The 42,763-nt window shown below is 42.2% G+C and carries 43 protein-coding genes; 6 read left to right on the forward strand and 37 right to left on the reverse strand.

Annotated features, from left to right (window positions below; all coding sequences use genetic code 11):
* From J7E37_RS14130 to J7E37_RS14145, 4 genes are all read right to left on the reverse strand, one after another.
* Positions 1-225, reverse strand: a 225-nt coding sequence (locus J7E37_RS14130; RefSeq protein ID WP_215024584.1) for a hypothetical protein, incomplete at its 3' end; no start/stop codon positions are given.
* A 242-nt stretch (positions 226-467) separates the two neighbouring features.
* Entirely contained in the window at positions 468-1,448 is a 981-nt protein-coding gene (locus J7E37_RS14135; RefSeq protein WP_215024586.1) for a S66 family peptidase, read from the reverse strand.
* A gap of 64 nt (positions 1,449-1,512) precedes the next feature.
* Positions 1,513-2,979 carry an NAD(P)/FAD-dependent oxidoreductase gene (locus J7E37_RS14140; RefSeq protein WP_215024588.1) on the reverse strand — a complete coding sequence of 489 codons (1,467 nt, stop codon included), beginning with the start codon at positions 2,977-2,979 and terminating at the stop codon, positions 1,513-1,515.
* A 181-nt stretch (positions 2,980-3,160) separates the two neighbouring features.
* Positions 3,161-3,331 (reverse strand): YjcZ family sporulation protein, encoded by a 171-nt coding sequence (locus J7E37_RS14145; protein WP_214781547.1) that lies wholly within the window; start codon positions 3,329-3,331, stop codon positions 3,161-3,163.
* Positions 3,332-3,587: 256 nt separating this feature from the next.
* Between J7E37_RS14145 and J7E37_RS14150 the strand changes: the two genes are divergently transcribed.
* Together J7E37_RS14150 and J7E37_RS14155 are read left to right on the forward strand one after the other, a co-directional pair.
* Positions 3,588-4,682 (forward strand): SGNH/GDSL hydrolase family protein, encoded by a 1,095-nt coding sequence (locus J7E37_RS14150; RefSeq protein WP_215024590.1) that lies wholly within the window; start codon positions 3,588-3,590, stop codon positions 4,680-4,682.
* 63 nt (positions 4,683-4,745) lie between these two features.
* Entirely contained in the window at positions 4,746-5,351 is a 606-nt protein-coding gene (locus tag J7E37_RS14155) for a DUF502 domain-containing protein (protein ID WP_215024592.1), read from the forward strand.
* A 75-nt stretch (positions 5,352-5,426) separates the two neighbouring features.
* Here the strand turns inward: J7E37_RS14155 and J7E37_RS14160 are convergent, their stop codons facing one another.
* The 4 genes from J7E37_RS14160 to rsgA form a co-directional block, all read right to left on the reverse strand.
* Positions 5,427-5,927 carry a PTS sugar transporter subunit IIA gene (locus J7E37_RS14160; protein WP_483297214.1) on the reverse strand — a complete coding sequence of 167 codons (501 nt, stop codon included), beginning with the start codon at positions 5,925-5,927 and terminating at the stop codon, positions 5,427-5,429.
* 57 nt (positions 5,928-5,984) lie between these two features.
* The gene (gene msrB / locus J7E37_RS14165; protein WP_215024596.1) at positions 5,985-6,422 is read right to left on the reverse strand and encodes a peptide-methionine (R)-S-oxide reductase MsrB; all 438 of its coding nucleotides are present in this window, start codon (positions 6,420-6,422) and stop codon (positions 5,985-5,987) included.
* On the reverse strand, positions 6,419-6,958 hold the full coding sequence (gene msrA, locus J7E37_RS14170; RefSeq protein WP_214781126.1) for a peptide-methionine (S)-S-oxide reductase MsrA: 540 nt from the start codon (positions 6,956-6,958) through the stop codon (positions 6,419-6,421). Before msrA ends, msrB begins: the two co-directional genes overlap by 4 nt.
* A 281-nt stretch (positions 6,959-7,239) precedes the next feature.
* Entirely contained in the window at positions 7,240-8,289 is a 1,050-nt protein-coding gene (gene rsgA, locus J7E37_RS14175) for a ribosome small subunit-dependent GTPase A (protein ID WP_215024648.1), read from the reverse strand.
* A 360-nt stretch (positions 8,290-8,649) separates the two neighbouring features.
* On the opposite strand from rsgA, the gene J7E37_RS14180 reads away from it, so the two are divergent.
* The gene (locus tag J7E37_RS14180) at positions 8,650-9,411 is read left to right on the forward strand and encodes a DUF4397 domain-containing protein (protein ID WP_215024598.1); all 762 of its coding nucleotides are present in this window, start codon (positions 8,650-8,652) and stop codon (positions 9,409-9,411) included.
* 159 nt (positions 9,412-9,570) lie between these two features.
* Here J7E37_RS14180 and J7E37_RS14185 read toward each other — a convergent pair whose 3' ends face one another.
* From J7E37_RS14185 to ilvA, 10 genes are all read right to left on the reverse strand, one after another.
* On the reverse strand, positions 9,571-10,155 hold the full coding sequence (locus tag J7E37_RS14185) for a YpmS family protein (RefSeq protein WP_215024599.1): 585 nt from the start codon (positions 10,153-10,155) through the stop codon (positions 9,571-9,573).
* A 35-nt stretch (positions 10,156-10,190) separates the two neighbouring features.
* Positions 10,191-10,997: an SGNH/GDSL hydrolase family protein gene (locus J7E37_RS14190; protein WP_251009675.1), complete on the reverse strand. Its 807-nt coding sequence runs from the start codon at positions 10,995-10,997 to the stop codon at positions 10,191-10,193.
* Between the two features lie 200 nt (positions 10,998-11,197).
* Entirely contained in the window at positions 11,198-11,782 is a 585-nt protein-coding gene (locus J7E37_RS14195) for an SCO family protein (RefSeq protein ID WP_215024601.1), read from the reverse strand.
* A 98-nt stretch (positions 11,783-11,880) separates the two neighbouring features.
* Entirely contained in the window at positions 11,881-12,855 is a 975-nt protein-coding gene (locus tag J7E37_RS14200; RefSeq protein WP_215024603.1) for a nucleoside hydrolase, read from the reverse strand.
* A 74-nt stretch (positions 12,856-12,929) separates the two neighbouring features.
* Entirely contained in the window at positions 12,930-14,555 is a 1,626-nt protein-coding gene (locus J7E37_RS14205) for a sensor histidine kinase (RefSeq protein WP_215024605.1), read from the reverse strand.
* A 377-nt stretch (positions 14,556-14,932) separates the two neighbouring features.
* Positions 14,933-15,775: a DegV family protein gene (locus J7E37_RS14210; protein ID WP_215024607.1), complete on the reverse strand. Its 843-nt coding sequence runs from the start codon at positions 15,773-15,775 to the stop codon at positions 14,933-14,935.
* Positions 15,776-15,911: 136 nt separating this feature from the next.
* The gene (locus J7E37_RS14215; protein ID WP_214781113.1) at positions 15,912-16,163 is read right to left on the reverse strand and encodes a DUF2535 family protein; all 252 of its coding nucleotides are present in this window, start codon (positions 16,161-16,163) and stop codon (positions 15,912-15,914) included.
* Positions 16,164-16,327: 164 nt separating this feature from the next.
* Positions 16,328-17,101, reverse strand: a complete 774-nt coding sequence (gene tatC, locus J7E37_RS14220) for a twin-arginine translocase subunit TatC (protein ID WP_214740644.1) — start codon at positions 17,099-17,101, stop codon at positions 16,328-16,330.
* Between the two features lie 103 nt (positions 17,102-17,204).
* On the reverse strand, positions 17,205-17,408 hold the full coding sequence (locus J7E37_RS14225) for a twin-arginine translocase TatA/TatE family subunit (protein ID WP_192470480.1): 204 nt from the start codon (positions 17,406-17,408) through the stop codon (positions 17,205-17,207).
* Between the two features lie 171 nt (positions 17,409-17,579).
* Entirely contained in the window at positions 17,580-18,848 is a 1,269-nt protein-coding gene (ilvA, locus tag J7E37_RS14230; RefSeq protein ID WP_215024609.1) for a threonine ammonia-lyase IlvA, read from the reverse strand.
* Positions 18,849-19,006: 158 nt separating this feature from the next.
* Here ilvA and J7E37_RS14235 point away from each other — a divergent pair, with 158 nt between their 5' ends.
* Complete coding sequence (locus J7E37_RS14235; protein WP_041966956.1) at positions 19,007-19,228, forward strand: hypothetical protein; 222 nt, start codon at positions 19,007-19,009, stop codon at positions 19,226-19,228.
* Positions 19,229-19,501: 273 nt separating this feature from the next.
* Here the strand turns inward: J7E37_RS14235 and J7E37_RS14240 are convergent, their stop codons facing one another.
* The 17 genes from J7E37_RS14240 to J7E37_RS14320 form a co-directional block, all read right to left on the reverse strand.
* Positions 19,502-20,233 (reverse strand): lysophospholipid acyltransferase family protein, encoded by a 732-nt coding sequence (locus J7E37_RS14240; RefSeq protein WP_215024610.1) that lies wholly within the window; start codon positions 20,231-20,233, stop codon positions 19,502-19,504.
* Between the two features lie 156 nt (positions 20,234-20,389).
* A complete protein-coding gene (locus tag J7E37_RS14245) occupies positions 20,390-20,875 on the reverse strand; it encodes a dihydrofolate reductase (protein WP_215024613.1) in 486 nt (161 codons plus the stop codon).
* On the reverse strand, positions 20,872-21,666 hold the full coding sequence (locus J7E37_RS14250) for a thymidylate synthase (RefSeq protein WP_214781103.1): 795 nt from the start codon (positions 21,664-21,666) through the stop codon (positions 20,872-20,874). The genes J7E37_RS14245 and J7E37_RS14250 overlap by 4 nt, the downstream gene beginning before the upstream one ends.
* Before the next feature lie 155 nt (positions 21,667-21,821).
* Positions 21,822-22,523 (reverse strand): anthrax toxin lethal factor-related metalloendopeptidase, encoded by a 702-nt coding sequence (locus J7E37_RS14255; protein WP_215024615.1) that lies wholly within the window; start codon positions 22,521-22,523, stop codon positions 21,822-21,824.
* 306 nt (positions 22,524-22,829) lie between these two features.
* A complete protein-coding gene (locus J7E37_RS14260; protein ID WP_215024617.1) occupies positions 22,830-23,933 on the reverse strand; it encodes a toxic anion resistance protein in 1,104 nt (367 codons plus the stop codon).
* Positions 23,934-23,937: 4 nt separating this feature from the next.
* Positions 23,938-25,575: a YceG family protein gene (locus J7E37_RS14265; protein ID WP_215024620.1), complete on the reverse strand. Its 1,638-nt coding sequence runs from the start codon at positions 25,573-25,575 to the stop codon at positions 23,938-23,940.
* A 551-nt stretch (positions 25,576-26,126) separates the two neighbouring features.
* Positions 26,127-26,915, reverse strand: coding sequence for a TerC family protein (locus J7E37_RS14270; protein ID WP_215024622.1), 789 nt, complete (start codon positions 26,913-26,915; stop codon positions 26,127-26,129).
* 178 nt (positions 26,916-27,093) lie between these two features.
* Complete coding sequence (locus J7E37_RS14275; protein ID WP_214781094.1) at positions 27,094-27,675, reverse strand: YpjP family protein; 582 nt, start codon at positions 27,673-27,675, stop codon at positions 27,094-27,096.
* Positions 27,676-28,105: 430 nt separating this feature from the next.
* Positions 28,106-28,882, reverse strand: a complete 777-nt coding sequence (locus J7E37_RS14280; RefSeq protein ID WP_215024624.1) for a class I SAM-dependent methyltransferase — start codon at positions 28,880-28,882, stop codon at positions 28,106-28,108.
* A 131-nt stretch (positions 28,883-29,013) separates the two neighbouring features.
* Positions 29,014-29,448 carry a BrxA/BrxB family bacilliredoxin gene (locus J7E37_RS14285; RefSeq protein ID WP_215024626.1) on the reverse strand — a complete coding sequence of 145 codons (435 nt, stop codon included), beginning with the start codon at positions 29,446-29,448 and terminating at the stop codon, positions 29,014-29,016.
* 82 nt (positions 29,449-29,530) lie between these two features.
* On the reverse strand, positions 29,531-31,243 hold the full coding sequence (gene ilvD / locus J7E37_RS14290) for a dihydroxy-acid dehydratase (protein WP_215024628.1): 1,713 nt from the start codon (positions 31,241-31,243) through the stop codon (positions 29,531-29,533).
* Positions 31,244-31,436: 193 nt separating this feature from the next.
* Complete coding sequence (locus J7E37_RS14295) at positions 31,437-32,567, reverse strand: conserved virulence factor C family protein (protein WP_215024630.1); 1,131 nt, start codon at positions 32,565-32,567, stop codon at positions 31,437-31,439.
* A 423-nt stretch (positions 32,568-32,990) separates the two neighbouring features.
* Positions 32,991-34,874, reverse strand: coding sequence for an ABC-F family ATP-binding cassette domain-containing protein (locus J7E37_RS14300; protein WP_215024632.1), 1,884 nt, complete (start codon positions 34,872-34,874; stop codon positions 32,991-32,993).
* The gene (locus tag J7E37_RS14305; protein WP_215024634.1) at positions 34,871-35,515 is read right to left on the reverse strand and encodes an HD domain-containing protein; all 645 of its coding nucleotides are present in this window, start codon (positions 35,513-35,515) and stop codon (positions 34,871-34,873) included. Before J7E37_RS14305 ends, J7E37_RS14300 begins: the two co-directional genes overlap by 4 nt.
* Positions 35,516-35,781: 266 nt before the next feature.
* Positions 35,782-36,630 (reverse strand): DegV family protein, encoded by an 849-nt coding sequence (locus J7E37_RS14310; RefSeq protein WP_215024636.1) that lies wholly within the window; start codon positions 36,628-36,630, stop codon positions 35,782-35,784.
* A 227-nt stretch (positions 36,631-36,857) separates the two neighbouring features.
* Entirely contained in the window at positions 36,858-37,388 is a 531-nt protein-coding gene (locus J7E37_RS14315) for a hypothetical protein (RefSeq protein WP_215024639.1), read from the reverse strand.
* Positions 37,389-37,541: 153 nt separating this feature from the next.
* Complete coding sequence (locus J7E37_RS14320) at positions 37,542-39,230, reverse strand: formate--tetrahydrofolate ligase (RefSeq protein ID WP_215024641.1); 1,689 nt, start codon at positions 39,228-39,230, stop codon at positions 37,542-37,544.
* Positions 39,231-39,582: 352 nt separating this feature from the next.
* Here J7E37_RS14320 and metA point away from each other — a divergent pair, with 352 nt between their 5' ends.
* Positions 39,583-40,491: a homoserine O-acetyltransferase MetA gene (metA, locus tag J7E37_RS14325; protein WP_215024643.1), complete on the forward strand. Its 909-nt coding sequence runs from the start codon at positions 39,583-39,585 to the stop codon at positions 40,489-40,491.
* Positions 40,492-40,551: 60 nt separating this feature from the next.
* On the opposite strand, the gene J7E37_RS14330 is transcribed toward metA, so the two are convergent.
* Both J7E37_RS14330 and J7E37_RS14335 read right to left on the reverse strand, forming a co-directional pair.
* The gene (locus J7E37_RS14330) at positions 40,552-41,244 is read right to left on the reverse strand and encodes an AIM24 family protein (RefSeq protein WP_215024644.1); all 693 of its coding nucleotides are present in this window, start codon (positions 41,242-41,244) and stop codon (positions 40,552-40,554) included.
* Between the two features lie 12 nt (positions 41,245-41,256).
* Positions 41,257-41,940, reverse strand: coding sequence for a class I SAM-dependent methyltransferase (locus J7E37_RS14335; RefSeq protein WP_215024647.1), 684 nt, complete (start codon positions 41,938-41,940; stop codon positions 41,257-41,259).
* Positions 41,941-42,062: 122 nt separating this feature from the next.
* Between J7E37_RS14335 and J7E37_RS14340 the strand changes: the two genes are divergently transcribed.
* Entirely contained in the window at positions 42,063-42,281 is a 219-nt protein-coding gene (locus tag J7E37_RS14340; RefSeq protein ID WP_214736977.1) for a DUF3892 domain-containing protein, read from the forward strand.
* The last annotated feature ends 482 nt before the right edge of the window (positions 42,282-42,763 follow it).

Raw genomic sequence — 42,763 nt, forward strand, 5'->3', positions numbered from 1 at the left:
GGGGTGACTTCGGACAACTTCTGCTCTTCCATCGGCTGTTTTGTCTGAACCTGGGGTGACTTCAGACAACTTCTGCTCTTCCGTCGGCTGTTTTGTCTGAACCTGGGGTGACTTCGGACAACTTCTGCTCTTCCATCGGCTGTTTTGTCTGAACCTGGGGTGACTTCGGACAACTTCTGCTCTTCCGTCGGCTGTTTTGTCTGAACCTGGGGTGAATTCAGACAACTTCTGCTCTTCCGTCGGCTGTTTTGTCTGAACCTGGGGTGACTTAGGACAATTTCTGCTCTTCCGTCGGCTGTTTTGTCTGAACCTGGGGTGAATTCAGACAGCTTCTGCTCTTCCGTCGGCTGTTTTGTTTGAACCTGCAACTTACTTTAGACTAAATCTGTTCTTCCACCAGCTGTTTTATCCGACAAATTCTTGGCAAAAAAAAGACACCCAAAAAGGTGCCATTAAGGTTTATAAGCCTATTCTTTTTGTTCGATAAAGATCTCGGTTTGTCCACCAGCTGCCTTTATTGTGGCAACTGCCCCAATAGGCAGTGTGGCAAGAGGCTGGACATGCCCGAAGTTGACGTTTGCAATGATTGGGATATTCCGCAGCTCTTCCTTACTTGAAATAATCTTCCTTAGTGCTTCTTCCGTAATATTGGAGTTCTTTTGGAATCGGCCAATCAACAGAGCTTTTATCGAATCAGCATCCGGAAGATGAAGCAGCGATTGCAGGTCCCTGTCGAAGCTTCTGGAGTGGCTTTCTTCGTCATCCTCGATGAACAGGATGCTATCCTTGATGGAAGGCATGAATTCTGTACCCTGAAGCAGGTTCATCGTACAAAGATTGCCGCCGATCAGCATTCCCTCTGCTTCGCCTTCCTGAAGAATTAAGTAGCCGTTTTGTTCATGAAATGTCCGATTTTCCTGGTCGAGATACCAGGCATCATCAGACCATGTTTCAGATGGAACGACCTCATATGGGGCATCATTGGTGACGGCCTGCAAGAATGATTCCATCGTATATTCAAGACCATGTTTCACGCCAAAGCTGGAAAAAAGGGGTCCAGAATACGTAACAAGACCTGTTTTTTGATAGATAGCCAGCTGCAGCGCTGTAATGTCACTGTACCCGCAAAAAACCTTCGGGTTAGCAGCAATCAAGTCAAAGTCTATATATTTTAGCAGCTGATTAGAATTATAGCCGCCAAGTGCAGTAAGAATCCCTTTTACATTTGGATTTGCAAACGCATCATGCAGGTCATCGATTCTTTCTGCAATGGAAGAGCTGAAAAAATCGTCATGGACATCTGCGTTCTTTCCGAATGTCACATTGAAGCCCAGTTTAGTCAGCCTTTCAACTGCCAAATCAACCTGAGCTTCCTTTAAAATGATCATGCTGGTCGCAGGCGCGATTACTCTTATTTCATCCCCTGGCGCTAGTTTAGGTGCAAACATACTCTCCCCGCCTCTTCTGTATTTAGGTTTATTTTATCAAAGAAGGGGAAGTGTGTATGCATCTTTAAACAAGTGCAGGCTCTGTTTTCCGGCCAACCCTGGACTTTTCGATAATGTCGGTGGCAATCCATACACCACATGCGCTTGCCTGAGCCAGTCCTCTTGTGATTCCGGCTCCGTCCCCTCCAACATATAAACCGCTTATTTCCGTTTCAAACCTGTCATTCAACTTCGGTCTTGCGGAATAGAATTTCGCCTCCACTCCATAAAACAAAGTATGGTCTGAAGCCAGACCAGGAGTAACCTGATTGAGCGCTTCCGTCATTTCAATCAAACTCTTTAGCGTGTTATATGGAAGGACTAGTCCAAGATCCCCGGGAACCGCTTCCTTCATTGTCGGTTCCAGGAATCCTTCTTTGATCCTTTTTTCAGTGGATCTTCTCCCTTTTAAAATATCGCCATACTTCTGTACAATCAGGCCGCCATTTGACAGACTGTTTGCCAGCCTGGAGATTTCATGGGCATATTCATTGGGCTTATCGAATGGTTCAGAAAAAGTATGTGATACAAGCAAGGCAAAATTGGTATTGCTGCTTCCCAGGTTAGGATCTTTGTAAGCATGGCCATTAGCAAGCATGATTCCAGAATGGTTCTCGACCACAACATGTCCGGATGGATTGCTGCAAAATGTCCTGACACTTGTCCCAACGGATGTATTGAAGATAAATTTCCCTTCATATAAATGCTCATTTATTTCCTCCATGACGACATTGGACGTTTCAACACGGACGCCAATATCGACCTGGTTATTCATCATCTTAAGTCTTCTTTTTTTCAATAGCTGTGTCAGCCATTTGGAGCCATCCCGACCAGGGGCAACGACAACTTTCTCAGCAAAAATTTTCTCACCGTTCCTTAACTCAACACCCATGACTTTATGGCCATCAGGTGTTTTTTCGGTAATCAAATCCTCGATTTCCGTCTTGAACGCCATATCGACCTTATCTTTTAAGTACTCAAAAATATTTTTCAAAATTTCAAGGTTCTGTTCCGTCCCAAGATGGCGGACCTGTGCTCTCAGCAGCTTCAAGCCGGCGGCATAGCCCCTTCTCTCAATTTCCCTTACCTTATCTGTCATAGGATCGGTTATACTCTCAGTTGCGCCATGCCTGAGATTGATTTCATCTACGTATTTAATTAGTTCGACAACTTTGGAATCAGGAAGGTAATCTGTCATCCATCCGCCGAATTCACTTGTAATATTGAACTTTCCATCAGAATAAGCCCCGGCACCGCCAAACCCATTCGTAATCGAACATGCCGGAAGGCAACCGGCAAAATCCTTCTTCCCTGCTGCTGGCGGGCATTTCTCGATCTTCTTTTGCAAAATTGGGCAGTTCCTCCGATAAATATCGTGTCCTTTATCCACAAGCAATACAGTCGCACCAGGCATTTTCAATGATAATTCATAACAAGTAAATATACCTGCCGGACCTGCTCCAACGACAATCACATCATAGTTTGTATTCATTCAGCATCCCCCGCCAATCAGTTTTTTGCTTAACACTTGGTAAATATAACAAATGACAGCAGGGGAGTCAATAAAAATCACGAACTATATTATATATTGTTTAAAATAACGTTCGTGTTTTATACAATTAAAAAAAGAGACTGCCTGGCAGACAGCCTCCTATTTTATCTCAGCACATTGTTTACCAGTTATAGCTGCAGCATGCACCAATGATGATTAACAAGATGAACAGTACGACAATCAATGCAAAACCGCCGTAACCGTAACCAGCTCCTCCTACTCCAGCACCGGCGACTCCTGCATAAGGATAACCTCCGCCACAGAAAGTGCCATAAGCTGGTGCTGTTCCCATCGGTGATGTTACAGGCATTGGGGCATTATCATATCCGTACATTAAAAACCACTCCTCGTTTGTTTTTGAATTGCTTTCCCTTTACGGTATGATATGGGTACTTGACCCGTTTGTGCATTAGCCTATTTTTTAAAATTATCGATTCAATAAAAGAAATAAATTACAGCCAGCTCGCTGAAAAATTTCTTTTCACTGTTCCTGTACTAGCAGTTACAATTAGGTTAAAGCTTTACTTTCCGGAGGGATACCAACACGAATGAAATCAAGCGCTAAAAAAATTCTCATTACAGTTTTTCTTACCGCCACAGTTATTTCCCTTTTAGCCATACAGTCAGAACATTACCTTTCCGAAGATTTATCAGTATATGAAAAGATTGAAGCAGGTTCATCATTTAATTATTTGATCATCGGTGACAGCATTGGCCGGGGTGCTGGAGCAGAAAATAAAAATTTACGCTGGTACAGCCAGCTTGAAGTGCTTTTAAAAGATTTCAGCGGGGCCCGGGCACGCAGGAATATGCTCGTTCAAAGCGGAGCCACCGCCTTCGAAGGAATTTACAAACTCCAAAAGGCTCCAAAATTCCGGGATATTGATCTCATCTTCATCGTTTTTGGTGAAAATGATCGCAAATACATGGATTCCGAACAGTTTACTTTTTTTTATGAAAAATTGATTCGAAATGCCAAAGAGCGTTACCCTGAATCTGAAATCATCACCATCATTGAAAGTCCCTTAAAACAGGAACAATTTGCAGATGCGATTAAAAGAGTATCTGTCCATTACGGAGCAAAGCCGCTGGACATGCGTATTCCTTTTGAGCAATCAGGGATGCTCACAGAGCAGCTTACGACGGATACTGTACATCCTAACGGTAAGGGATACCAGCTGTATGCTGCTTCAATGTTTGAACTGATCAAGAATAATATCGAAATAGATGCCGAGATTGCAAGTCTCCCAAAGCCATTGACCAGGGAGCAAACCTTATACTTTTATGAAAAAAAGAACTTATCTGGAAGCAAAGGATTCGTCATCGAAAATGGAATAAATATAAGCAAAAGAACTGGTGATTATCTAGAGTACGAGTTCAAAGGCTCCATTCTTGGGGTAAAAGCTATTCGCAGTCTGGATGGCGGAATGCTGAGGGTGTATATTGATGGGGAATATATCAGGACAATTTCTACCTGGTGGCCTTTCACACGTGAAAGGTATCTATATATTGCAAGCGGCCTGGATAAAGGACGGCACACTGTCCGGTTTGAAACAGTCGAAAAAACGTCTCCAAACAATACCAATGAAAAGCAAATCACCCAGATTTCTTCGATTATCGTCGCAAAGGATAAGAAAAAATAATCATAGAAAAACCATGTAAAAAAGTGTATGATACTTCCATATGTTTTGAATAAGGAGTTTACCATGAAAAGTGTATTGAAGAACTTCATTAATGGGATCCTGACAATAGTACCGATCATCCTCGTTATCTATGTCATTTATAAAGTATTTATGTTTTTAGACAGCCTTCTTGGAAATGTACTGAAACCTTATTTACAAGAACGGTACATTCCTGGCATCGGCCTTCTGACCACCCTTATCCTGATTACCATTCTGGGATGGCTGTCCACCCGGTTCATCACAGGAAGTATCATTAAGCTGATTGACAAACTGCTGGAAAAAACTCCTTTTGTCAAAACGATTTATTCGGTTATAAAGGATACGGTCCATTCCTTCCTTGGTGATAAAAAGTCATTTTCCAAGGTTGCTTTGGTTACCATACCCGGTACCGACATGAAGAGTCTCGGCTTCATCACAACCGATAACCTGAAGGCATTCCATGAGCCACTATCAGAGTATGTTGCTGTCTATGTGCCTCAAACGTTTCAGGTGGCAGGTTTCACTTTCCTGATTCCCAAAACTGACGTAGAAATCATTGATGTAAAACCTGAAGATGCAATGAAATTTATCCTCTCAGGCGGAATGACATCCACTAATGGCCAAAAATCCGTCAATGAAAACAGCCGCTGAATCAGCGGCTGTTTTTCATTGACGAACGATCCCTTTCCATTATACTCAGGCTATTCACAAGTTTGGGTACTTACCCTATTCAAAAGTCACTTCCAGGATTGGTGTCGTGCCCTTTTCAACATTTCCTTCTGTTAAAACCTTCAATGAAGCAGCCTGATCAGTGTTGGTGATTATAATCGGTGTTACTGTACTCTTTGCTTTTTCGCTGATAACGGAAAGGTCAAAGGTTACCAGTTTATCGCCTTCCTTGACTTTGTCGCCTTGAGCCACATGTGTTTCGAATCCTTCTCCCTTGAGAGAAACAGTCTCCAATCCAATATGGATCAATAGCTCTGCTCCGTTTTTCGCTCTTATTCCAACCGCGTGCTTTGTAGGGAAAACCTGAATAATTTCACCATCGATTGGCGACACGACAACTCCCTCTGACGGTTCAATCGCTACACCGTCCCCCATCATTTTTTCAGAAAAGACAGGGTCAGGAACTGCACTTAAATTGATTGCATTTCCCGTAATTGGCGCTTTCAGCTGGATTGTTTTTACCGGCTCTTCTTTTTTTCCAAATAACTTTTTAAACAAACGAATCATTCCTTCCATTCTTAGAGCTATGATTAGTCATTTGATTAATCCTTTGGATTAATCCTGAAACAGCTTGAGGTACTCTCCATACCCTTCCTCATCCATTTTTTCTTTTGGAACAAACCTCAATGCAGCGGAATTAATGCAATATCGCAGGCCATTCTCTCCGGGACCATCATCAAACACATGGCCCAGATGGGAATCTGCTGTTTTACTGCGCACTTCAGTCCTGACCATGAAATGGCTACGGTCTTGTTTTTCGGTTATTTCTTCCTCCAAAATCGGCTTTGTAAAACTTGGCCAGCCGCATCCCGCATCATATTTATCCCGGGAACTAAATAAAGCCTTGCCAGAGACGATATCCACATATATCCCTTCTCGCAGATCATTCCAATACTCATTCCTGAATGGCGGTTCTGTTCCATTATTTTGTGTAACTTCATATTGCATGGGAGTTAATCTTTTCTTTAACTCCTCTCGATTATTTTTCGTCATTTCTTTTCCCCCCAATGGTTCTTTATGAAAGCTGAACGTCCTGAACCCCTATGATAAGCATTATAATGTCCAGGATTTTTCTTATAATAATCCTGATGGTATGTCTCTGCAGGATAAAATGTTTTGGCCGGTAAAATCTGCGTAGCGATAGGTTTCGTGAAAACTCCGCTTTCGGCAAGCGTCCGTTTCGACTCTTCCGCTAACTGTCTTTGTTCTTCGTTATGATAAAAAATTGCTGTCTGATATGACTGTCCCCTGTCGTAAAACTGGCCTCCTGGATCGGTCGGATCTATTTGCTGCCAGTATAACTCCAGAAGCTTCTCATAAGGAAAGATTTCTGGATTGTATGTGATTTGCACGGCTTCATAATGACCCGTTGTCTCGCTGCATACCTGCTCATATGTAGGATTCTCCGTCGTGCCTCCAGTATAGCCGGATACAACGCTGACAATTCCCGGCTGCTCATCAAACGGCTTGACCATGCACCAGAAACAACCTCCGGCAAATGTCGCAAGCTCATTATTCCCTTTTTCCATCGTGACACCTCTTCTTTCAAGCTTTGGATAAATCAATGAAACACTCTACTCAAATACTTATTCCCTATTCTATAACTTTTAAAGCAAAAAACACATTCAGAACCCTTCAAAGAAAAAAAGCATAAGCGACCCGAGCTGCTCAAAGCAAACGCTTATCGCAAGATACTCCAGGAAGCACTCTCAGGGATGAAAACTGGCTAGGCGCTGGAGCTGGATTAAGAATACCACAAGTAGTTCTATAGAATGATAAAAGCCCCTTCACAAGGGAAGGGAACTTTTGATTATTTTCGTTTATGCTTTGAATTGTGGCGGACTTCCTTACTGATGTTTTTCCAGTGCCTCTTTTCATCAGCTTGCGCCTTTTTATCCAGCTTCCTGTCAATATAGACCAATTCTTTTTGCAGCTTTTTATAGCTAGCAAGCCTGTTTTCATCCAGCACCCCTTCATAGATGGCTGACCAGACTGCACAGCCTGGTTCGTTATTATGACTGCAATCGCGAAATTTGCAGGCTTCTGCATATTGCTCAATATCAGCGAAGCTTTCGGCAATTCCACCCTCACTTGTCCAGAGCTGGATTTCCCTCATACCAGGAGTGTCAATCAGTATCGCTCCTCCAGGCAGCAGAACCATTTCCCGATGAGTCGTAGTATGCTGGCCCTTATCATCACTCTCCCTGATTTCCCGGACCAGCTGCTTTTCAAATCCTGTGAAGTAATTGACAAGACTTGACTTGCCCACTCCCGAAGAACCTATCAAGGCCACTGTTCGACCAGGAGCAAGATATGGCTGCAGTTCCTGAAAGCCCGTACCCTCGAGAACGCTTACTGCAATAACAGGTACCCCGATCGCCACTGCTGAAACCTGATCCATTTTGGCTTTTAGGTCTGTCGCTAAATCTGCTTTGCTCAAAATAATGACAGGGTTTGAACCACTTTCCCAGGCGAGCAGCAGATATCGTTCAATCCTTCTCAGATTCAGATCATCATTCAGCGAATTTACGATGAACACTGTATCAACATTCGCTGCTACAATTTGCTCTTCGGTAATTTGCCCGGCAGCCTTTCTAGAAAACTTGCTTTTACGCGGCAGAATGCCCTTAATTAACCCTCGCATTTCACCTGGAGAAGTTTGTACAGCAACCCAGTCACCGACCGCCGGAAGGTCTTCCCGGCTGATTGCATTAAATGTCAATTTGCCAGCTAGAGTACAGAGGTATTCTCCATCTTCCAGCCACACCCGGTAACTATGCTTATGCTCTAACGCTACCCTGCCGAGCTTGATTCCGTCAGGATAATTTTCATTAAAATGACTGTTCAATTCAGTCGTCATACCAACATTTTCAAAATTCTTCAATTCTCTTTTCCTCCATTTTGCTTTCCGTAATATAAAAAACCACAGGCATGCACAGCCCGTGGTTTCAAAAGCATGGAGAAAAAAGACTTATTAGTCAGTTGATCCGCTTAGGTTAGGGGGCCGTGCAATAAGTAACATCCAACATCAATACATTTAACATCCTGCTCATTACACTCCACCTGCCTCTCTTTTAATTAGTTATAGTATATGGAAAAACATTCCTCATGTAAAGACTTATTCTAAATTTTTCTTTAACAACTGACACTGATTCGCACCTCTTGCGCCCAATTTGCATATTTTACATTTGAGCATTCAATAAATTTAGGAGTGAGGGGTATGTCCATCAGGAACCAGAATGATTACCTTCATAAAGCGGCCATGTATGATCTTTTGGCTAATTACTATAAATACCTTGATCCAAATTTGCACGTCATGTATTACCACAAGCACCTGCGAAATCTAAATAAAGCTGTCCAGTTAATGCGCTCCCCTGCTATTCAGGCTAGTCCATCCAACACATTACCATCCATGGTACGCTTTTTGCATGCTTCCCCGCCGGTAAAGGATGTTGATATTTATGTAAATGGCAGCCGAGTTGTCCGCGACTTCAGCTATAAAAACAACAGCAGCCATATGCAGCTTCCGCCAGGGAAATATCAGATCGACATATATCCTGCAGGTGAAAGTGTTTCTACTGTGATCAGCAAAAAGATTATGGTCGAACCAGGGAGGATTTACACAGCTGCCATTGCCGGGCCGGCTAAGAACCTAAGGCTGCTTACATTTGAAGACAACCCGCAAACCCCGGTAGGAGAAACAAAAGCTAGATTTATACACCTTTCTCCCGACGCGCCGGCTGTAGATATAACAGGGGAAAATGGGGATGTCATATTCCCGAACGTATCCTATAAACAGGCAACAACTTATCTGGCCTTGAATCCAATGACCGTTACGTTGGAAGCTAAAGTCGCAGGCACTAAGAACACGGTCGTTACCATCCCGGATGTTAAATTGGTACCAAACAATGCCTACACGATTGTCGCATTAGGTACTGCTAAAGGAGAACCCCCAATTGAAGTAATTGTATTGCAAGGGTGAAAAGGCCGGGCGACCGGCCTGACTTTTTGCTGCTAACTGACCATTTTCCAATCCTTATTCAAACCGACCATTCTCGTTTTTTAAGGATTAGTATTCCACTGTCTTTCACCCTGGCATTCAAGTACTAAGCAAAAAGAAGGCACCCGTAAGAGTACCTTCTTAATCCGCTGGAACAAGCAGAGTAAATTTGATGTTGTCCTTTTTCAAATCAAATTCATTTACCCGGACCTTGATATCACTTTTCAGCTTCAGCCTCTCCATTGATACGTATACTCTCTCTTCCTTCGGCTGGATATTCACAGCATCCGGCATATCGTAGCTGTCCCGGACAAATTTAAGTACAGTTGATACAGGAAGGTTGAGCCTCCCCACAGAAATTGTTCTCTGTTTCAAGATTAAATCACCATTCTTCAATGCCTGAGGCTCAAAGGTCAGACGCAATTCCAGCTCTTGACTGAAGAGCGGAAGCGTCCCATATAACTCAACCTCATCTGTCAGCAATACTTGATAATCAATCTGACTATTTTTTGCTTCCTCTTCTAAGTAATGGTTGATCACCCTGTTTAAATCACGTTTGTTGGTCGATACATTAAATGCAACATCATCCGTACCAGCTCCACTCGTTCCTGGTTGTGGTTTAGATTCCTCAACTGGTGAAGCAATGAGGAACCAAACCAACAGGATAGCTGCAGCCACGATACCCAATAGAATAAAAAAACTGATTTTCCATTTATTTTTCGTCATAAATCTTTGTAACTCCTCTTCCCAATCTCATTACCTTAGTTAGACATCGAGTCAATGACCTGTTCATCAAGGATTTCATAAATCCTGTCAGCCATTAATTGGTATCCCAGGTCATTTGGATGAAAATAATCAGTGTATAACAGGTTTTCTTCATTATTGAGGAAAATATCATGAATGTCGACAAAGTAAGCATTCCCATCCTGCTCTACTATTGAAAGACTTTGAGCATTCCATTCATCCACTATTTGATTCATTTCCTTTACATCCGCAAACCAGTTGTAAAACGGATTATAGAGTCCGACCAATACGATTGGAGCTTCCTGATTTTGATTTCTGATGGCCAGGAAGATTTCCTGCAGCTGTTTTGCGAACAACTTTTGTTCTGTCTCAAAATGGTTTAGTTTAAGACTGGAAAAATTCTCCTTCACAACTTTCATCAGATCATTCCCGCCGATTGTTAAGATAACCAGGTCAGCTTCCTTTACAGAAGATTGTATATCTTTGTTTTTCAGCCTTTCCAGAAGCTGGTCTGTCCTGTTCCCTCTCACACCGAAATTTTCGAAATTCGCATTCTTTATTGTCTTTTCTGCCTCAAGCTGCTCAGCAAGGTATGGGATATATCCACCCGTATCTGTGCTGTCTCCTACGCCCTGGGTAAGCGAATCCCCCGCAGCAACAATATGCAAATCCTTCGGGAAGAAGGAAGTCGGCAATGCTTCCTTTAGTTCCATGCCTGTTTCCTTGACCTTATTGAAGTTCCCTTTTTGAAAATTTTCAAACTGGCTGCAGGATCCTAATATCATCGCCAGCACTATATAAAGTAAGGTGAATTTCTTCAACAATATTAATCACCTGCCTTTAAAAGTATATTCATTATATCATTTAATGCCCTTTTCAGGGTTACATAAGCACTTATTTCAGCCGTCTTTATTCTCGCAAGCTGTAACTGCAACGTACTAACAGCGCCGAATGTTCCTTATAATTTGTTCAACCTGGAGAGGCTTATTCCTTGACCTAAATAAAACAGGCCACAAAATGCGGCCTATTGGAGTGTTTTAATATCTTCAATTATTTGTTCAAACGGTACTTCCTTCAGTCCAGTATAATATTTCCTCATGTCCCCGTTTTGATCGACAAGATAAAAATCTGTCCCATGGATCACCTGATCCCCTGTCTCCGGTTTCTTGACAAGAGTCTTGAAGTTTTCAAGCGCGAATTTTTCTATTTCCTCTTGTGAATAACCTGTAAGGAAAGACCAGTTCGTGAAATCAACATTGAACTTATTGCCATACTCTTTTAGTACCTCAGGACTGTCGACAGAAGGATCTACACTAAAGGAAACAATCTCGACATCCTCGAGCCCTTCTTCTTTCATCATATCCTGAAGTTTCGCCATATTGGCTGTCATTGGCGGGCACACATCCGCACAGTTTGTGAAAATAAAGCTGGCAACCCAGACTTTATCTTTAAGATCCGCCTTACTTACTGATTCCCCATTTTGATTCGTGAAAGTAAAATCCTCTATAGGATAATTTTTCGCATCCTTTAGACCGCTGTCACCACATCCCGCAGCAAAAATGATAACTGCTGAAAGCATAAGAATAGCGTAAACCTTTTTCAAAATCATCACCTGCAATCTTTCGAATAATGTCCATAGACAATTCTAGCAGACGCATTTGAGAGAAGAAAGAAAAAGGTATGAAAGAAGTGTGAAATAATCATTATTTACCCTGTGCCATTGTGTGAATTTGAATTTTTCATCGTTGTAAAAAAATCTTTAATGAACTCTGTATAGCTAAAGTTAACAGCTACTTTATGTACTGGATAATCCGCTTTATTAATTGTGTTCCTAAAATCTCCGATGCTCTGCCCATATGCCTCTCCTTTGTTCACAACAACTTTAACAGGAATTTCGAGGGAAGCCACATGATCTTCTTTTACTAACGCCCATAGTGTAAGAACATCGTGAAGGGGAGCTCCCGTCAATTCAGGATTCCTCTGCTTATAAAACTTGTAGTAATAATCAAACATTGGCTTCACCAGCTTTCCTACTTCACTCCCAATAGATTGGTAGTACTCATCAAGCTCGTTGATCAAGGCAGGTGTCACAATCGCTCCGCTTGTTACATCAAGCGGAATAATTTTCACAGGTGGGATTGCCTGGCTCAATACAATATTTGCAGCGTATGGATCTCCATAGAAATTAGCTTCAGCCACTGGAGTCACATTTCCCGGTTCGTTGAACGCACCACCCATAATGTAAAAATCCTTTACTTTTTTCATGGTTTCCGGATAAAGAATGAAAGCAGCTGCCAGTGATGATAGCCTGCCTACATTCACAATAATGATTTCATCCGGGTTCAGTTCGATTATTTCCTGTATGCCATGGAAGTTTCCCAGAGTATAGTCCGCCTCTATATCAGGGATGATTGGTCCAAGACCTTCACTGCCATGAACGTCTGGTACATATTCAGGCGGATCTCCTGTCAGCGGCAATTCTGCACCTGCAAAAGCTGGAACATCACTTCTCCCAGTCAGCTTCCGCAAATAAGCGGCATTTCGCAGCGCATCTTGTTTTGATACATTTCCGTAATCGGCAACGACGCCAACCAAATCTATATCTTTATTAAAGAACGCATATAATACAGCAATATTGTCATCTATCCCAAAATCACTAAAGAAAAGCACTTTTTTCACCAAAGTCCGGACACCTCCTTTATAAATTATATTTGGGGCTTTGAAAATAATGGCAAAATTTTAAAAAGCCCCGAATATTACTCAGGGCTTTCCATTAATAACGGGACCATAATCTCAAAAGTGGTACCTTCTCCTTTTTTACTTGAAACCTTGATTTGACCTTTCATCCTTTCAACAATCTGGTAACAAACCATCAACCCCATGCCTGTACCGCGTTCTTTAAACGAATAAAAAGCCGTACCAAGTCTTGAAAGCTCCTCCGCAGTCATGCCAATGCCTGTATCTTTTATGATAAACACACCGAAATCCCCTTGCTTTTCCAGTGTCACGCTAAGCCTTCCGCCATCCCCCATCGCCTCAATACCATTTTTTAAAATATTGATGAGCACTTGTTTTAATTCACTTTTATTGCCCCTGATTTTTACCTGATCCTTAATTTCAGTGTGCATGGAAATGTTTTTTGACATCATCGCGTAAGAACTCATCAAATCCATGACCTGCTCCGTCATCTCGCTGCCATCGATGATTTCAAGCTTCCCAACATCGGGTTTTGCCAGACTCAAATAGTCATTTATGATTGTCTCCGCCCTGTTCAATTCTTCAATCATAAGTTTTAAATACATATGATCTTCCTCAGTCATATCTTTAGAAAGGAAGATTTGCAAAAAACCTTTCACGACAGTCATAGGATTCCTGATTTCATGAGCTACAGAAGCAGCCAGCTGGCCGATTGCGTTCATTTTCTCTGCCCGCTGGAGCTCCTGCTGTACCTTTGTGCGTTCAAATATATCCTCCATTGTGTTAATCGCTTCCTCTAACAAAAGCGATTCCTTATCCTCCAGCGGTGGTTGGCCGAGTTGCTTTGAGGCGGCTGAAACCCTATCGAATAGCTGCGAGAGCTGAGAAGCCATCTCATTGAATTTTTCACTCAATAAACTTAACTCTGATTGATCGTGAACAGGCAGCTTGACGGTGAAATTGCCAGAACTGATTTCCTTAATGCCAAAGAATAAGTCATCAACTGGTTTCATGACCTTCTTAAGGCCCCAATTCAGTATTACATAGACAATAGCCAAAATGGCGGCCATCTCCAATAATAACAGCATAAGGATTTCCATTTGATTTTCCTTAATTATGGAAGCCTTTGCATCTATTCCAAGAATGGCCACCACATTTCCACTGTTATCAGTGATTGGGGCGAAGGATGAAATCCAGGAACCGTATTGATCGGTGAAGATTTCCGTACTCGATATTTTCTTCTTTTCCCGGGTATTTCGATATGCACTTATAAATTCTTCACCTGCATCATAGAACATTAGAGAATCGAAAGAGTACGCCTTATAAATATCGGATGCGGACAAGATGTAAACTTTCTGATTTGGATATTCCTCAGGCAGAATAATATAAGCCCCAAGGAATGAAGCACTTTTGTCGCCCACCATCGTCAGGAGTTTTTCCAGCCGCTTGACGGAAGGGTTAGACTCATCGCGAAACTCATTTGCCTTTCTAATATCTTCAGGATCCAGTGTAGATGACCAAATTCCTGCGACTCCTTCAACCTTGTCAGCCATTTGACTCTTCAATTGTTTCGACTGCAGGTAGAAACTTGTCCCCGTTATCGACACTACTACGATCGTTGTGATCATAAATGAAAACATTAATATTTTTTTAAATAATGGCAGGTTCTTAACATTCAGTTTCATAATTTCATTGTCACATTCCGTTCTATCCTAAAGTGAATTGTTGAAAATATTCGACACAACTTCATAATTATCCTGTATATTTAAATAACTTTGCCCAGCTATCATGGTGTACGCAATAAATTTCAAGGGAAAGGGCATAAAAAAGTCCTGAAGTTATACACTTCAGGATCTATCACTTCATTATTTTATTCAAATGCTGTTTTCGAAAAGATTGTTGTTAAAATCCTAAAGCAGATTTTAACTTGATAATAAGCCATTATGTAGTTTGGAATTAAGTGTGCAAGCCCTTTTCTCATAATTAGCTTTAATTTTGTGAAGGAACATGGGTCATTTAATCCTACTTTGCAGTCAATAGCAACAAAGTTTGAGAAAAGAGCCTATTCAAAATAATACATGAACCCAATAGCACCAGGACCCGTGTGAGTACTTACAATTGGTGTCGTTTCTTCGATGGAAAAGTCATCATATCCAGAAGTTTCAATAACGGCAGACTTTATTTTCTCGGCCAGTCCTTCTCCTTCCGCATGAACAAGTCCTACCCCTTTAATGGTTTTCCCTTCTGTATCTGCGGCAAATTGGTTTCTAAGGTATTTTACAACTTGCGAATGACTTCTAGCTTTAGAGACAGGAGTATATTCTCCTCCTTCGAGTGAGGCGATCGGTTTAATATTCAATAATGAGCCGATCATTGCTCTTCCTTTGCCAATTCGCCCTCCCTTGACCAAATTCTCAAGGGTATCAACGACGACAAAAAGACGAGTCTGTTTTCTAATCTCATCTAGTCTTGCTACTATTTCATCAGCTGTTTTACCTGCAGCGGCCATCTGCGCAGCCTCAAGAACTTGAAAGGCTAACCCTTTCGAAATAAAGCGGGAATCAACCACATTTACCTTTGCACTGGTCATCTGGGCGGCACTTTCTGCCGAACGCACCGTACCGCTCATACCGCCTGTCATATGTATAGAAATGATTTCAAAACCATCCGCGGCCAGCTCGTCATACACCTTCAAAAACTCACCGGCAGGCGGCTGGGAGCTCTTTGGCAAATCAGGAGAGGCTTTCATCTTTTCCATAAATTCCTTTGGACTGATATCCACTCTATCTAAGTAGTTTTCACCATTAATAGAAATTGATAAAGGGACAACAATAATCCCCCACTTTTTGATGAGTTCATCATTCAAGTCACAAGTAGAATCAGTTACAATTTTGATTTTAGTCATAAATTCACATCCCTATCAAAAGCACTGCACTATGACTATTATACCTATTCTCAGATGCAAAGAAAATTATTTACATTCAAAAAACCCTGTAAAAAGAACAAAAGCGCCTTTGTGGAGGCGCTTCAAAAATGAATCTTCAGGCGTTATTTTTTAATTCAGCACATTGGAATAACTGCTCATAATCCGGCCACTTCATAACTCTCTTTAAATACTCTTTAAAAGAATAAAACTTTTTTGCGTTTCTTTCCTGGTAGATTGCTGTTATAAAAGTTTGCAAACGGACTTGGATCATAAAATAATAGGTGCTCTCTTCTTCCAACACAGGAATATCCACGACTTTAACCTTCTGTCCAACAACATTTTTGAACTCTAGGCTTTTGAATAGCAAAATATCAATCCTCTTTTATACCCGTTTGATTATATTATACCCTAAATGCTGCTCGAAATGTGTCTGTTTACGCGGATATATATAATTTTTTTTGTTATTTCGTGAGCCTGTGAATACAAAAAACGTGTGGAAGGTCCACACGTTTGAATGCGTTTTGATTCATTTTACAAGGATGATTCCTCGTCGCTTTCCTCTTCCATATCACCATATTGCTCTTGCCACTCTTTTTCCTTTTTAAGCTTCCGTTTGTAAACAAATTTAGACAAGTTTACACTGATTTCATATAAAACCAGGAGCGGAATCGTAACCAGGATATCCGACATGAAATCAGGCGGTGAAATGATGACTGAAATCACAATCAATATAAAATAAGCATATTTTCTGACCTTTACTAAAACGTAAGGATTAATGACTCCCAGGGAAGTCAAGAACATGACGACAACCGGCAATTCGAACAGCACTCCAAATGGTAGGGTCATATTCATAATAAACTTGAAATACTTTTCCGCCGTAAAGTTGGTTACAAGCATATCTCCGCTAAGTTCTACAAGGAAGTTCAATACTGTAGGAAAAATCACAAAGTAGCCGAAAGCAAGGCCAACAATGAACAGCAAGAATAAAGCCGGGATATAAGAAAGTGATATTTTCCGTTCAATCGGCCTGAGCGCTGGTTTGACAAAAAGCCAAATCTGTGTGGCCAATACAGGAATCGTACCAGCTATCGCGATGATGGTGGCAAGCATGAAGTAAATCCATACGATGTCACTTGGACCTAAGACTATTAACTTTACGTCCAAATCGCGGACAAAAAAGTTATATATATCTTTAACATAGAAAAATCCTAAGCCAAAGAAAATAATAAATGCAACTGCCGAAATGATCAGTCTGTTCCGCAGCTCATCGAGATGATCCACCAGATTTAATTCTTTATCTTCCATATAACTATCCCCTGCCAATTCCGTTTGGTGCACTTCTTGATTAAAGCCTGTCATTTACAAACCTTTTTAAGAAAAAAGGTGTAAGACAAAAGCATCTTACACCTTATTTAGTAGCTTTCGTAATTTCTTTCTTTTCTTCTTCAAATTCTTCCATAACATCACTTGTCAATTCACGAGTCGACTTCTTGAATTCGCGAAGCGTCTGGCCAAATGCACGGCCGATCTCTGGAAGCTTTTTAGGTCCAAAAATAATGAGTGCTAAGACAAGGATTAAGATTAATCCAGGAACTCCGATGTTAGATAACATATCAACATCTCCTTTTCATATTGTAAATCTACTATGATTATAGTACTTTTACTCCCCAAAGTGGAGGAATGCCGTGAAAGTTCATAAGAAATTCACAAAGGACTCCGTAATCTGACGAAGTGTGACATTTCTTATTTTATAACATCTATCCTTAATTATCTATTATAAATATTATACCAGTAAATTAAACAGCTGATTGTCCTTGTTCAATTCCATAAAGGCAAAACCTTTGTTCTCCATGCTGGCGATCAGTCTTTGATATTCATGCTTATTCTTCAATTCGATTCCGACAAGTGCTGGACCGCTTTCCTTATTATTCTTTTTTGTGTACTCAAACCTTGTGATATCATCCCCGGGTCCCAGTACATCATCGAGGAATTCGCGCAGCGCACCTGCACGCTGTGGAAAATTGACAATAAAGTAATGCAGCAAGCCCTCATGGAGAAGAGATCTTTCTTTAATCTCCTGCATCCTGCTGATATCATTGTTTCCTCCGCTAATGACACATACCACTGACTTCCCTTTTATCTCATCCCTTAGAAGATCCAGTGCTGCAATGGGCAAGGCACCTGCGGGTTCAGTCACAATTGCATGCTCATTATATAGCTCCAGGATAGAAGTACATACTTTCCCTTCAGGAACTGCAACAAGTCTATCAACATTTTCTCTGCAAATTTCATATGTCTTGCTGCCTACACATTTTACTGCAGCACCATCTACGAATGTATCGATTTCTTTTAGGGGAATAACACTATTTTCTTCAAAAGCAGCCCTCATGGATGCTGCACCGCTGGGCTCGACTCCCACTAAGGTGGTCGTCGGTGATACGCTTTTTATATATGTACTCAACCCTGCCATCAAACCTCCGCCACCAATACTGGCGAAAATAAAATCAACAGATTCCTGACAATCATTAAGAATCTCAACTGCAACAGTTCCCTGTCCAGCAATCACCTTTTCATCATCGAAAGGGTGGATGAATTCCCTTCCTTCCTGTTCAGCACATTCCCGCGCCTCCCGGTAAGAATCATCAAAGGTATCACCGACCAGGATGATGTCGACGTACTCTCGCCCAAACATTTCAACCTGGCTGATTTTTTGGCCAGGCGTTGTCGCCGGCATAAAAATTTTCCCGTTCACACCAAGCTGCCGGCAAGCATATGCTACACCTTGAGCATGATTGCCGGCACTCGCGCAAACTACACCATTATCAAGCCCTTCTTCCCATAATAACTTCATTGAATAATAAGCGCCCCTCAGCTTGAAAGAGCGGACATGCTGTAGATCCTCACGCTTCAAATAAATATCTGCTTCATATTTTTCAGATAATCGCTGGTTCAATTGCAATGGAGTGTGGGCAACAACCTCTTTGAGATGCCGATAAGCAATAAGGATATCCTCTACACTCACCCATTTTTTCTTCACTGTTTCTTGTTCCATTTTGTCACCCTCACTTTCCAAAATATTAATTTTTCCATTATAACATGAAATTTCACTATGTATTGAATTTTTTAAATATTTAAAATTTTAGGCTTTCATGTTGAATAAAATGGTAGTAAAATAACATATAATAACGAAAATACGCTGGAGGGAATGAAATGGAATTTTCATTAAACAGTTATGACGGAGCTTTACCGGTAGAGGTTACACTTGATGAGGACAACGGGCGCTACATGATTCGCAAAAGTGATACAAGCGGAGAGTACTTCAATAGTCCGCTGGAAATGGTAAAGTGGATTCGCGACAACTTTAAACCAGATGATTTTTGCATACCTGCAGAATTCACCCAAATGATGAAAAGCCTGGCACAATTCGAATAAGAACTCCATAACATCATCCAGCCATTTTCAATAAAAGCAGCCCCTGCGATAAAGAGCAGGGGCTGTTGACATTTAAATGAAGGCTGTTTTCGAAAAGATTGTCGTTAAAATCCTAAAGCTGATTCTAACGTAATATATACCATTTTGAGGTCGGTATTAAGTTTGCATGCTCTTTTCTCATAAAAAGCGCCTACTTTACGAAGAAATAAAGGTAATTCAATCCAATATTAAATTCCATAGCATAAAGTTTGAGAAAAAAGCCTTAAATGCTGATTATGAGGCAATCCGTTTTGCATTACGGCATTGGATGATTATATCCCTTATGTCTTCAGCAAGAGAAATCAGCTCTTTATCCTTATATTGCCGGCTGTAAACCGGTGGACTAATAATCACTTTTATTTTTGCAGGTTTGACAAAGCGTCCGTTTTTTTCAAATACATCAGCGGTGCCCTGGATTGAGACCGGCACGATCGGAACCCCGGAATCTTTGGCAAGACGGAAGCCTCCTGCTTTAAAAAGACCTACAGGGCCACCCTTGCTTCTCGTTCCTTCTGGAAAAATCACCAATGAATTCCCTTTCTTCAAAAGGTCCACCCCTGACATAATGGAGCCAGCCGCTTTTTCACGACTTTTTCTGTCAATAAAGACACATTCAATCGCTTCCATCCAGGAGGATAAAACCGGGACCTTCTTCACTTCAATTTTCGAAATGAAGCCAAAAGGTTTTTCAATGGACCCAATAAGAACGGGTATGTCGAAATTGCCTTCATGGTTACTGGCAAATAACACTGGTCCTTCAGGTATATGATGAAGTCCAATTACCTCCACCTCTGATCCTGTAAGTGCCATGAATGTTTTAGACCATTTTTTTGGCGTCTGATGAATCAGGTGCTTTTTAACTTCTGGTTTCAAATCTTCCGGCAATCTCTTTAATCGTGAAAGCCTGGGTATGGTGTAAACAAGATAACCACCCATATACAAAAAACACGCAATTAATCGAAGCATTGTTTCCTCCTAAGGTTATTCTGTTGTCATTATACTGGATTTAATGTTTTGAGACTATATGTAATTTGTGCAGAAATATAGATAAAGGAGGTGGAATGTTCTCATTCCACCTCCTTCTGTATACTAACAAAGCTTCTGTTAAAGTGACTGTATTTCTTACTTACGCTTATAAATCAGAAACTCATAATCGTAGGGATTTTTTTCATCCTTCGGTCCGATTTCCCTTGATTCTAGCTCCCACTTTTCGATGTCAAAAACCGGAAAAAAGGTGTCTCCTTCAAACTGATGATGGATCATGGTTAAGTACAGCTTATCCGCATCTGGCAAAACTTCCTTAAAAATCTCTGCGCCGCCAATGACGAAAATCTCTTCTTCTTTTCCCTTTGCATAAGCCATGAAATCTTGGATGGAGTTCATGACTGTGCAGCTATCCTTCTGGTAGCTTTCATCACGGGTTATGATGATATTTTCTCTCCCAGGAAGTGGCTTGCCAATTGACTCGAACGTTTTTCTTCCCATCATGATTGGGTGCCCCATCGTTACACGCTTGAAAAACTTTAAGTCTTCCGGGAGCCTCCATGGGAGCTGATTATGGTATCCGATGACCCGATTTTCATCCATTGCCCAAATTAGCGATATCATACACTGACCACCCCTTTGATATGTGGATGTGCCTCATAGTTGACCAGCTCGAAATCTTCGTATTTAAAATCAAATATTGACTTGACTTCAGGGTTGATTTTCATCTGCGGCAATGGCTTGGGATCCCGTGTGAGCTGCAGTTTAACCTGCTCCAAGTGGTTCATGTATATATGAGTATCCCCAAAAGTATGGACGAACTCGCCAGGCTCAAGGTCGCAGACATGAGCGACCATCAATGTCAGCAAGGCATAGGAAGCGATGTTGAATGGCACGCCAAGGAATACATCTGCCGACCTCTGATACAGCTGGCAGGAAAGCTTGCCATCAGCGACGTAAAACTGAAACATGCAATGGCAAGGCGGAAGGGCCATTTTATCGATTTCAGCCACATTCCAAGCATTGACAATCATTCTTCTTGAATCAGGATTGGTTTTTATAGTATGGATCAATTCCGTAATCTGGTCGACAGTTTCTCCATCCGCACCTGTCCATGATCTCCACTGACTGCCATAGACCGGTCCAAGCTCCCCTTTTTCATCTGCCCATTCATTCCATATACGCACTCCATTTTCCTGAAGGTATTTCACGTTCGTATCGCCATTCAGGAACCATAAAAGTTCATGGATGATTGATCTCAAGTGGAGTTTCTTTGTGGTGAGCAGCGGAAATCCCTCCTGGAGGTTAAAGCGCATTTGGTAGCCGAAAGTACTGATTGTTCCAGTTCCTGTACGGTCTTCTTTTTCTACCCCAGTCTTCAATACATGTTCGCAAAGTTCTAGATATTGTTTCATGAATCTCCCTGCCCTTCAAATCGTTCAATTTCTTTTTCTTATTTTAGCAAATTAATCAACAATGGTGGAAGGATATATCCTTATTTTGAATTCTCTTATTACTTTGCTGTGTGATTCCATATTTCCTGCCTAAATGCAATAAATAGGAAAAAGGCCTATTTGAGGCCTTCGATATATTGATATGTTTGCGGCGCGGCCTCCTTAAGGAGTTTGGCCGGCAGTCCGCCAATATAGAACATTGCAAAGCTTTCAGCAAAGTATTCCTCAGGGTAATCAAGGAAATAGGCACGGCCAGGGAAAAGCAGACGGCTTTCACGCTTCCAGATTTCCTGGAACCTTTCCTCGTGCCTGATTCCGTCATAAACATGGCGGTCAAGTGAGTGCGCAAATTCATGCAGCTCAAGATTGACAGAACCGTGACCCTTTCCCTTTTCACTGCTGCCAATTTTCACAAGAACGGTTCTTGATCCGCCAATCCCGGGTACCTGATCCCATGTCTTTTCAGTTGTATATCCTCTGGGAACAATCCCCTTCAAATGGCTTGCTGTTGGATTATCTGTCAAACTTCCTTCAAATAACTTCACTTTAATATTGGTGTCTACAGCTTTTTGAATCATGCTTTCCGGAAGGCTCGCAAGTCTTTTTATGATCATAGCAGCTTCTGCCTGGTCAAAATCCTTTTCCGGCAGAACAATCAATTTACCAGCAAGCCTTGCGTTATCAGGCTGGAGTGATTCATAGAGCAGGGATTGTTTAGGATATTCATATAGAAAAATGCCGTCCATATTAGCATTGGAGCTGCCGAGCATTGTAAAGGAAAGTATGATAACAACGAATATTTGATAAACCTTTCGCATTTATTATCCCCTTTCCTGAAGTGTTTTTCCGAAGATGTAAATTGAGTTGGCGAGTTGATTTTTACGAGGGAATTTCCTTATAGTAATCTACTAAAAATTATAACATATGATCGCTTGCCTGCTGGCTGAGAATTTCAGGAAGGTACTGTCGAATTTCATGATGATCGGCACTCGAGGGGCTAGGCGCTGGAGCTGGATTAAGAAAACTTCAGAGAGTTATCCACAACTCAATAACTTTAATAAATTCCTTAACCACAAAAAAACTCATCCAAAACAGTTCGGATGAGTCAATCAGGCTTGAAGCAATTATTTCTGCTTACTATTCTTAAAGTTTTTCTGTAACTCTTTTAAGCGCTGTTCCCCTTCTTCACGGAGACGCCTATTTTCTTCTTCGATTGTCTTTATTTCCTGCATTCCCTTCAGAATAATGTTGAAGCATTCCTGTATCGTCTCAATCTTGATCCCAGGTGAACCCGATAAACGGGCAACCTCAATACTTTGACCGGCAATGTTCCGGGCATTATGAACCATCATTTCATTCGTGCGCCGGCCGAGCTCTTTCATTGATTCAGCCGCTAGTTTTTGCCTTTTTGCTGCTACCGCCTGAATCAGCCCTTTTTTAAAAATTGGAATGGTGGTTATAAATGCCGAATTGATTTTGCCAATGAGCTTCGCATTCCCACCTTGAAGCAGCCTTAATTGCGGTGCAGTCTGCAGAGCGATGATTCTTGCCATTCCAAGGTCAAATATTCTGTGTTCCAGGAGCTCAATCGCATTGCGCAAGGAATCTAGTTCCATCGAAAATATTTGATCACCATTCAAAGCATTTTGTTCAAGCTGCGGAAGCTTGTTTGTTTTCAATTCATTCAGCTTCAGCTCTGCAGCCGCCACATATTTTTCAAGCAGCAGGTAATATTGGATGTTCTGTTCATACAGTCGTTCTAGCATAGTCGCTGTTTCTGCCATCTCACTCTGGTATGCAGAAATTTTCACATAGATCTGTTCCATTTCTATTCCTATCGACTGGTATTTGCTATACAGCCTATCAAGCGTCTTTTCCCGTTTCTTGAATAGCTTGCTGATCAGTCCTCCAGAGTTTTTTTCAAAATCACTTATGTCAAAACGTTCCATAACCCTGCCCAGCTGCAAAAGTAATTGTCCAAATTGCTTTACATTGTTCGTCCGCATTACAGCAAGGATTTGATCCGAAAAACGGGAGATCTCAACAGCTGGCTCCTTCCCGTATTCAAGAATTTGGATGATATCATATTCATCAATGCTCCGTGCCAGCTTCTGCACCTCGGGTTCATTTCTCATCGCCAACTGTATATCGTTAACCGCCTCTTCACTCAACAGTCCCTTCGAATTGTCCATTAACGGGCTCACATTCCGGTCGTGATTAGGATTCATCGGCTTAATCTCTCCTTAGGATTTTTAAAATGCCTTGAAAGATTACTTTTTTTATAGCGGAAGGTTCCTTTATCTCTTGTTCAAAAACAACATCATCAAGCCAGTGGGATACAAATTCGCTATCGTCGATGTAATTTTCTATATCACTTTGACCAGCCGGGTTATAAACCACTAAATCAATACCAAATTGATTTAATAACAACAGGAGGGCAGCATCTTGCCTGGTTAGCGATCCATTGAGCTGGTTGTTAAAAATGATCAGCTTAGGCACATTCTGGGAGTAATCGTATTTCTGCAGCATTTTTAAAATGAATGGCGGTATCTGCATTGACTGGTTAAACAAATAGACCTTGACATCATCCTCTTTCTCACTATTCCGCGGCTTCAGTTTTGGGTTTGCACATATATTCCTGATTGCAGAAGCAAGACCCTTTTGAAGACCTGAAGGCAGGTGGCTGTACTTCCAGTATCGGGCCCCTGTCATCTTTTCCGGATTGAGCAATCCGTCATTGTCCTGGGACTTATGATAATGGAATCGGAAATCATTGTTTGCACCCTTAGAAAATGGAAGACTTTTAACGAGATAGGTATTTTCCTGAAAAATCAATCTATGGAGGCGGTTCCAATATTCACGGCGATTACTGGAGACGCCATTAATTTTTGCAAACAAGGCAGGAACCTTAACTCTTTTGTTTTTCACTTCAAAATATGGCCTGATCATCGCCTTTTCCCTGGCAACTAAAAACAATTCATCATACGTTGTCTTCAGGGTAACGGCATCAGGTACGTATTCTCTTAACTGCCATGGTTTATAAAAAATCGTTCCATCGTAGTTTAGGAGTTTTTCAATGTCCTTTGATGCCCGGTATGCTACCGTCGAGGTTTGCTTACTCTTTTCCATTGGAAACGGCTTTGGAATACCTGTCTCCGGGAAAATATGGACAAAGGCTTTCAGCCTATCCGGCCCCGTGATCGCTAATACATCATTTCCCGCCGGTGTGAAGGTAACCAAATCGCACCCAAGTTGTATCAAAAAGTATAACAGGTACTGATGACTTTTCCTGTAGTTTCCATACCAGAGGAATGCAGGCATATCACCTTCGGGATTAGCTTTCTTTAGATGGTGATTCAAATTGTAAAAGAACCATGCTATGACATCATTAAGAATTGAAATGAACTCCTGGCTCTCAAGGCCGCCTTTTTCAGTTCTTAAATACAATTCGGTCATTTTAACAGCAGCATCCCTTATTTGTCTATTGATCATGAAGTTATCAAAGGATGGCAGTAAATTTTCTTGGTCTATGAGTGCCACAAAGCGTTTTATTGGTAAAGTTTGTTCTCCGCTAAATTTGCTAATTTTTTCGATTGATTTAAATCGAAAGTGATCAAGTGAATGATTTAGTGAAGATTCGCTTAATAAAATCAGCCCGTTCGAGTGAACATAGTCATACAATTGGTTATAATACTCATCTTCATCATGAGGAATGCCGATGAACTTGGCAGTGACCTGGCCGATATGTGTGAAGGCACCGTCTTTTTTGTAAAATGGCCGCTCTCTTGCAGTGGTTTTTATCAGGTCCAGCCAGTTGTCATATGTAACAGGCAATGGATGTATTATTATTTGGTTCACATGTGAATACATAAAATCACTTCCCGCTGAGGACGATAGACTAAAAATAATGATTCAAATTGGCTGATTATACCCATTATCATAACGTACATAGTAAAACGTCTATTTAGGCTTGTAATTGCAGTACGGACTAGTTTAACAAAAGTTTCAAGAAAGTTTATAATTCCTGGATTTCACCCTTATTCCTGTCCATGCATATAGATGAATACTTGGATCTGGAAGGTGAACTTACATGCGCTTTATTTATAAAAGAGAGCCTGTTGAAGATTTGCAGCTCGAATTGCGGAAAGTCAGCCAGGCTATGAGCTCTGGTGGTCTCGTTTTGTTTGATTTATTATTTTATTCACTTATTTTCTCCCTCTTAATCATGCCAGCAGCCTCCCCCATACTTTACTTCACAGGCATCTATTTACTCATATATGTAGTATTTGCCTGTATATTCTTATTTGTCAGGAGGGCAGCAAGAGAGCTTTCTGAGTATCACGAAAAGTAGGTTTCGCGTTCGATTGTTTTTAAATATAGAATAAAAAAAAGGAACAGACCTGCATCCGTTCCTTGTTCCATCATTGGACATTCTTTTGCTGCTCATTTACTTCAGCTTTTTTCTTGTTCAAGAAATGGACGACAAAGGTTCCTGTAAAAGTGATCAGCAACAGGATGAAGAAATAAGCATGTTCTATATGGATTCCAAAAACACCAGCCAGCATTTTTGCGGAAATGATAAAAATCAGGATGTAGGCAGTCGTCTCCAGTTCTGGAATACGCTCAATCAATCTAAGGAATACTCCCGCAACTCCTCTCATCATCAAGACACCCAGCATACCGCCAAGAAGCAATACCCACACTTCCTCACTGATGCCCAAAGCTGCCAGAACGCTGTCCACAGAGAATGCAATATCCATTAATTCCACTGCGGCAACCGTACCCCAAAATGTACCAAACAACCGGATCAGAAGGCCGCTCTGATTGATTCCAGCAACTTCCCCGCTATCCCGATTCTCACTTTTTTTCTTTTCGATAAAGTATTTGATTGCCAGCCAGGCCAAATAACCAGCGCCAATCACTTTAACCCACCAGAACTCGATTAAATATACACCTATCCCAATTGCGATGAACCTGAACGCATATGCACCAAGCAGTCCATAGAATAAAGCTCTTTTTCTCTGTTTCTCTGGCAAATGTTTCACCATCACAGCCAGCACTAAGGCGTTATCAGCAGATAAAAGCCCTTCAAGGATGACGAGTGTCCCGATCAGCCCCCAGCTGACAGGGTCAGTTAAAACCTCGACCCACATATCCCAATTAAAAAACTGGACATAAGTATCAACAAACCCTTGCAGTATGTCTGCCATTCTAGATGTTCCTCCCATTTTTTGGTTCTTAGGCTGTATAGAAAAACCCAGCATGAGCCGGGCCTCTATAAAAACTTATTTCGTTTTTCTTTATTTAAGTCCTAAATCAGCCAAAATAAATGAGATTCTCACATTTTTATTGATCAACACAGCTTTTGGAATCCTTCGATTCTTATCTTCAGCTTTTCCACTTAGGCGGAGTATTCTTCGCCCAAAATATTTTTCCTAGCTCATAATGGGTCTGGAAATCATCATGATAAGTATGGTAATGGAAGTTAAACCAGAAACCATCCTTCGGCGGCTGGTCTCTCCTTACGTGGAAACGGATAATGTCCTTGCCATTGTCTCCGGTGATATGGAATATCTTCTCCGACTCACCGCCGCCAGGCATTTCTGTGATACGGAGAGAATTCAGCTTTTCACCAGGATACTGGAAAGCTACCGTTTCAATCGCCATTTCAATGTTTGGCAAAATACTTTGCCTGAATTCATCTTCAATTACAGGACCAATTTTTGTTCCGAATTTCTGGAAAGATTGTTGTTCGGCTTCTCTCATTGCTCTGTCAATGAACAGGTCCCTCTCCGCTTCCTCATCTTCGGGTACATCAAGTGAATCAATGAAACTTGTTTCGGCAGAGGTTGACTTTTCTGATCTTTCAGCTGTAGTTGTCAGGAACCCATTCACCTGGGCAGGAGACACCATCCCAAAAGTGACAATGGAAATCATGACAACGAGCGATTTAAGCAGCCATGCGGGCATGTGGATCACATCCTTATGTAAATAAGAAATAATTAAGCTTTAAATAGCATTTGTCTAAAAAAATTATGCGTTGAATTCACCTGAATTGGTGATAATATATAAAATTTGCTTAAGGATATTATAACTTGTTTATACGTAAAATTGGGCAAAGGGTTTCAGATTTTTCAAAAATGGTAATAAGGAAATAGTAGATGCTTCATTACTGATAGTGAAAAAGGGAGGTCAATAATATGGAGATGACATGGATCGTCGTAGCAGCCAGCTTTTTGATGCTTGCTTATTTTGTCTATTTGGCAATTGCGGATTAAGTCGTAATTGAAATGCGGTGGAAGGTAAGGCATTATTTTTTGGCACGGAGAGATATTGGCTTCTCATTGTTTCAATAATGGGTGGAAGAATTCGTTACATACAAAAAGAATGAGGTGATTCCTCATTCTTTTTCTATGGCTCCGAAATGGAATTTTGCTGTTTTTCTTCTGTATACATTAAAGCCATACTCATCAAATCGCCCGCTTCGGAAATGGTCTTTCAGAACTACTCGTTTCCTGGCAACACGTTTCGCATGATCAATAACTTCTTGTGTAAGTCCATCATATACAGCGAAGTGAGTCAGGCCCCTGATTCCATCTGACTCTAATATCGATTCATCGAACATTGGGTCAAAATATACACAATCTACGCTTTTATCTCCCTGCAACTTGAGGAACTCCAGTGAATAATCTTGCATGACTGTTATTTTGGCCATCGACTTATTGATGGCTTCATATCCTGAATCCCATGCTTTGAGTCCAGTTTTAACCAAATATGCGAGCTCTTGTCTTGCTTCAATACCTGTGACAGATCCTGACTCACCTACCACAAAGCTCGCAACGATACTATCTGAAGCCAGACCGAGCGAACAATCAAGAAAACTCATCCCTTCCTGCAGTTTTGCTGCATCTATGAGAGGATCATTTTCCCCTTTCATTAACCGTTTGATTCGGAACATAGCGGAATTCGGATGGAAAAAGAAAGGCTCCTCAGCTCCCAGCGGGAAAAGTTCAAGACGGTCTTTGCCAACTACCAGGCAATCATCCTTCACGATTTCCTGGATACCTGACACTGACCTTTTTTTCCTGGGTATGAAATCCACATTAAGCTCCAGGGCTATGGCTCTAGCTTTTGCGGTCATACTCTCATTTGTCCTGCCTGCTGTTGTCACAAACATGCCCTAAACCCCCTGACACCTATCTGCATACAAACAAAAAGGACGTCAATAGACATCCTTTTCGAATACTTTAAGCAATACAGTTTGGTATGCTCACTTAATATTGTCCTGCTTTTGAAAATAAACACATCCTAGCAATGGGAATCAAAAGCAGAAGTTAAGTTATCCATGATTGCTTCCATCGGCTGACCTTCGATATCATGGCGAGGAATGAAGTGAACAACTTCTTTTCCTTTTAACAATGCCATTGATGGTGAAGATGGCTCAAGACCTGTGAAGTACTCACGCATTTTGGCAGTTGCTTCTTTGTCCTGGCCAGCAAAAACAGTCACAAGATGATCAGGTTTCTTCCCGCTTCGCAAGATTGCTTGAGTTGCTGACGGACGAGCCAGGCCGGCAGCACAGCCACAGACAGAGTTGACTACGACAAGTGTTGTTCCCTCTGCATTTTCCATGAATTCTTCGACTTCAGCCGCGGTAAGCAGTTCTTTGAAATCCGCACGTGTCAATTCTTCACGCATCGGCTTTACCATTTGTCTCATATATTCTTCATATGCCATTGACATAAATAAATCCCTCCCAAACAATAGTTTGCAGTGTTAGCATACTATATTATTTATACCAAACGCAATAAAAGAACGTCTCACACTAGGAATGTACGGGCTTTTGAGCTGTCTTTCCTTCAAAATGATCCGTTACAGCTCCTTTGGAGGAACAAGATACAAGTCTGGCGTATTTAGCAAGTGCCCCTCTGGAAGGAAGTGATGGCGGTGTCCAGGTTTGCCCGCGGGCAGCCAGCTCTTCTTCGTTCAACGCAACTGAGATCAGCCTTTGTTCACTATCAACAGTTATCATGTCCCCATCTTTTATCAATGCAATCGGACCGCCAACCTGTGCTTCAGGGGCAATATGGCCAATGACCAGTCCATGACTTCCTCCCGAGAATCTTCCATCTGTCAGCAATGCAACACTTTCTCCAAGGCCTTTTCCTACAAGTATCGCTGATAAGCTCAGCATCTCAGGCATGCCCGGGCCTCCTTTTGGTCCCTCATAACGAATGACCAATACGTCTCCAGCGACAATTTCATCAGACATCACGGCTTTGGATGCAGACTCCTCATCATCAAAAACCTTGGCCGGACCCGTCATGGCCTTCACCTTCAAGCCGGATACTTTCGCTACTGCGCCGTCTGGTGCAAGATTTCCTTTTAAAACAATGAGTGGGCCGTCCTTTCTAAATGGCTGAGCTGCAGGCCGGATAACTTTTTGGCCAGGTTTTAAGTCTGGAAAATCCTTAAGATTCTCTTCAAGTGTTTTTCCCGTAACTGTGAGGCATTCACCGTGCAGCATCCCCTCTTCTAAAAGGAGTTTCATGACTGCCGGAACCCCGCCAGCTTCAAAAAGGTCCTGCATGACATATTTGCCGCTTGGCTTTAAGTCAGCAAGATGGGGGACTCTTGCCTGGATCCTGTTGAAATCATCCAGCGTCAGGTCGACTTCAGCAGCATGTGCTATTGCCATTAAATGAAGAACGGCATTTGTAGATCCCCCGAGAGCCATTACGACTGTAATAGCATTCTCAAAGGCTTCCTTCGTTAGTATCTGTCTTGGGCGAATATCCTGCTCCAGCATCTGATAGACTACTTCTCCTGCTTTATAGCAATCTTCACGCTTTTCATCCGTTTCCGCCGGATGTGATGAACTTCCCGGCAGGCTCATCCCAAGGGCCTCGATTGCGCTGGCCATTGTATTCGCTGTGTACATCCCTCCACATGAACCCGATCCCGGGCAAGCTTGACATTCAATCTTATGAAGTTGTTCTTCACCGATCGCACCCTTGTTATATTGGCCAACACCTTCGAATGCAGACACTATGTCAATGTCCCGATCATCAAGCTTGCCTGGCTTGATCGTGCCTCCATAAACAAAAACAGAAGGAAGGTCCATTCTGGCAATAGCCATCATGCAGCCAGGCATATTTTTATCACAGCCGCCTATTGCGACGAAACCATCCAGGCTCTCTCCCTGGACCACTGTTTCAATCGAGTCAGCAATTAAGTCACGACTTGGGAGCGAATAGCGCATGCCGTCTGTCCCCATTGATATTCCATCTGATACAGTGATCGTGTTGAAAATCAGCGGCGCCCCACCTGCCGCCCTTGCACCCTCTTTTGCTTTCACAGCCAGCTTATCAATATGTATATTACAAGGAGTAACCTCGCTCCAGGTACTCGCTATTCCGATCATCGGCTTCTTGAAATCCTCGTCACCGAATCCTACCGCCCGAAGCATGGCCCTGTTCGGCGCCTTTCTGGCATCATCACTAAACACATGGCTCTTTATTCTTAAATCTTTTTTCAAAGTATGTCCCTCCCAATTTTTTATTCACTACGATACCGCTTTTTCGGAACATTTGCAATAATAATCTAAATATTTTAATTATTAAAAATAAGTAAGCGGATACATTTTCTCATTACAGAGTGAAATTCATTTTTCCATAGAAAAAAGACACCCCGGACATAAAGATGAACATCCCGGGTGTCTTGATAATCTTTTATTGTTTCCTGGCTTCCGTCATCTGTTTCCAGACTGAGCCTTTTGCTTCCTCGCCAAGCTCGATACGGGCAATTGCCAGTTTCACCTGCATGCTTACTTCAAATTCCGGGTCATCTTCAGCACCTTTTAAAGATGGCAATGCGCTTTCATTTCCAACTTCATAAAGGAACATCGCTGCTCGCCAGCGGACAAGCTTACTTGGGTCCTTGAGTGCTTCCATCATTTCGTCCATCGCTTCCGTGAAACCAAGGTCTGATAAGCAGTCACCCGCTGTCCTGCGAACGGTAACGGTTTTGTCGTTTAAGGCTTTGTACAGCAAAGGCAGCACCTTTTTGTCCTCAATCATTCCTAAGTATACGGTGGCCAACCGGCGTATGGATGCTTTATCATCCTGTAAAGCTTTTTCAAGCACCGGCAGATCGTCTATTGTCGGATCTTCCATTTGCTCAAGAAGCTGGTATCTTATCCGCCAATCCTGATTTTCCAAATCCGCTTCTGTTATCCTGATTTTTTTCTTTGCCGCTCTTAACTGAGCTTCCTGACCGGGATTTTTAGCCAGCTTTACAAGCTCCTCCAGCCTCTCAGGAGGATATGCCGCTAAAAGCTCTTCCACAACATCATTTCCTACCTGATCGAATTCCCCGTACCGTACTCCGAGTTCTTTCCACCTGCGGACCATGACAACGTTATCCTCCGGAGATTGTACCTCCCCTACTTTTTTCACGAAAGTTTCTGGCAGTCCATACCGCTTCTCTTCAGTGCCGTCAGTAAGCTTCACCTGCATGGGAATCCCCTTATATACTTGCACAAGGACTTTTACTTCCCCAAAATGCTCATTGATTTCAGGTTCATCGTCCCCTGATTCCTCTGCATCTTCTCCGAACGCTTTCCTGACCTCAGGAAGAATCACCTTCCAGTCATACTTGGCATTTCTTTCGACTGCCAGGAAATCTGCAACATGATAAACCCCTTTTACCCCTTCAATATCCAATATGTTCAATACGACTTCCGGTGCCCCGGCCGCTGAATCCTTTTTATAGTTAGTGCTCTTGCCCATAGGAAGTTCTTCATCCAGATTGATCTTCATCGTATTCGGGCTCGGCGTTGGTTCTATTGATACAATTTTCACATTCCCACCCCTTTATATTTTTCAGGAAGGCTCTTTTCGCAAACTTTGTTGCTTTCTTAACCAAAAGTAAAAACCGGCACCTGGGTTTTTACGAGAACTAAAGCAATCTTCATCCAGCAATCTCCTCGAAAAGAGCCCCGACACCTTTTTAATGTGTTTTAAAACATGTACGAAAAGCAACAATCAATGCGACAACATCCTTCAGGATGAAGCCATTTTAACATAATGAAGGATAGATAGCATTTCGGAGCCCCTCTGACCTAAGCCGTCCTTGGTTCAGACAGCTTTACCTTTTTTTCTGAACCTGTCCGAAGTTGCTTTGACTTGTGACAGCTTTTCCTCTTTTCCCGCTGAACCTGTCTGATGGTGCTATGACTTCATATAAGTTTAAGACAGAAAAAATAAGACCTGGTTTCCCGGGCCTTATTCGTTTTCTGCGAGCTCGGATAAATAGCTCCATCTTTCAATTAGATACTCTAATTGCTCATTCAATTCTTTCTCTTCATTTACCAGGGCCTGGCCCTTTTCAAAATCACTCCCGATATTGGCCATTTCTGCCTGGACCTCTTCAAGGCGCGTTTCTGTACCTGCAATATTATCCTCAATTTCTGCCCATTCTTTTTGCTCTTTGAAGGATAGTTTCTTTTTCTTTGGCTTTTCTGTCTGGTCTACTCGTTCCTTCTTCGGTACCGACGTAGCTGCTTCTGGTTTCGGTTTCTTTTCAAGGTATTCGGAGTAGTTGCCGTAATGCAGATCTGTCTGCCCATTTCCTTCCAGTACAAGCAGCAAATCTACGACCTTATCAAGGAAATAACGATCATGGGATACCGTAATGACGACACCCGGGAATTCTTCCAGATAATCTTCCAGTACTGTTAATGTCTGTGTATCCAAATCATTTGTCGGCTCATCAAGGAGCAGGACATTTGGTTCTTCCATTAACAGTTTTAACAAGTATAGTCTGCGTTTTTCGCCACCGGAAAGCTTTCTGATAGGAGTTCCATGTGCATAAGGCGGAAACAGGAATCTCTCTAGCATTTGTGCAGCGGAAATGGTCTTGCCGTCAGTCGTATGGACTATATCCGCGGTCTCTTTCAGGTATTCTATTACCCGCTTATTTTCGTCCAAATCTTCATTTTCTTGAGTATAGTAAGCGATCTTTACGGTTTGTCCGGTAATGATTTCACCATCATCAAGCTTGATCCTGCCTGCGAGTATATTCAGCAAAGTTGATTTGCCTGTCCCGTTCCGGCCGATGATTCCCAGTCTGTCTCCAGGTTTCACAAGCAGATTGAAGTTGTCGAGTATTACTTTGTCTTCATATTTTTTGGTTGCATCCTTCAGTTCAAGCACCTGTTTGCCCAGCCTGCTGCCACTTAAAGAGATATCGAGTTTCTCTGAGGACTTAACATTAGAGACTTCATCATCCAGTTTGTCAAAGCGCTGTATGCGGGCCTTCTGTTTAGTTGTCCTCGCCTTTGCTCCGCGCCTGATCCACTCGAGTTCCTGTCTAAACAAGTTCTTCTTCTTTTCAAGTGTTGCCGCTTCGTTTTCCTCGCGGATCGCCTTGGCTTCGAGGAAGCTGGCATAGTTGCCTTTATAGCTGTACAGATTCCCTCCGTCAAGTTCAAAAATCCTATTCGTGACTCTATCAAGGAAATAGCGATCATGGGTGACGAGCAGAAGCGATCCCGAGTATCTGGAAAGATAGTCTTCAAGCCATTTTACCGTCTCGTAATCAAGATGGTTTGTCGGCTCATCCAGAATCAGCAAGTCTGGAGCTTCAATCAAAACCTGAGCGAGTGCGACACGCTTCTTCTGCCCACCTGAAAGCTCCCCCATTTTTTTGGTGAAGTCAGAAATCCCAAGCTGCATGAGAATGGATTTTGCGGCAGTATTGGCATCCCAGCCATCTGAACTATCCATTCTCCGCTGCAACTCATAAAATCTTTCCTGAAGCCCTGAATCATCAGGTTTTCTGCTTAATTCAGATAAAATAATCTCATAGTCCCTCATCAGCTTCAGGATTGGCGCCTCCCCGCTGAAAACCTGATCAAGTACTGTTTTATCATGTTCCATTTCAGGCTGTTGGGATAAAAATGAGATTTTATAGTCTTTTGCAAAGATTAAATCTCCAGAATCCGGCTGGTCGATCCCAGCCACAATCCGGAGTAAAGAAGACTTGCCTGTTCCATTCACACCAATCAGACCAACTCTTTCACGCTCGCCAATCGTAAATGAAATCCCATTGAAAAGCTCTTTTTCTCCGTATGTTTTTGTCACGTTTTCAATCGTGATCATTTTCATGCCTTACCATTCCATTCACTATAAAATTGTTCAAGGAAAGTTTCCATGAAACTATGTCTTTCCTCTGCAAGTTGTTTCGCATGAACAGTATTCATTTTATCTTTAAGCTTTAAAAGCTTCTCATAAAAATGATTGACCGAAGAACTGGTGCCATTCCTGTATTCCTCAAACGTCATTTCCCCCCTGACATCCAGGTCAGGCTCGTAGATCGGGTGGCCTTTTTTACCGCCAAAGGCAAATGTCCTTGCAATCCCGATCGCACCAAGGGCATCGAGGCGGTCGGCATCCTGGACAATCTTCGCTTCAATACTATTAAGCTCGATCACCCTGCCGCCTTTATAGGAAACTGTTTCAATACAACTCTTTATTCTTGATGAGGTTTCACTATCTAATTGTATGCTTTGTAAAAATGAATCAAGTTTCATCCATCCGGCTTCTTCTGATTCATTCAATTTATCATCTGGAATGTCGTGGAGCAAGGCGGCCATTTCTATGATGAACCAGTCACCCTGCTGTTCTTTGCTCCATATAAGTCGGGCATTCTTCCTGACCCTGTCAATATGGTGCCAATCATGCCCGGAAGAATCCTTGCCAAGTTCAGCTTTGACAAACTCCACTGCCATTGCTAATTTACCTCTCATATCCTGCACCTACTTTCCTACCGAACTTATTTTACCATAGAAATTGGTTTATGGCGGCTGGGTTAATTGGGAATTGAAATATTGAATTCGACAAATCTTTCTTGGTTGGAATGTTAGTCCTTTTATTGTCCCCCGTTGACCTTTAGAAACATTTTTAGGATATCTTCCCGTTTCCGCCTATGTTTTTTCAGATAGAGCCTTCCTACCCTGTTTTGATTGCATCGGAGTAGTTGTTTAAGTAATAAAAAAAGTGCCAATTTGGCACCTTATGCATCTGCGTTATTCCAGCTGATTCCGATTGTATGTTCACCTGCATGGACGCCGATCACGGCTCCAATCGGACAGCTGAGGAAAGTGATCTCAGGAAATATTGCCTCCAGCTCTCTTTGCCATTCATCAGCAACCTCCTTATGAAGGCCATAGAGAATGTACACTTCCTTAATTCCGTATTTCTCGTTAGACTGGGTCAAATAATCAAATATTTTCTCGCGTGCCTTTTTATCGCTGCGGACCTTTTCCTTGGTATTCAATGCGCCATCTTCAATACTGATGATTGGTTTGATATTCAGCATGCTTCCAAGATAAAATTGCATCCCCGACATACGGCCGCTTCGGTGAAGCTGTTCCAGGCTTCCTATCATCACATAGGTTTCATTGGACTCCCGAATGGTTTCCAGCTTCTCTTTGATTTCCTCGATTGTTGCCCCCTGTTCAGCCAACGCAATTCCTTTTTTCAATTGGGCTGTTAATGGATATGTGAGAACTTTAGAATCAAAGGTTATGACAGGAATATTGACGGCTTGGGCAGCCTGTAAACTTGAGGCGACTGTCCCGCTCAGCTTGGATGAGATCAGGACAGAAAAGACGAGATCATAGTCTTTCTCAAGCTTCTCATATAGTTCCATAAAGACACCAACAGGCGGCTGCGAGGTTTTCGGCGCCGTTTTCACGGTCTTTAATTTTTTATATAGTTCTTCTGCAGTCAGATCTTTTCCATCAAGATACTCAACATCATCCAATACAATAGTCATCGGTACTTGATATACATCAGGATGATTTTTCAACTCCTCATCCAGGTAGGCTGTACTGTCAGTAACCCAGGCGATTTTTTTCAAATAAACTCCCCCTATTTCATTTTTCCATTTTAATAGTATGATGGTTTGCAGATGCCAACCCATTCCCCTGTATCAATCGTACAGAGAATCCTAACCTTAAAAGGGCTGATATGCTTGTCCTAACAATGGGTGCTTCCAGCAATAGCAGAATTATAGAGAACCCCTTTGTTAATAGATTATTCTGAAAACAACACAGAAATTCCTGCCTTAAAGACAGGAATTATTATTCAATCAATAATTTTTTTTAATTTTTCCAGTGAAGTTATCATATAATCGACCATTTCTGACAAGTCGTCGATCTGTTCTTCGAAAACAAGGCGATTAAAGGAAACCTTCACCTGACTTTGAATGAGTGATTTCTTTTCCAAAGGGTCGATCATGGCGGTCTGCACAATCGCCCGGTCCCTTCCCCAAATCCCCACCAGTGCTTTCTGAACTTCATTAAAAACATTCATTTCGTTTCTATGTAAAAGCGTGAATGAAATACCTACTATACAACCTGCAAGCTGTTTGGCATTCTCGTTTTGCAATAGTTCAGCAGAGAGGTTCTCCAACCCGGCCTCGATGGTCATGTTTGCCGACAAGAGCCCCTGTTCATATCCTTTTTTTGCGAATGAAATTTCGTATTTACGCGACAACTTGGCGGCATTGATCCAGTCATTGCGGTCAATGACAATAATTTCCCCGCTCAAATCCCTGTCATATATATCGCCTTCAATGACGACTTTGATGTTTTCAAAAGCTGTCGGGTCAAACAAAGCTTCCACTCCTTTTACCAATCATAATTCTGCCCTTTACAAAAATAAAAAATGGCCAGTCCAATGTACAGCATTATGTCAGACGCAAGATAGAAAAAACAATCACACGTCGACACTATGACTGCCAGGACTGACCAAAATGTTTTCTTTTACTTAGAACAATCCAACAGCGTTGCCCTCTTCATCGACATCCATATTCAATGCTGCCGGAAGCTTTGGCAAGCCAGGCATTGTCATGACTTCGCCTGTCAATGCGACGATGAATCCCGCTCCAACTGACGGCTTAAGTTCCCTGACTGTAATAGTGAAGCCTGATGGCCTTCCAAGTTTTTGCGGATCATCAGACAATGAATATTGTGTTTTAGCCATGCAGACAGGCAGCACACCCCAGCCAAAACCTTCAAAGTCAACAAGCTGCTTCTTGGCTTTCGGCGAAAATTCGACTCCATCCGCACCATAAACCTGACGGGCAATCGTATTGATTTTATCCTCGAGTGAATCGGACAAGTCATAAAGGTGGGCAAATGTGTTTTCGCTTTTTTCAATTACATCAAGAAGCTTCTCCGCAAGCTCCACTCCGCCGGCGCCGCCCTTTTCCCAAACTTCCGTCAAGGCAACCGGGATCCCAGCATTCTCGCACAGCTCTCTCAATGTATTTGTTTCTAGTTCCGTATCTGTAATGAATCGATTGATTGCAACAACATATGGCAAACCAAAGCTTGAAATCGTCTCAATATGCTTTTTAAGGTTCGTGAATCCATCCCTTAATGCTTTCACGTCTTCTCTGACCAATTCCGTTTTCTTCATTCCGCCATGCATCTTCAGTGCGCGTATAGTCGCTACAATAACAACAGCTGACGGATCAATTCCTGCTGTTCTTGCTTTAATATTCAAGAATTTCTCTGCTCCAAGATCGGCACCGAACCCTGCTTCCGTAACGACGAAATCAGCAAGCTTGGATGCAGCCTCGGTGGCGATGACACTATTGCACCCGTGTGCGATATTCGCAAATGGACCACCATGGATCAATGCCGGAGTATGTTCAATCGTCTGGACAAGATTTGGCTTGACTGCTTCCTTCAATAAAAGCGTCAAAGCCCCTTCTACTCCTAGATCACCCACAGTGACAGGCTGCTTGTCATAATTATAAGCAACAACCATTTTTGAAAGACGCAGTTTCAAATCCTTCAGGTCACTTGCAAGGCAAAGGACAGCCATGATTTCAGAAGCAACCGTAATATCGAAGCCGTCTTCACGAGGAACTCCCTGCATTGGCCCGCCAAGTCCGACGATAACCTTCCTCAATGCACGATCATTCAAGTCGAGAGCCCGCTTCCAAACTATCCTGCGCTGATCAATATTAAGGTTGTTTCCCTGCTGCATATGGTTATCAATCAATGCAGCCAGCGCATTATTCGCTGTTGTAATCGCATGCAGGTCACCCGTGAAGTGAAGATTGATATCCTCCATCGGAAGCACCTGTGCGAAACCTCCGCCTGTTGCACCGCCTTTGATTCCCATAGTAGGTCCCAAAGAAGGCTCACGCATAGCAATCATTGTTTTTTTACCAAGCTTGTTCAACGCATCTGCAAGTCCGACTGTAACAGTTGATTTCCCTTCCCCTGCAGGAGTAGGATTGATCGCAGTAACAAGTACGACCTTGCCGCTTTCTTTTGTTTTTAATTTAGCTAAAGCTTCTGACGAAAGCTTCGCCTTATACTTTCCGAACAGCTCAATATCATCGGCGTCCAGGCCAATGTTCGCTGCAATATCAACAATCGGTTTCATTTTACTATCACGAGCAATTTCAATATCTGACTTAACTTGAATATTTGTTTCCATTTCCATTCCCCCCAGATATTCTCTATATGCTTACCAACTTATATTTTACCATCAGAGAAATACTATCAGACAAAAAATATTTATTTGTCATAAAATTTCCTCTTTAGCCAATTGCTCCACGAAAGAATTCAGACTATAATAAAAATTATTGATTTTAGTTTACTAAGGCTCTTTTCAAAAACTTTGTTACTTTTTCAAACAAAAGTAAAAACCGCCACATGGGTTTTTGTGAGTATAGATGCAATCATTATACAGAAGTCTCCATGAAAAGAGCCCCGATACCTTTACTAATACGGTTATTAGAACATGTACGATTGCGAAAAACAGCATTTACCAAAGGGGAGGTTATACTTTGCCAATAAAAATCCCGCTGCACTTGCCAGCGAAAGAAATACTGGAAAAAGAAAATATATTTATCATGGACGACAGCCGAGCTGCAAAACAGGATATCCGGCCGTTGAATATATTGATCCTGAATCTCATGCCCGAAAAAGAAAAAACAGAGAGACAGCTGCTGAGACTGCTTGGAAATACACCACTCCAGGTGAACATAACATTTTTAAAAACCGCTACATACGATTCAAAAAATACATCACAATATCATCTGGAAGAGTTTTACCAAACCTTTACCGAAGTAAAAGAAAAGAAATATGACGGCATGATCATCACCGGTGCACCAATCGAGCTGATGGAATTTGAGGAAGTACATTACTGGGACGAACTGAAGGACATCCTCAACTGGACAGAGCAGAACGTCACTTCCACTTTGCATATATGCTGGGGAGCACAGGCTGCTTTATACCATCATTTTGGCATCAAAAAGTATGCCCTGCAGAGAAAGTGCTCAGGCGTGTTCAACCATAGAGTTCTTGACCATACCGAAAAAATCTTAAGAGGATTCGACGATGAATTTATTGCTCCGCATTCGAGAAATACGGATATCTCTGAAGAATCATTGCAAGATCATCCTGATTTGAAGCTGCTGGCTTCATCAGAAGAAGCCGGCGCTCTGATTATTTCCAGCAGAGACAGCAGGAAAATCATGATTACCGGCCACCTTGAATACGAAGCTGCAACACTCGCAGAAGAATACTTAAGAGATAAGGAAAAAGGGATTGAAATCGAAGTGCCTGAGAATTATTTCCCTAATGATAATCCTGAAAACAAACCGGTCAACCGCTGGAGGTCACATGCCCATTTGTTCTTCTCCAATTGGCTGAACTATTATGTATACCAGGCTACACCATATGAATGGGATTAAGAAAAGGCATCGACGGAGTCGATGCCTTTCTTCATTTCGGATCTATTTCCGGCTCTTCTATTAACTTTGCGGAGCGTAATAAACTTCTTCAAAAGGCTGGACGACAACGAAGCCTTCTCCACTGAATTTCATCTGAATGGATTCGCCGCTTCCACGGCCAAGGAACGTTTTGAACGAAATATCTGTTACGAATTCCGGCTGGAGATTTCCAGACCAGGCTACTGTTGCATTCGGGTCTGTATAAACCGGATTATCCGGGCTGACAAGCAGGGTCAGCGGTTCATAATGGGATGTGATCGCTACCATGCCCGTACCCTCGAGGCGGACATTGAACAATCCGCCGGACAGCATTCCGGCGACCCGGCGCATCAACTTGATATCCCAGCTAATGGAAGGCTCGAATGCCAACAGGTCATTGCCGTTTACGAAAATGGCTTCGTTTTGCAAATGCAAGATTGATATTTTCTTTCCCTGATCAGCAAGATAAAGCTTTCCATTTCCATTTGCCTTCATTAGTGAAGCACCTTCCCCCGTTAACGCCTTTTTGAACATCTTGCCGATCCCATGTTCAAGCACTCCCTCGCGCTCAAACTTGATCTGGCCGCGATAGGAAACCATCGCTCCTGCTTTCGACCATACCCGGCCATTCAAATTGATTTCCAGCATTCTCGGTGTTTCCAGCTCAAATAGCCCTTCCCCTTTATCCTGCTGCTTTGTGTTGTTCACAAACTCCTCAATTGAATACCGACTCATTATACTGCCTCCTTATTTTAAAACCTGGAACATGAAAACCCACATAAATGATAGTGCTTGCTGCAGTTCTGCTGGCAATGAACCATGCGGCACCTGCTCTGCCGCTTTTTTAAATACTCCGAACTCACCTGCTTTTCTCCAGCCATTTTCCAGAGCCAGCTTTTCCAGCTCCCATGGCATGATTGTGTTGCAGATTACCTCTTCTCCATACAATCTTCTGAAGCTATTTGTCCTTGGGCCTGCAGTTGGACCGAGTATGCCTATGCAGGCATATCCATTCGGTTTGAGGATGCGTCCCATTTCTTTTATAGACTCATACGGAAGGCTCGTCCATTCTATTGAATTAATCGCCATAACCGCATCGAAATAGTTATCAGGGCTTCCGCAATCCGATAGACTTCCCTTGTTGAAAAAACAGTGCTCATTCCTTGGATTCAGCCTGGCTCTTTCAAGCATCTCCTCAGACACGTCAATTCCGGTCACATTATAGCCTGCTTCCGCCAACTTTTCCGAACCTGTTCCATCTCCGCAGCCTAAATCACAAATAAGGGAACCCTCCGGAACAAATTGCTTGATGAATGGCACGATATCCTTTCGGCTTCCAGATTCCCACATCCCCCTGCTCCTGGAATTCCACGAGGGGGCCATACTGTCCCACTGTTTTTCAGATTCCATTTTCCAGTCAAATGTATCCATTAGCTCACCTGCCTAGTTTTTATTTCCTATAATAGTTATTTCGTTACGCATAAGGGAATTCCTCTTAAGTTTATTTTTACAGAAAAAGTGCAAGACTAGGAGGTGTGAAAGGAGAGATTATATTGGAACAAGAACAATTGGTTGCCATACATAAAAATAACGCTGGTGAAATCATCAGTTTCCAGACATCGAGCGGAAGGATCATATCTTACCGTAAGGCACTGATGGAAGTTAATACAGGAACAATTACAGGCGTAAATATCAATGAGGGTGCAGATGGAAATAATTCCTTAGCTTCAGCTGATGGAACAGGCTTTGAACAATTTCCCGATATTTATTAAAAAACGAATAAACCACCTGACAGCATTGTCAGGTGGTTTGTATATATAGAAAAGGACGGAAGTAAACCTATAAATTTATGTAAGAAGGAGTAGGCTGCTGCAATCGTAACCTTATGCAGGGGGTTCCCTTCTATAAGGGCACGATTCGGCTTTTATCGTAACCTTATGCAGGGGGTTCATCTTCTTTAAGGGCACAATTTGGCTTTAATCGTAACCTTATGCAGGGGGGTCACCTTCTATAAGGGCACGATTCAGCTTTTATCGTAACCTTATGCAGGGGGGTCACCTTCTATAAGGGCACGATTCGGCTTTTATCGTAACCTTATGCAGGGAGGTCACCTTCTATAAGGGCACGATTTGGCTTTAATCGTAACCTTATGCAGGGTGACCACCTTCCATAAGGGTACATTTAATTAATGAATTACCATTACCAACTTCCAGTATTAACACCTTCCAAAAAATAAGACAAGCTCGTTTCCATT

Source organism: Bacillus sp. ISL-39, from assembly GCF_018613295.1.
In the GTDB taxonomy this organism is placed as follows: domain Bacteria; phylum Bacillota; class Bacilli; order Bacillales; family Cytobacillaceae; genus Mesobacillus.

Excerpts from the sequence above, each read along its gene's own strand:
- J7E37_RS14135 (WP_215024586.1), bottom strand. The coding sequence starts at position 1,448 with ATGTTTGCACCTAAACTAGCGCCAGGGGATGAAATAAGAGTAATCGCG.
- J7E37_RS14270 (WP_215024622.1), bottom strand. The coding sequence starts at position 26,915 with ATGGCAGACATACTGCAAGGGTTTGTTGATACTTATGTCCAGTTTTTT.
- J7E37_RS14205 (WP_215024605.1), bottom strand. The coding sequence starts at position 14,555 with ATGAAACTGAATGTTAAGAACCTGCCATTATTTAAAAAAATATTAATG.
- J7E37_RS14330 (WP_215024644.1), bottom strand. The coding sequence starts at position 41,244 with ATGAGTCGGTATTCAATTGAGGAGTTTGTGAACAACACAAAGCAGCAG.
- J7E37_RS14285 (WP_215024626.1), bottom strand. The coding sequence starts at position 29,448 with ATGTCAATGGCATATGAAGAATATATGAGACAAATGGTAAAGCCGATG.
- J7E37_RS14320 (WP_215024641.1), bottom strand. The coding sequence starts at position 39,230 with ATGGAAACAAATATTCAAGTTAAGTCAGATATTGAAATTGCTCGTGAT.
- J7E37_RS14145 (WP_214781547.1), bottom strand. The coding sequence starts at position 3,331 with ATGGGAACAGCACCAGCTTATGGCACTTTCTGTGGCGGAGGTTATCCT.
- J7E37_RS14250 (WP_214781103.1), bottom strand. The coding sequence starts at position 21,666 with ATGAAACAATATCTAGAACTTTGCGAACATGTATTGAAGACTGGGGTA.
- J7E37_RS14180 (WP_215024598.1), top strand. The coding sequence starts at position 8,650 with ATGTCCATCAGGAACCAGAATGATTACCTTCATAAAGCGGCCATGTAT.
- J7E37_RS14335 (WP_215024647.1), bottom strand. The coding sequence starts at position 41,940 with ATGGATACATTTGACTGGAAAATGGAATCTGAAAAACAGTGGGACAGT.
- J7E37_RS14305 (WP_215024634.1), bottom strand. The coding sequence starts at position 35,515 with ATGAGAGGTAAATTAGCAATGGCAGTGGAGTTTGTCAAAGCTGAACTT.
- J7E37_RS14280 (WP_215024624.1), bottom strand. The coding sequence starts at position 28,882 with ATGTTTGTGACAACAGCAGGCAGGACAAATGAGAGTATGACCGCAAAA.
- msrB (WP_215024596.1), bottom strand. The coding sequence starts at position 6,422 with ATGACGAAAAATAATCGAGAGGAGTTAAAGAAAAGATTAACTCCCATG.
- J7E37_RS14275 (WP_214781094.1), bottom strand. The coding sequence starts at position 27,675 with ATGCCCGCATGGCTGCTTAAATCGCTCGTTGTCATGATTTCCATTGTC.
- J7E37_RS14245 (WP_215024613.1), bottom strand. The coding sequence starts at position 20,875 with ATGATATCGCTAATTTGGGCAATGGATGAAAATCGGGTCATCGGATAC.
- ilvA (WP_215024609.1), bottom strand. The coding sequence starts at position 18,848 with ATGGAACAAGAAACAGTGAAGAAAAAATGGGTGAGTGTAGAGGATATC.
- rsgA (WP_215024648.1), bottom strand. The coding sequence starts at position 8,289 with ATGACGACTGAATTGAACAGTCATTTTAATGAAAATTATCCTGACGGA.
- J7E37_RS14235 (WP_041966956.1), top strand. The coding sequence starts at position 19,007 with ATGGAATTTTCATTAAACAGTTATGACGGAGCTTTACCGGTAGAGGTT.
- J7E37_RS14150 (WP_215024590.1), top strand. The coding sequence starts at position 3,588 with ATGAAATCAAGCGCTAAAAAAATTCTCATTACAGTTTTTCTTACCGCC.
- J7E37_RS14210 (WP_215024607.1), bottom strand. The coding sequence starts at position 15,775 with ATGACTAAAATCAAAATTGTAACTGATTCTACTTGTGACTTGAATGAT.
- J7E37_RS14260 (WP_215024617.1), bottom strand. The coding sequence starts at position 23,933 with ATGAATCCTAATCACGACCGGAATGTGAGCCCGTTAATGGACAATTCG.
- J7E37_RS14265 (WP_215024620.1), bottom strand. The coding sequence starts at position 25,575 with ATGTATTCACATGTGAACCAAATAATAATACATCCATTGCCTGTTACA.
- J7E37_RS14255 (WP_215024615.1), bottom strand. The coding sequence starts at position 22,523 with ATGCGAAAGGTTTATCAAATATTCGTTGTTATCATACTTTCCTTTACA.
- J7E37_RS14155 (WP_215024592.1), top strand. The coding sequence starts at position 4,746 with ATGAAAAGTGTATTGAAGAACTTCATTAATGGGATCCTGACAATAGTA.
- J7E37_RS14225 (WP_192470480.1), bottom strand. The coding sequence starts at position 17,408 with ATGTTATCTAACATCGGAGTTCCTGGATTAATCTTAATCCTTGTCTTA.
- J7E37_RS14140 (WP_215024588.1), bottom strand. The coding sequence starts at position 2,979 with ATGAATACAAACTATGATGTGATTGTCGTTGGAGCAGGTCCGGCAGGT.
- J7E37_RS14195 (WP_215024601.1), bottom strand. The coding sequence starts at position 11,782 with ATGATTTTGAAAAAGGTTTACGCTATTCTTATGCTTTCAGCAGTTATC.
- J7E37_RS14300 (WP_215024632.1), bottom strand. The coding sequence starts at position 34,874 with ATGAAAATGATCACGATTGAAAACGTGACAAAAACATACGGAGAAAAA.
- msrA (WP_214781126.1), bottom strand. The coding sequence starts at position 6,958 with ATGGAAAAAGGGAATAATGAGCTTGCGACATTTGCCGGAGGTTGTTTC.
- J7E37_RS14240 (WP_215024610.1), bottom strand. The coding sequence starts at position 20,233 with ATGCTTCGATTAATTGCGTGTTTTTTGTATATGGGTGGTTATCTTGTT.
- J7E37_RS14185 (WP_215024599.1), bottom strand. The coding sequence starts at position 10,155 with ATGACGAAAAATAAATGGAAAATCAGTTTTTTTATTCTATTGGGTATC.
- tatC (WP_214740644.1), bottom strand. The coding sequence starts at position 17,101 with ATGGAAGATAAAGAATTAAATCTGGTGGATCATCTCGATGAGCTGCGG.